Below are 56,680 nucleotides of genomic sequence, written 5' to 3'. Positions count from 1 at the left end.
GCGTACCTCGGCGACGCTGCCGGTTGCCTTGCTGCAGAACGGGCACTCGAAATCGGCGTACTCCACGATCGTCAGCGGAGCGTCGACGGGACCGCGGATGTGATCGCGCTTGGCGCTGACCGGACGCAGAATACGAAGTGACGCTTCGGCTTTCGGTGGGTGGATTCTCGCGTCGATGCGGAACAGGATCCAGCCGAGCAGCGCGGCGATCACCGAGGCCACCAACACGCCGACGCGGGCCTCGTCGGCCAGTAGTGGGTCGTCGAGCGCGAGGTCGATGATGAACAGTGAGATCGTGAATCCGATTCCGGACATCGCCGCACCGCCCGCGATGTGCGAGAGCGTCAGGCCCGGTGCCAGCGCCGAGGGTCGCAATTTGGCGAAAATGGCTGATGCGCCGGTGATTCCGACGAGCTTGCCGAGGACGAGACCGGCGATGATGCCCCAGGTGAGCGTCGACGTCGATGCGGCCTTCAGGGTGTCGGAGCTCAGCACCACTCCGGCGTTGGCGAGCGCGAAGATCGGCACGATGATGAAGGCCGTGTACGGCTGGTAGAGCCGCATCAGCCTCTCGTTGACCGAGACAGCTTGATCCAGACCCAGTCTCGCGGCTCGCGCGTATTCGGGATTCGGTGATTGACGGAAGGCGCGGGTGAGGTCCGATGCTCGCTCCACCTCGGAGCGGCGCGGCGGGTAGACCGGAAGAATCAGCGCGATCATCACGCCGGCCAGCGTGGGGTGAACTCCCGACTCGTACATCGCGACCCACGTGAACAGTGCGACGACGAAGTACCCGACACCGCGCCACACCTCGAGCCGTCGCAGTAGGAAGATCAGTCCGAGCCCGATGAACGCCAACACCAACGGCACCACGTCGAGATCGTCGGTGTAGAAGAACGCGATGATCGCCAGCGCGCCCACGTCGTCGGCCACCGCGAGGGTGAGTAGAAAGATCCGCAACCGCGCGGCCTTCTTCGGGCCGAGGACGGCGAGTGCCCCGAGCAGGAACGCGGTGTCGGTGGAAATCACGACACCCCACGCCTGGGCTGCGGGACCGGAGGGGTTGAAGGCGAGGAACAGCAGCGCGGGTGCGGCCAGTCCGGCGAGGGCAGCCACGATCGGGATGGCGGCGCGTGATCGGTCGGTGAGCTCACCCATCGCGAACTCTCGCTTGACCTCGAGACCGACGACGAAGAAGAACAGCGCCATGAGCCCGTCGTTGACCCAGTGGGCCAGATCGAGAGAGATGCCGTGCTCGCCGACGGTGACCGAGAGCTCTGTGTGCCAGAACGACTGATACGTCTCACCCAGGGGTGAGTTCGCCCAGATCAGGGCGATCAGGGTGGCGGCCAGTAGGAAGCCTGCCGCCAAGGTCTCGCTGTTTCTCTCGCCGCGAGCCCGCGAGATCCGTTCGACGAAGCGTGCCATCGGCCGGTTCGTCGGCGTGATCTGATCTGCCATCTGCAGTCCGAGTCCTTCCGGAGAGTGTTGTGAAGCAGTCTGTACCAACACCGTCGTCGGCGCTTTCCTTCCGTGTACTCGAGTAAGGTTGTCGGGCCGCGGGCCAGCAGAGCCGAGAGAGATATGCACGACATATTCGGGAAGAGGCATTAGTCCGCGGATAAACGGGAATACGAGCCCGACTCACCCCTGCCACGAAGGAACATCCATGCGTGATTTCATCTGCCGCAAATGCGGACAGAAGCTGTCGTTCGAGAACTCACTGTGTCTGAGCTGCTCGAGCGCACTCGGCTTCCATCTGCCGAGCAGGGCGCTGCTGGTGCTCCCGGACAAGGCCGACGACGGCGTCGCCGAAGCCGAGGTGGACGGCACGACGTGGAAGATGTGCGCCAACCTCAACACCGCACGGTGCAACTGGCTGGTCGACACCGCGGACACCGACGAGCTCTGTGTGTCCTGCAGGCTGACCCGAACCCGCCCGGCCGACGACGATCTCGATGCGATGGCCGCCTATGCCGATGCCGAGACCAACAAGCGTCGCGTCGTTCTCGAGCTCACCGAACTGGGCCTGCCGATCGTGGGACGAGACGAGGACCCGTCGACGGGTCTGGTGTTCGATCTGCTATCCAGCGCCGACCAGCAGGTGATGACCGGCCACGACAACGGTCTGATCACTCTCGACCTGGCCGAGGGCGACGACGTGCACCGCGAGCAGTTGCGGGTGGCGATGTCCGAGCCGTACCGCACTCTGGTCGGGCACTTCCGGCACGAGATCGGCCACTACTACCAGATGGTGCTGGTCGGAGACGGTGAGCATCGCGCGGCGTTCGAGGAACTGTTCGGCGATCCGGATTCGAGCTACCAGGACGCTCTCGATCGCCACTACAGCGAGGGTGCGCCCGACGGCTGGGAAGACAATTACGTCTCGTCCTACGCCACCATGCACCCCGCCGAGGACTGGGCCGAGACCTTCGCGCATTACCTGCACATCCGGGACACCCTGGACACGGCGGCAGCGTTCGGGATGGCTCCGGCAGGTTCGACGCTGGAGAGTCCGTTGCCCGGTGACGTCGGCTTCGATCAGATCGTCGACTGGTGGCTGCCGCTGTCGTGGGCACTGAACCAGATCAACCGCTCGATGGGTCATCAGGACCTCTACCCGTTCGTGCTGCCGCCGACCGTCGTGAAGAAGATCGGGTTCGTGCACTCGCTGATCGCGCCCAGCACTCTCTGATGCTCCGCTAACGGTTCTCGAGCTTCGTTGCCAGGGGCGTATCCTGTGGTGTCGGCATTCGGCCGATGTCGGGATGCGCCCCTGTGCAGTAGCAGGACCAGTGCAGCAGTAGGACGAGGTGACCACCATCAGCGAGCAGACACTGAACGCGTCGGGCGCAATCCCGCGGGTTACCGACTTCCAGCTGAGTCGACGGCTGGCCGAGGTGGCCGAGAAGCTCCGGCGTCAACATTCGGATCCAGATCGGGTGCTGGCCGTCATCACCGAGTCTGCGGTGGCCAATGTCCCCTCTGCGGAGTTCGCGTCCATCACCACCGTGCTGCAGGGCAAGTTCGTGCACAGTGCTGCGCTGTCGGGTGAGCCTGCCGGCCACTGCGACAAGATTCAGGAGCAACTGGGCGAGGGCCCGTGCCTCGAATCGGCCATCGAACAGAAGACCATCAGAATCGACGACATGGACAGCGACACCCGCTGGCCACTGTTCGCAGACGCCGCGTCGGCGCTCGGGGTCAAGAGCATGATCTGCTTCCAGCTCTACGTCGAGGGAATCAACTTCGGCGCTCTGAACCTGCATTCCACCCGAAAGAACGCGTTCTCGGACGAGGCCGAATCCATCGGTTCACTGTTCGCTGCTCATGCCGCCATCGCGTTCTCCACTGCACGCGAGGAGCAGCAGATTCGGGCCGCGTTGACGAGCCGGGACATGATCGGTCAGGCCAAGGGCATGTTGATGGAGCGGTACAACTTGAACTCGCAGGCAGCGTTCGCGTTGTTGGCCAAGCTTTCTCAGGACACCAACGTCAAACTCGCCGACCTCGCCGAACAGCTTGTGATCGACGCCGCGAAGTCCACCGACTGAGCCCGTCCTCAGAGGTAGAGCGCAGCTAGCGCACGTCGAGGCCGTCCGTACTCGCGACCGAAACTGCGGGATCGTCCGAGGCGACAAAGACCTCGATGCGGACATCCTCGTCCAGGTAGCGGCTGAGCAATGCCAATCCTGGTGTTGCGGCGATGATCTCGTGTACTCGATCGCCCGAGATCGGGTAGTCGTCCACGTCGTGACGCCAGTGCGCCGCCACGAGCGTCCCGCCGATCTCCAGATGATCGACGACGCGATTCATGGCCGACGCCAGATCGGCGGCATCGAGGTAGTACCCCACCTCGCTGACGACGATCAGATCGAAGGGGACCTTCGCGTCGGGCAGGGCCGACCAGTCGTCCGTCAGAGACCACAGCGCGAATTCCACTGCAGCAGAGTCCTGTACGCGAGCCCGAGCAGAGTCGAGGGCACTCTGCACCACGTCGGTCGACACCACGTGCTCGCACCGGGTGGCCAACTGCTCGGTGAGTACGCCGATCGAGCAACCGGGCTCCAATGCCCGCCGGTACTGCGGCTTGGGCAGCGACGCCATGGTCAGCGCGTACTTGCGGCGCTCGTACCACTTGCTGTCGAGCATGAACGGATCGTCCGCAGCCGCATAGACTTCACGAAAGTACTGGGCGCTCAGGCTCGTTGGAGAATTGGGGCTCGTTGGAGGATTGGGGCTCGTTCGAGAATCCTGGCTCATGCGAACACCACCTCGAACGGTCGCCGGTATCGAGCCAGGATGTGCGGCGGCAACACGGCTCGATCCGCGGGGTGATCCGACAGGGGCCGGATCTGAGAGTCGAACTGCTCGATGGATGTTCGTTTGGCTTCGACGACGTGCGCCGGGAGATCGACACGGCGGCACCGTGCCCACGGCACAGCAGGGTGATTCGGAGTTGCCCAGTGCCACATCCAGATCGGGTACTCCACCACCGGTATCCCCACCGCGTTCGCCGCAGTGAGACACGCTCTCGCGGTGGCTTCGTGATCGGGATGGCCGTCCCCGCGCCACGGCGTCAGGCACCAGGTGCCCGGGGTGGCGTCGAGCAGTGGCATCAATGCGTCGGCCACCGCACCCTCGTGCTGCTCGACGGCACCGTCGGCGATCTGCAGACGCGTCGGAGAGTGGTCGATTCCCAACTCTGCCAACGCACGTTCGGACTCGACGGGCCGTCGCACACGCAGGTCCTCGGCCGTCACCGTCGGGGAACCGGGATGTGAGCCGTCGCCGTCGGTCACCGCGACCACCCGCACGTCGACGCCTGCCGCGGCCGCCAACGACAGCAATCCACCGACGCCGAGAACTTCGTCGTCCGGGTGGGGGGCGACGACGACCATGGTGACGACGTCGTTCCACTCGAGGCCGGGGACCGACCAATCGGCCGTCATCCAGTCCGATTCTGCGGTGCCGAGATCGACTTCGGCGTCGAAGGCGTTCTCTACCATGGGTTGTCTTCCTCGGCGATGTCGCGGCCGAGGGCTTCGAGGTCGCGCTCGGCGTGGCTCTGCCGCAGGTAGACGGTGAGATCGGCGACGCGTCCTGCATGCTCTGCATCACCGCACAGGGGGCCGGCACCGAGAGCGCGACCGACGCGGTCGACGCACTGGGTGGCTGCATCCTCGACGACAGCGCGCACGATCCGGGCCCGCGTTCGAGCGCGACCGGAGCGGTCGAACGGATCTGCGTCCACCTCGGCCGCCGCGGTGGTCAGCGCGCTCGATGCTGCGCCGAGTGCCGCTGCGATGGCACCGAGATGGGCCGCGCGATGTGGGTCCGGGCGTTCCCGCACTGCAGCGTGCAGGGTGTCCGCGACAGCGCACGCGCTGCCGAACCAGGCCGCTGAAACTCCGATCGCCCCGTGCCAGAACCCCGGTCGAGTCAGGTAGTCGGTCGGACCTCCGACGGTGACGGCGGGGACGGCATCGAAAGCAACCGAACCCGAGTCGCTCTCGCTCATGCCCACGGCATGCCATGTGTTCGGTACCGGAGCGACGCCCTCATGTGTCAGATCGACGGCGAACAGCCGGGGACTTCCGTCCACGCGGGCGGTCACCAGAGCATGCGTGCACAGCGATGCGCCGGAGCACCACGGCTTGGTACCGGTGAGAACCCAGCCCGAATCCTGCTGTACCGCTTCGAGAATCGGCGCCGGCGGTTCCGCTGCCCACACTCCCCAGATCTGCCCACGCTCAGGCTTCGGGCCGTCGAGTTCGTGCAGGATCGCGATCGCATCGGTGTGCGCCTCGGACCATCTGCCGAGAACGGTGTTGTGCCGACTGAGGGCGGCGAGCGACTGCCAGCGCAGGTCTGTGTAGCCCGACCCGGGCAGGGCCAGGTCGAGACGTCCGTCGGCCTCGAAAGACAGGAACGCGGCGCGCAGCCCCGTGTTCTGTTTCGGAGGGTCGAGCGACTCGCGGAATTCGGTGTCGATCATGCGGAAGGCTCCAGAGAACGTAGGAATTCGGCCATACCGTCGGGCGCTCTGCCTCGCAGGCGACCCGATGTGGTGACCGAGATATCGCACACCCGACGGCACGCGATGCCGCCGAGTTCGAGGCGTCGGACCAGGTCGTGATCCTCGCCGGTGGCCAGTGGCGCGAATCCGCCGACGGAGAGGTAATCCGTCGCTCGGATGCCGAGATTGGCGCCGTGTACGTGTGGATGGCCGAGTTCGTGTCGGTAATGCGCGTCGTACGTCGATCGCAGCCGTACGTCTTCTTCGACGCGGCCCTCGAACTGGACGGACACCGTTCCCGCTACCGCCCGAGCGCCGTCGGTGGCGTGCCGGAGATGGCCGAGCAGCCAGTCCTCGCCCACCCGGGTGTCGGCGTCGGTGGTGGCGAACCAGGTGGTGTCTGCGAGTTCCGCGGTGTAGTTCGAGAATCCGGCTGCCCGGGCCGCTCCGACGTTGCGGTGCGCGACTGCCACGGTCGACACCGACGGGTGACGAGCGGCGATCGAGGCGGAGTCGTCGGTGCACGCATCGAGCACGACGATCGTCGAGACGGTCACCGGGGCCACCTCGACGACGCGACGCTCTGCCCGTGACAGTGCCGCCAGGCAGGCGTCGAGCAGATCCTGTTCGTTGTGCGCCGGGACGACGACGACGATGTGACCGACGGGGGTACGGCTGGGGATATGGGAAGAAACTTCGACGACCACGGTCCACCCTTTTCAGACACCGGACTGGAGAACAGTCCGCGAACGGGAAACCGCCGGTGTCTGGACGGATGAGGTTCCTTCTCTAGTACCCGTTCCGGGCCTGTCGACACATGCGCTCTGGCCAGCAGAGACAATGTCGGGGTCGGGTTGGCGCAAGGTACTCGTACTCGGGGTTTCTTTCGGCCGTTTCGGAAATATCCGATTAGCAAATGTCCGAGCGGTATGTGTTAATGGGCGTTGCCCCGTGGCAGCACTGCTGGTGGGCATCACGACGCAGTACGAAGGATGGTCGGGTCACATGGCATCACAGGTTCGCACTCGCAGGTTCGCCCGTATCGGGGCAATCGTCGCAGGTACAGCCCTTGCTGCATCTGCAGCATTCGGGTCGGCGCAGGCCGCACCGCTGTGGCCGGGTGGCCCGGATATCTCCGTTCCCGGCTTGCCCGGATCCTCGGATCCCGCAGCCCCCGCACCCCAGCCGCTCGTTCCGCAGCTCGCACCTGCCAACTTCGCCGATCCGAGCATCAGCCCGTCCGGCGGCGAGGTCGTCGGAGTTGCGCAGCCCATCGCAATCCGCTTCGACGAGGCCATCGGCGATCGCGATGCCGCGCTGCGGGCCATTCGCGTCACCACGAACCCGTCCGTCGACGGCCACTTCTACTGGATCAACGACACCCAGGTGCGGTGGCTGCCCAACGAGTTCTACCCGGCGCACACCCAGGTGACCGTCGAAGCGGGCGGCGCGAAGGCAGAGTTCTCCACCGGCGACTCGATCATCACCACGGCCGACGACAACACCAAGCAGATCACCGTCACCCGCAACGGTGAGGTCGTCAGGACCATGCCCACCTCGATGGGCAAGGTCGGCCACGAGACTCCGAACGGCACCTACATCGTCGGCGAGCGATTCCGCGACATGTACATGGACTCGTCCACCTACGGCGTCCCGGTGGACTCCGAGGAGGGCTACCGCACGTACGTCGAGTACGCCACGCGCATCTCCTACAGCGGCATCTTCGTGCACGCGGCCCCGTGGTCGGAGTCGCAGCAGGGCTACTCCAACTCCTCGCACGGCTGCCTCAACGTCAGCACCGAAGACGGCAAGTGGTTCTTCGAGAACGCCCAGAAGGGCGACCCCGTCATCGTCGTCAACACCGACGGCGGCACCCTGAGCGGATCCGACGGACTCGGAGACTGGAACCGCTAGAGCGGCTTCGCCGCACGTGCATGGAACTTCGACCCCTGCTACGAAGTTCCACTCACATAGGTTGGCCTCTCCGACTCGGTTCGACCAGCCGATCCTCGACAGCCGCGGACTCCCGTCCTCACATCAACTGATCAACACTTGCTCCCGAAGAATGTCGGCGTGGCCGCAGTGGTGAGCGAGCTCGCGAAGAACCTGTAAGTAGACCCACCGGACCGTACGCGGACCGGCACGGTGGCCGGTGACGACCGCATCGAGAGAACAGTCTTCTACTGCGGCCCGGGCACTTTCGCACGCAACCCGGTAGCTCTCCATCACAGTGGACACGGTGTCTGCGGAGTCGAGGCGAAAGGACTCCTCCGGGCTCTGTACCAAACCGAGTTCCAGACGCGACGTTCCGCCGATACATTCCTCGAACCACACCCGCTGCATCCACGTGACGTGTTTGACCAACCCGAGCAACGTCGTTGCGGACGGCACCAAACGGCGGCAGGCCTGCTCTTCGGTCAGACCATCGAGAACTACCCCGAGATCGCTGCGGTACTCCTCGACGAACGCATCGAGCTGCGTCCGCTCATCGGCAAGTCCTACGTCGAACGAGCCCACCATCTTCTCCCTTCATGTTCAGAACCAACGACACTCGCTGGGCACGTTACTGCACCACCACGCAGCATTTGGTCTGCGCGACGGTGAGCGTTGGGGCTCAGTTCACCGTTCGTTGGTCGGGACTGAGCACAGTGCTCGCGGTGAGTGCAACAACCGAACGAGTGCTGCCCACGGCACGCAACAAGAGCGCTTTCTCGCGTCCGTGGACCGATTACGCACTGTTCCTGATTCTCGTGGGCCCCAACCTGGCTCTGCTGGCGGTGTTCACCTATCGGCCGCTGGTGGAGAACTTCCAGTTCTCGTTCTTCGACTGGAACCTGTCCTCACCCACGTCCACGTTCGTCGGCTTCGACAACTACCGCGAGTGGGCCTCCCGCGACGACACCTGGCAGATCGTCGGCAACACCGTCGTGTTCACGGTCGCGGCCGTCGTCGGCTCGTTGGTGCTCGGTCTGGTGCTCGCGCTGCTGCTCGATCGAAAGCTGAGGGGCCGCAACTTCGTTCGCTCCGCCGTGTTCGCCCCGTACGTCATCTCCGGCGCAGCGATCGGCATCGCGTTCCAGTTCGTCTTCGACCCCAACTTCGGCTTGGTGCAGGACCTGATGCGACGCTTCGGCCTCGGTGCGGTCCCGGATTTCTATCAGGACCCCAAGTGGGCGATGGTCATGATCACCGTGACGTACCTGTGGAAGAACCTGGGCTACACCTTCGTCATCTACCTCGCGGCTCTGCAGGGTGTGCGCAAGGAACTGATGGAAGCAGCCGAGATCGATCAGGCGAGTCGCTGGACCACGTTCCGCAAAGTGCTTCTACCGCAACTACGTCCGACGACGTTCTTCCTGTCGATCACGGTGCTGCTCAACTCACTTCAGGTTTTCGACATCATCAACGTCATGACGCGCGGTGGTCCACTGGCCACCGGAACCACCACGATGGTCTATCAGGTCTACGAGGAAACGTTCCGCAACTTCCGAGCCGGGTACGGTGCCACCGTCGCGACGATCCTGTTCCTCGTGCTGTTGATCGTCACCCTCGTGCAGGTACGAATCATGGATCGGGACGATCAGCGATGACTTTGGTGAGCAAACCCGATGCAGCAGTGCCGGAGAAGGTTTCACACAGCCGCGACCCGCAGCGCACGCGCCGAAGCGCGAACATCCTCGGTTACGCAGCCATGGTCGCGGTCCTGCTGATGATCGGGCTGCCGCTGTTCTGGATCCTGATCACCTCGTTCAAGGACCGCCCGGATATCTACGTGCAACCGGTCACGTGGTGGCCCAGCGTCTTTCATCCGCAGAACTACGACGAGGCGACGACGGAGGTGCCGTTCTTCACCTACCTGCGCAACTCCATCATCATCACCACGGCCGTGTCGTCCATCAAGTTCGTCCTCGGGGTACTCAGCGCCTACGGTCTGGTGTTCCTGCGTTTCCCGGGCAAGAACATCGTCTTTCTCGTCATCATCGCCGCACTGATGGTGCCCAATCAGATCACCGTCATCTCCAACTACTCGCTCATCTCCGAGTTGGGCTGGCGTAACTCGTTCCAGGGCATCATCATTCCGCTGGCCGGTGTTGCCTTCGGTACCTTCCTGATGCGCAACCACTTCCTGTCGTTGCCGCCGGAGATCATCGAGGCCGCGCGCATGGACGGTGCCGGGCCGGTGCGGCTGATGTTCCGCGTGATCCTGCCGCTGTCGGGTCCGACGATGGTGGCCTTCGCCATCATCACGATCGTCACCGAATGGAACGAATATCTCTGGCCGTTCCTGATGTCGGACGACTCGTCGGTCGCGCCGCTCCCGGTCGGCTTGACACTGCTGCAGAACAGCGAGGGCTACACCAACTGGGGAGCGGTGATGGCTGCGACGGTGCTGACCATTCTGCCGATTCTTCTCGTCTTCCTCGTTCTGCAGCGCCACATGATCAAGGGCCTCACCTCCGGTGCGGTCAAGGGCTGATTCACCTCACTATCAGGAGTCGAACACCATGGCACACATCATCAATCGGCGTGGCTTCCTCACGCTCACCGGTGCGGCTGCGGCCGCCGCAGCCCTCGCGGCGTGTAGCGGCCCCGGGTCGGGCTCGTCCGGCGGCGGCGGTGTCGAAGGCGATGCGAACACCATCAACTTCTGGTCGAACCACCCGGGCAAGTCCCAGGAATTCGAGAAGGAGCTGATCTCGCGGTTCCAGGCTCAGAACCCGGGCCTGACGGTGAATCTCATCGACGGCGGCAAGAACTACGAGGAGGTGTCGCAGAAGTTCAACGCGGCACTCTCGGGCGACGATGTGCCCGACGTCGTCGTGCTTTCGGATGTCTGGTGGTTCAACTACGCACTCACCGGTGCGATCGAGCCCCTCGACAAGCACTTCTCCGCAGCAGGCGTCGATCAGTCCGATTACGTGGATTCGCTTCTTGCCGATTACAACTGGAACGGTAGCCACTGGGCTCTGCCGTATGCGCGCTCGACGCCGCTGTTCTACTACAACAAGGCCGTCTGGCAGCAGGCCGGACTGCCCGATCGCGGACCGGCCACCTGGCAGGAATTCGACGAGTGGGGCCCGCGCATCCAGGCCGTCGTCGGAGACGGCAAGCTCGCCCACGGCTGGGGTAATGCCGTCGACTACCTCGGATGGACGTTCGAGGGACCGATCTGGACGTTCGGCGGGTCGTACTCCGATCAGTTCGAGCTGAAGTTCGACGACCCGAATACCATTGCGGCAGGGAAGTTCCTGCAGGACATGATCCACACCAAGAAGTACGCGGCGGTGTCCAACGACATCGCCAACGACTTCGCCGCGGGCATCCTCGCCTCCACGATCGCCTCCACCGGTGACCTCTCCACGATCAAGGCCGGTGCAGCCTTCGAGTTCGGCACCGCGTTCCTGCCGGCCACCGAGGGCACACCGGGCTGCCCCACCGGTGGTGCCGGCCTGGCCGTCCCCGCGAAGATCTCGGACGAGCGAAAGGTGAACGCACTCAAGTTCATCGACTTCGTCACCAACGGTGCCAACACCGCCTACTTCTCGCAGAACACCGGGTACATGCCGGTCCGCAAGTCGGCGCAGCAGGACCCGTCGGAGATTGCATTCCTCGAGGCCAACCCCAACGCGAAGACGGCCGTCGACCAGTTGGCGCGCACCCGCTCCCAGGACGCTGCCCGGGTGTTCGTACCCGGCGGCGACAAGATCATCGGTAGCGGACTCGAGCAGATCGCACTGCAGAACGCCGATGTGGCAACGACATTCGCGTCCATCTCGGAGCAGCTGCAGCAGATCATCGACCGCCAGATCACTCCGAAGCTGCCGAAGTAATGGCCGCCGTTCACTACGCCGGTGTCTCGCACCGGTACCCGGGAGCCGATTCGCTCGCTGTGGACAGCCTGGAACTCGACATCGCGGACGGTGAATTCATCGTCCTGGTCGGGCCTTCGGGCTGTGGAAAGTCGACGAGTCTGCGCATGCTCGCCGGCCTCGAATCCGTCGAGAGCGGTCACATCGACATCGGCGGAGTGGACGTCACCTCGTTGGCACCGCGGGCCAGGGACGTCGCGATGGTGTTCCAGAACTACGCGCTCTACCCCAACATGACCGTCGGGGACAACATGGGCTTCGCGCTGCGTAACGCCGGAATGAGCAAGGCGGACACCGCAGCACGGGTGCTCGACGCGGCGAAGATGCTCGAGCTCGAGCCGCTGCTCGGTCGCAAACCCGGCAAGCTTTCCGGTGGTCAGCGTCAGCGTGTAGCGATGGGACGCGCCATCGTGCGTCAACCCAAGGTGTTCTGCATGGACGAGCCGCTGTCCAACCTCGACGCCAAGCTGCGAGTGTCGACCAGGGCTCAGATCGCCGGTCTACAGCGACGATTGGGCACCACCACGGTGTACGTCACCCACGATCAGGTCGAGGCCATGACGATGGGTGACCGGGTCGCGGTACTGCTCGATGGCAAATTACAGCAGATCGCTGCTCCGCGGGAGCTGTACGACAACCCCGTCAACACGTTCGTCGCGGGATTCATCGGGTCACCCGGCATGAACCTCGTCGACGCCCCTGTGCACGACGGCGTCGCCGTACTCGGCGAACTGCGCATCCCGGTCCCGTCGTCGGCACGTGAGCGCGTGGTGGTCGGAATTCGTCCGGAATCGTGGGATCTGATGGGCGACGGCACCGGTTTGCAGCTGACCGTCGAGCTGATCGAGGAACTGGGTGCGGAGTCGTTCGTGTACGCATCCGCACCCAGCCTCGACGGTGGGTGGACGACGCCGTCCGGGCGCATCTCGGTTCGGGTCGACCGCAAGCTGTCCATCGCACTGGCCGAAACCGTTCGACTGGTGCCCAAGCTCGACGAGTTGTTCTTCTTCGACTCCGCTACCGGCCTGCGGTTGTCGTAGCCGGCTCACCGAGATCGATCGGCAGGGTGGCCCATCCGTGTAGGACGCGGGTGTTGCGGCGGGTTCCCTCGCCTGCAGAGCGCAGGTGGGGGAACCTGTCGAACAGCGCTTTCAGGCCAACCTCCGACTCGGCCTTGGCCAGTGCTGCGCCCAGGCAGTAGTGGCGTCCGCCCGAGAACGACAGGTGCTTGCCTGCGTTGGCGCGGGTGACGTCGAATCTGTTCGGATCCTCGAACACCAGCGGGTCTCGGTTGGCACCGGCGAGTACGAGGATCACCAGTGATCCTTCGCTGATCGGCACGCCCTCCACCACGACGTCGTGTTTGGCGGCCCGTGCGGTCAGCTGAACAGGAGATTCCATCCGCAGCATCTCGTCGATGGCAGTGGGCCAATGCGACGGATCCTGCTGCAGCACAGCGAGCTGATCGGGGTGATCGAGCAGCAACCGGATTCCGCTGCCGAGCAGGTTGACGGTCGTCTCGAATCCTGCCGCCAGCACCAATCCTGCGGTGGCTCTGAGCTCTTCGTCGTTGAGGCCGACGCCTTCGTCCTTCGCGGCGATCAGCTGGCTCATCAGATCGTCACCGGGAGTGCGGCGCAGCTCGGCGATGTGTTGGGAGAGCCAGGCGTCGAACCCGATCAGCCCACGCTCGACCTGCTTGAACTGGTCCCAGGACAAGCCGATGTCGAGACTCGGTGCGGCCATCTCACCGAACTCGAGAACCCGCTGGTTGTCTTCCACCGGAACGCCGAGGATCCGCCCGATCACCGCGACCGGCAAGCGGGCGCAGTAGCGATCGACGATGTCGACCACCGGAGAACCGTCGGAGAGCTCGTCGAGCAACGCGTCGGCGGTCTCCTGCACCTGATCGCGCATCTGCGCGACGGCCCGAGCGGTGAACACCGAGGACACCAGTTTGCGGTACCGGGTGTGATCGGGCGGTTCGACCGAGAGGAGAGACGGCGGCAGAATCGGGTGCAGGGCACCGGATCTGGTGTGTCGTTCGATCCACTGCAGCGGTGCGGGCAAGGTGCCGCCCAGCCGGGTGACTCGAAAATCGTCGGAGCGCAGCAGGTCGAAGGCCACCCGATGGTGCACGGTGATGTTCGAGATGCGGGTCTTCACCAGCGGAGCCGTGCCACGCAGCTTTTCGTAGACCGGCGTGGGATTCGCCCGCGTCGCGGGATCGGCCACCAGCATGGCTTGCGGGTCACCCGCTGCCGCTGCTCGTCTGGCCGCGAAGCGAATGACCCCGTGTGCTGCAAGCCATCGTACGAATTCCCTCATCCGAACACCCTCCCCTTGTCCTACCCGGTACTACCAGATCTTGACGCGCTCATCCGGCTCCAAGTACAACGCATCTCCGGGCTGTACGTCGAATGCTTGGTGAAAACTGTCCAGATTGCGGACGACGCCGTTGCAGCGGAACTCCGGCGGCGAGTGCGGATCGACGGCGAGACGACGGATCGCCTCGGCGTCTCGTGCCTTGGTGCGCCATACCTGCGACCAGCCGAAGAACACGCGCTGCAACCCGGTCAGGCCGTCGAGCACCGGCGCTTCCTTGCCCTCGAGCGAGATCTCGTAGGCGGCGACCGCGATGGACAGGCCGCCCAGATCGCCGATGTTCTCACCGATGGTGAATTCGCCGTTGACCTTGTGCCCTGGCAGCGCCGCGGGTTCGAACTCGTTGTACTGCTCGATCAGGGCCGTCGTGCGCTTGCCGAACTCGGTGCGGTCGCTGTCGGTCCACCAATCGACCATGTTGCCGTCGCCGTCGTACTTGGCACCCTGGTCGTCGAATCCGTGGCCGATCTCGTGGCCGATCACCGCGCCGATGCCGCCGTAGTTGGCCGCGTCGTCTGCCTCCGGGTCGAAGAACGGTGGTTGCAGAATGGCTGCGGGAAAGACGATTTCGTTCATGCCGGGGTTGTAGTAGGCATTGACGGTCTGCGGCGTCATGAACCACTCGTCTCGGTCGACCGGACCGCCGAGCTTGTCGAGGTCGCGCTGGTGGTCGGCGGTGTAGCCGCGGCGGTAGTTACCGAGTAGGTCGTCGGCGCTGATCTGCACGCCCGAGTAGTCGCGCCAGCGATCGGGGTAGCCGATCTTGGGGGTGAACTTGTCCAGCTTGTCCAGAGCCTTTCGACGCGTCTCCGGACTCATCCATTCGAGTTCGGAGATGTTGCGGCGGTACGCCTCGGTGAGGTTCTCGACCAGCACCTGCATCCGCGCCTTGGAGTCGGCGGGGAAGTGGCGCTCGACGTACAGCTTGCCGACGGCCTCGCCGAGAACGTCCTGCACCAGGGAGACTCCACGCTTCCAGCGCTCCCGGTTCTCCTCGGTGCCGGTCAACGTCGTTCCGTAGAACGCGAAGTTCTCGTCGACGATCGCGCTCGTCAGGAAGGGCGCGCGCGAATGTACGACGCGCCAGGCGAGCCACGCCTTCCAGGCTTCGATGTCCTCGGAGGCCCACAGTGCAACAAAGGTGCTGAGGAACGACGGCTGCCGCACGACGATCTCGGCGAACTGCTCGGTCGTGGCTCCGAGGCCGGAAATCCATGCAGCCCAATTGAATCCGGGCTCGTTCTTGACGAGGGTATCGAATCGAACGAGGTTGTAGCTCTTCTCGGCATCACGCCTGGCGACAACATCCCAGTGGCCTGCCGCGATTTTCTGCTCGAGGTCGAACACCGTCTGTGCGTCGTACTCGATACCGCTGAGCGCGAACATCTTCGAGATGTGCGCGATGTAGCTCGTGCGAATCTCCGCGTATTCGTCCTGGCGGTAGTACGACTCGTCGGGCAGACCGATACCGGACTGGCTGAAATGCACGAGGTAGCGATCGGACTGCTTGGCGTCGGTGTCGACGTACTGGCCGATACCGCCGCCCACGCCGGTGCGTTGCAGTGAGCCGAGAACGCCTGCGAGCGTGACCAGGTCGGCCGCGTCGGCGATGGCGGTGAGCTCGTCGGCGATGGGGGTGACGCCGAGCTGCTCGGCACGATCGGCGTCCATGAAGCTCGAGAACAGGTCGCCGATCTTCTGCGCGTCGCTGCCCACGGGGGGATTCGCGGCGGCGGACTCCTCGATGATGGTCTGCACGTCCACCTCGGCGCGGTCGTACAACGTTCGGAAGGCCCCGTCGACCGCACGGTCGGCCGGGATGTCGTAATCCTCCAGCCATTTGCCGTTGACATGCACGAAGAGGTCGTCCTGCGCCCGTGTGTTCTCGTCCTGGTAGCTGAGATCAATGCCCGAGTTCACTACTGAAGTCATGCGTCCATCTTTACACTCTTGCGCTTGATTGAACGGGTGTTTAATGTGTTGTACATGCGTACAGCAACCGAGGATCTCACGACCAGGGCGAGGATCCGCGATACCGCGATCGACGTCTTCGGCGCACAGGGCTTCACCGCCGGGTTGCGGTCGATCGCCACGGCGGCAGGCGTCTCACCTGGGCTCGTCAACCACCATTTCGGATCCAAGGAGGGTCTGCGAACGGCCTGTGACGAGCACGTTCTGCGGGTGATCCGGGAATCTAAGACTGCGTCGGCCGGCCCCGCCGGGATGATGGAGCAGCTCGCTCGCATCGACGAGTACGTGCCGCTCGTCGCCTACATCGTGCGCAGCTTCTCGGCGGGCGGCGCACTGGCGCGAGAGTTGTTCGAGCACATGGTCGACGACGCCGTCCGCTACATCGACGACGGTGTCCGCGACGGCCGGTTCACGCCCAGCCGAGACCCCGCGGCACGCGCCCGATTCATGACCAGACAGAACGTGGGCGGCCTGCTGCTGTACGTGCAGATGGCCGGCCCCGACGTCGACTTCCGTGAGGCTCTGACCGCGCTCGGTGACGAGGTCATGCTCCCGGCTCTCGAGCTCTACACCGACGGACTGTTCACCGATTCACAAGCTTTGGACGCGTACCTGGAGGCCAAGAAATGACCGAGGCAATCGAAGTCGACGGATTGGTGAAGACGTTCGGTTCGGTCCGGGCGCTCGACGGACTCGACCTGCGCGTCGAAACCGGGGAGGTGCACGGCTTCCTCGGTCCCAACGGAGCAGGAAAATCCACGACGATTCGCGTGCTGCTCGGGCTCGTCCGGGCGACGTCCGGCACCGTGCGACTGCTCGGCGCGGACCCGTGGGCCGACACCGTGGCGTTGCACCGACGTCTGGCCTACGTCCCGGGCGATGTGACGCTGTGGCCGTCACTGACCGGCGGTGAGGTGATCGATCTGCTCGGACGGATGCGCGGCGGCATCGACGCCACGCGCCGCGCCGAACTGCTCGAACGATTCGCTCTCGACCCCGGCAAGCGCAGCCGAACGTACTCCAAGGGCAATCGGCAGAAGGTTGCACTGATCTCGGCCCTGGCATCGAATGTCGAGCTGTTGATTCTCGACGAACCCACATCAGGACTCGATCCGCTGATGGAACAGCACTTTGCCGACTGTGTGAAAGATGCTGCCCGACGCGGAGTCACGGTGCTGCTGTCGTCGCACATCCTGTCCGAGGTCGATGCGCTGTGCAGCTCGGTGACCATCGTCAAGGACGGTCGAACGGTGGATACCGGCACGCTGGCATCGATGCGGCATCTCACCCGAACGACGGTGACCGCCACCGTCGATCGAGTACCGGACGACCTCGCAACACTCGCCGGAGTCACTGCGGTCGATGTGGATTCATCGGGTCGTTCCGCAGGGCCTGGCAGAACTACCGTCACCTGCACAGTGGAGAACGAGGCCCTCGCTGCGGTGATGCACGTCCTGGCCGATGCGGGAGTGCAGAGCTTGGTCAGCTCCGCTCCGACTCTCGAGGAGCTGTTCATGAGGTACTACGCATGAGCGGCCTGAGCGGGACGGGGGCACTGCTGCGGTTGTACCTGCGCCGCGATCGCCTGGTAGCGCCGATATGGGTCGTTCTGCTCGGAGCGCTCCCGCTGCTGTACGCGGTCAGCTTCGAGGGGCTGTATCCGACGGCGGCAGACCGGCAAGCGTTCTATCTCGGCACCGAGGCAGTGCCGGCACAAGCAGCGCTCGTCGGACCGATCTTCGGCAGCGACCTCGGTGCCCTGGTGGCGTGGCGCGCCGGCCTGATGCTCACCCTCGTTCCCTTGGCGGCGATCCTCACCGTCGTGCGGCACACCCGCGGTGAAGAGGACGCGGGGCGCACCGAGCTGATCGGGTCGACTGCAGTGGGCAGGTACGCAGGGCTGACAGCGGCCGTGTTGCTTGCCGGCGGCGGCGTTGTGGCGACGGGAATGTTGGCGTTCATCTCGCTGTGGGCATTCGGTCTGCCGATGACCGGGAGCCTCGCGTTCGGTGCCTCGATCGTCGTCGTCGGTGCGGTGTTCGTCGGCTGTGCGGCGCTGGCGGCACAGGTGGCGTCCGGGGCGCGTGTGGCTCGCGGTTACGCCCTCGGCGTGTTGGCCGCAGCGTTCGTTCTCAGAGCGATCGGCGACATCGGCTCGGGAACCCTGTCGTGGTTCTCACCGATCGGGTGGTCGGCGCAGGTGCGGCCGTTCGCCGACGAGAGGTGGTGGCCGCTGCTGCTGTCGCTGGCGGCTGCAGCAGCGTTCTGCGCCGCGGCATTCGTGGCAGCCAGTCGACGCGATCTCGGCAGTGGTTTGCGGGCGGAGCGCCGCGGCCGGGTGGCTGCCGTTCCTTCACTGTCCGGTCCCGTCGCCCTTGCCTGGCGACTCTCTCGCGGAACCATCGTCGTCTGGACCGTCGGGCTCGCCCTGTTCGGCATCGTCATCGGATCGTCCACGGACGGGATCGGTGACCAGCTCGGCAGCAGCACTGCTATCAGTGACGCGCTCGGAAAATTCGGCGGCACCACACTCGAACAATCGTTCATTGCCGCAGTGCTGAGCATCGTCGGCATCATGGTGGCGGCCCACTCGGTATCGGCCCTGCTGCGGCTCCACAGTGAGGAAGAGGCGGGCCTGGCCGAGATCGTGCTGGCCACCGGTACCTCGCGCCTTCGGTGGCTGGCAGGGCATCTACTCCTCGCCGTTCTCGGCCCGGCGTGGCTGCTGCTGGTCGTCGGCCTCGCCGTCGGGCTGACGTACGGGTCGGCCACCGGCGATATCGCAGGCGAACTGCCGTCCGTTCTCGGTGGCGCACTGGGTCAGCTTCCGGCCGTGTGGGTGGTGACGGCCATCGGCGTGGCGTTGTTCGGTGCGGTCCCCCGGTTCGCGACCGTCCTGTGGGCGGTCCTGGGCGGCTTCGTCGCGCTCGGCCAGATCGCGTCGGTGGTCGGCTTGCCGCAGCCGTGGCTCGATCTGTCGCCCTTCACCCACGTGCCGCGATTGCCGGGAGGGGCCTTCTCTCTCGAGCCCTTCGGATGGCTCCTCGTGGTCGCCATCGTCGTCGGTGCCGTGGGATCGGGAGCATTCCGTCGAAGAGACATCCGAGGGTGACGACGGTCGAATAGCATTGTGGGTGGTCGATATGTCCGGCCCGGCCCGGGGGTGACGCGTCCGGTCCGGTGAATTCTGGGCCGGAACCCGCATGGAGGTAACGTGCAGTCTCCATTCCTGCGCACGTGGTGGAACCAGCCGCACAGCTACGAGTCGGTGGTGAGCTACCTCGATCTGCACGGTGCGCTCACACCGTATCGACTCGCCGCATCACTGAGCACCTTCTCCTACGGGCTCGGTGCGGCCGCACTGCTGCTGCTCACCGACACACCTCCGGCCTCGACGATCGCCAGGGCGATCTTCGTCGTCGCGATCGTCTCGACGCTCGTGGTCGGTATTGCCTGGCTGAGGGCCCCATGGCCCTCCAAGCGCGTGTCCGTGACGTTCGCCGCGTACTCGGACATCGGAACGACATCGGTTCTGTTGGCCTACGGATCACCTCAGGCCGCCATCTTGGCCCTCGCGATGCTCGCCGCCAACAGCGTCTACGTCCAGCTCTTCCACAGTCCGAGAGTCATGGCGCTGCATCTACTGTGGGCCGGAACGGCCGTGACGCTCTTCTTCGTGCTGATCCTGCTGTCACCCGACACCGATCACGGCCTGGCCGTCGCGCAGCTCGTGGTGCTGATACCCATCACGTTCATGGGCCCGACGTTCTTCCAGTACCTGCTGCTCAAGCTTCAGGTACAAGCCCAGGCGGCCAACTTCGATCCACTCACCCAGGTGCGCAATCGTCGAGGCCTGGACGAGGCATTACCGGTCTACTTCCTCGGTGCAGGCAACGTTGCAGTGATGGTCGTGGACGTGGACAGGTTCAAGTCGATCAACGACCGGTTCGGTCATCACCAGGGCGACACGGCGCTGCAGCTCGTCGCGCGTCGGTTGACGAAGGACGGTGTGTTGGTCGCCAGGGTGGGCGGTGAGGAGTTCGCGGTGGTGACCAAGTTGGCCGCACACGAGGCCAGAGCATTGGCCGAAGAGTATCGAAATGCAGCGCACTCGGCGGGGGACTCCGCGCCGCTGACGGTGAGCATAGGTGTCGCGCACTGCACGTACCCCAGTGCCGAAGGCTCCGGGATCGGTGCCGACGTCGTCGCACTCACCACGCGATTGTTACGACGAGCAGACGCGGCGATGTACGAAGCCAAGAAGCAAGGCGGCAACCAGGTGGCGGTGGCGGACCTGTCGGCCCGAGGTGATCTGACTACCTGAGGCCGACCGGACTGGCTGAGGCGACCGGGATGGCTGAGGCACCGAGACGCGAGTGCCTCAGCCCAGAATCAGTTCGGCGTCGAGTCGTCGTACTGGTTGTCGCCCTGCACACATGCCCCACGTGTTCCCGTGATCAAGTTGTCAGCGAACGTATATGTCAGCCACCGAGACGCGAGTGCATCTCCCAGATCAGCACCTCGGCCGGCTCGGTAGCGGTAATGCGTTGTCCGCCAGTCGAACTCATGCGGACGGCATCGCCCTCGTACAGTTCACCGACGCCCTCCATCGAGACGGTGCCGCGGGCGACGAAGACATGGACGAAAGGCGCGTCCGGCACCGTTACCGATTTCCCGGGCAACAACCTGGCGGCGTGCAGCGCCGCCGACTTCTGTGAGATGCCGATCGCGGCCTCCCCGCGGTGCTTCTCCATGCCCGACGCCACGGTGACCAGCCCGCCGCGCAGCAACTCGTCGCCGATTTCGAGTTGTTCGTATCCGGGCGTGGTGCCAGGACTGTCCGGCAACACCCACATCTGCACGAAGCGAACGGGTTCGGTGTGCCGATTGCCGTCGATGTTCCAGGAGTCGTTCTTCTCCGAGTGCATGATGCCCTTGCCCGCGCTCATCCGTTGCGCGAGTCCGGGATAGATGATTCCGGAATGGCCTATGGAGTCCTGGTGCACCAGCGAACCCTGCACCACCCAGGTGACGATTTCCATGTCGCGATGCGGGTGCGTCTCGAAACCCTGACCGGCAGTGACGATGTCGTCGTTGTTGACCAGCAGCAGTCCGTGATGGGTGTTGTCGGGGTCGTAGTGCTGGCCGAAGGAGAACGAATGTTTCGAGTCCAGCCAGGACACACGGGTTTTCAGTCGATCACCTGCGCGGTGCACATCGATGTGGGCGGTCAGTGAAGCGGACATGTGACCACTGTACGAGCATGTCGGTGCACCGGCGTACGACCTGCATAACGTTCGGGTGTCGTTGCCGTCGGTGTGTGAGCGGCGCCGGGAGTGGGTAGGTTTCGCTTCGTACGGTCACAGCTCCGCAAACTCCCAAGAAGGCGGCGAGAGATTCTCATGGTCGGTTCCAGCTCGAGTGCTTCACGCACGGTCGAACCTCAGCTCACGGAGGCGCTGGCGACATGGCTACCGGCGCAACGGTGGTTCGGTGCGAAGGGGTCGACCGTGGATTCCGTGCAGATCCTCGAACGCGAAGTTCTTCGTGACGAACCGCATTTCGCGGCCGAGCACCTGCTGGTGGAGGTGCGAATGACACAGGACGGCGCGGTGGTGACGCAGACGTATCAGGTGCCGCTGGGCTTCCGCACCGAGCTGACCGACGAGCTCCGGCCGTGGGTGCTTCCGGTGGTGGGCGAGGTGGCCGTGTTCGACGGTTTACGAGACCCTGAGATCATCGGCCTGTACGGTGACGCCTTCGCTTCCGGAAATTCCACGGGCAGCATCGAATTCAAGATCGTCGACGGTTCGAGTGTGCCGAGCGGTCTGCCCGGTCGGGTTCTGGGGGCCGAGCAGTCCAACACCTCGGTGATTCTCGGTGATCTGCTGCTGCTCAAACTGTTTCGACAGGTTCCGCCGGGCGTGAGCCCCGATGTGGAACTGCATCGCGCTCTGGCGGAGGCAGGCAGTGCCAACGTCGCGCCGCTGCGGGGCTGGCTGGAAGCCGTCGTCGGCGGTGAGCCGACCACTCTGGGCATGATTCAGGACTTCGCTGCGAACTCCACCGAAGGCTGGACCGCAGCGCTGGCAAGTGTTCGCGAGGTGTTCGATTCCCCCGATACGCCGATCGAAGAACTGCCCGGCGATTTCGCTCGGGGCGCGCACCGAATCGGAGCAGCCGTGGCGCAGGTGCACCACGACCTGGCCTCGGTGCTGGGTACCGTCGAACGCTCGGTCGAATCGACCGCTGTCGAGGAGATTCTGGCTCGTATCTCGGGCGTGGCGCGGGTGGTGCCGGAGATCGCCCAGTACATTCCGGCGGCGACGGCCCTCATCTCGCGGGCCGAGGCCTCGAACAGCACCACCGTGCAGCGTATCCACGGCGATCTGCATCTGGGGCAGGTGTTGGGTACTCCCGAGCGGTGGCTGCTCATCGACTTCGAGGGCGAGCCGGCCAAGACCTTGGCCGAGCGTAGGCAGATGGACAGTTCCCTGCGGGATGTCGCGGGAATGCTTCGCTCGTTCGACTACGCGGCGAACCATCTGCTGGTCGATCAGCCCGAGGACCCGTCTATGCGAGAGCGAGCCGACCAGTGGGCTGCGCGGAGCATCACCGCGTTCTTCGACGGCTACGCCTCGGTGGCCGGGCACGATCCGCGCGACGAGGCCGACCTGCTGCGCGCATACGAACTCGACAAGGCCGTCTACGAGGTTCTGTACGAGGCGCGCAACCGGCCGACCTGGTTGTCGTTGCCGATGCGTGCTGTGGAGCGGTTGGTGAGCTGATCGGTGAGCTGGGGGTGCACGTCGACGGGCCCGTCTACGACAAGTACCGTATTGCCTGACACGGGAGGCAGGACATGAACGGTATTTTGGCAATCTTCGGCATCGCGGTGGTCGTCATCACCATCCTCGTTGTGGTGGTGCTCGTTGCGGTGTTGTTCGTCGCGTCGATCAAGCCCAACAGTCTCAACATCGACCTGGACCGCAAGAAGCGCGCTCGGGAAGAAAGTTCCTCCAAAGCCTGAGACGTCCGTCACGTCCGAGACCGATGTGCCCGTGTTCGGAGTTGTATCGAAGCGAAGCGCCGATCGACGCTTCCGGTTCTACAACTGGAGATCACGTGAGCACCTCGCTGAAAGCCTCGGCTACGCCTGGGCCGTCGGGCTGTGCGCCCCGTATGAAGTCGAGGATGCTCGGAGAGTCGGTTCTCGCTCAGTTCACTCGGTTCGTGATCGTCGGGGTATCGAGCAACGGTGTGTACGCCCTGTTGTTCGTGGCCCTCGCATCCTTGGGATCGTTCACGGCCAATCTCGCGGGTGTTGCTGCCAGCACTGTCCTGGCCAACGAGTTGCACCGCCGTCACACCTTCCACGCGGCCGGCCGGGTCGGCTGGTTCCAGACGCAGTGGGAAGCCGGCGGGCTCGCCCTGATCGGTCTCGGTCTGAGTACCGCCTCACTGGCCGCGATGCACGTCCTCTTTCCTGGTGCAGCGGCCTACACGCAGGTTGTGGTGGTGATCGCTGTCAGCGGTCTCTTCGGGGCCGCCCGTTTCCTCGCCCTTCGCGGGTGGGTCTTCCGCGCACCGAACTTCTCCGGCCTCGAACCTGTCCAGCAATGACCTGTGAGGTCGCACCACTCGGTGTCGGCGTCGGTTGCTACCTCTAACAGAATCTCGGCGAGGCTCCACACCCGTCGCACTCTTGGCTCTAGGCTCGTGAGCTGACGTCGATGCGAGGAGACATGCCAATGGCGAGGGATCTGACACAGCTCGAGCTTCTGCAGGAGCTGGTACCCACTGCCGAAGACAACGTGAACCGTCACATCACGATGGCGCGCGAATGGCATCCCCACGACTACGTGCCGTGGGACGAAGGCCGCAACTTCGCCGCCCTCGGCGGCCAGGACTACGACCCCGAACAGTCCAAGCTCTCCGACGTCGCCCAAGCCGCGATGATCACCAACCTGCTCACCGAGGACAACCTGCCCTCCTACCACCGTGAGATCGCCGAGAACTTCTCCCGCGACGGAGCCTGGGGCACCTGGGTCGGCCGCTGGACCGCCGAAGAGAACCGCCACGGCATCGTCATGCGCGACTACCTCGTCGTCACCCGCGGCGTCGACCCCGTCGCCCTCGAAGAAGCCCGCATGATCCACATGACCAACGGCTACGCCTCCCCCGCCGGATCACAGGTCGGCCTGCTGCACTCGGTCGCGTACGTCACCTTCCAAGAACTCGCCACCCGCGTCTCGCACCGCAACACCGGCAAGGTCTGCGACGACCCGATCGCCGACCGGATGCTCCAGCGCATCGCCGCCGACGAGAACCTGCACATGATCTTCTACCGCAACATCACCGGCGCGGCGATGGACATCTCCCCCGATCAGACGCTGCAGGCCGTCTCGGACATCGTGACCAACTTCGTCATGCCCGGTGCCGGGATGCCGAACTTCCGCCGCAACGGTGTGCTCATGGCCAAGCACGGCATCTACGACCTGCGTCAGCACCTCGAAGACGTCGTCTGGCCGGTACTGCGCAAGTGGAACGTCTTCGAGCGCAACGACTTCACCGCACGCGGAGAGAACAAGCGCGAAGAACTCGCCGCGTTCCTCGAAGACCTCGAACGCCAAGCCACCAAGTTCGAGGAAATGCGAGACCGCTCCCTCGCCCGCGAACGCGCCAAAGCCGAAGCACGCGCGTCGTAGTGCCTGCGGCAGTGCCGTGGTTGAGTCCCCTCAGCGGCACTTAACCATGCCACTGCGGCGAAGCCGCATACTTGGGTGTGAACGAATTCTGGGACCGCATCTCCGCGGTGAGTCCTGATCCACCGGTGTGGATCGTCCAAGTTGCTGCTCTGGTTGCACTCGTCATCGTCGTGTTGCCGCAGACGTGGCGGATCGCACGCAACGTGGTCACCATTGCGCACGAGGGCGCGCACTTGTTCGTCGCGCTGATCACCGGCCGACAGCTGATGGGGCTGCGACTGCATTCCGATACCTCGGGCGTCGCGATTTCGAAGGGTAAGCCCACCGGCCTCGGCGTCATCGCGATGACCTTCGCAGGTTATGTGGGGCCGTCGCTGCTCGGGCTCGGTGCCGCGTTCGTGCTCGGCACCCAGCATGCGGTGGCGGTGCTGTGGATCGGCGTCATCTCGATTGCATTGATGCTGTTGATGATTCGCAACATCTACGGCTTGCTGTCGCTCGTCGTTGTGGGCGCTGCCCTGTTCGTCGTCTCCTGGTGGGGCACCGGCGAACAGCAGGTCGCGGCGGCGTATTTCATCACGTTCTTCCTGTTGATCGCCGGCCCGCGGCCCGTTCTCGAACTGCAGAAATCGCGCAGCGCCGGACGGGCACGGGACTCCGACGCCGATCAACTCGCCCGACTGACCTTCCTGCCCGGCATCGTCTGGGTCGGATTGTTCCTGCTCGTCACCGTCGGCTCATTGGCGTTGGGGGCGTGGCGCATTCTCGTTCCGGTGCAGTGACGCTCGTCTAGGTTAGGACCGTGACCCTCACCGAGGTATGGACCTTGTACATGGCGATGCTTCGTGAACGCGCGCCCGTCACTGCTGCGTCGATACGGCCGCCACGGGCCCCGGGTGAGCGTGAAGCCGCCGAACGTGCGACGACTCCGTGGCCGGATGAGTTGCGCGAGTTCTACGGGCTGCACGACGGGCAGAGCGAAACCTACGGCGAGCAGTACGTACCGGTCGGATCCGTGCTGCCGGATTTCACTCTTTCCTCGCTCGACCAAGTTGTGGATCGGCACAGGTTCAGCCTCGAAAGCCCGCACGAGATCGACGATTTGGGTCCCGACTGGCCGGCCATCGTTGCAGTTCAGGAGGCCGGGGAGACGGCGGAAATGTTCGTCCCGGCGTATGTTCCGTTCGCCGAGGACGGCGCAGGCGGAACGCTGTACGTCGACACGCGCGCAGGTGCCCGTGAAGGTTGTATCCGTATGTTCACCTACGACGGTGCCGACGGGGGCGCACCCTGGTACGACTCGCTGACCGAATACATCACCGCCCTGTATCGCAGCGTGGAGACCGGCTCCGAGATCTACGACGAGCTGACACCCACGTTCGTGGACGACGTGCTCTACTGGCGCGATCCTGCGTTGTCGGGGGGATCGATGGAATATGCGGCGACGCTACCGGTCGTCCGAATACCCTTTGCGCTTATCGACTTTCGACCATCCCAGCTGTCGGACGACGACGACTTGCTCGATCTCGACCAGGTACGCCGCACCGTCATCGCCACCGCTCGGAGGCTGCACCCGCAGGCCGTGGTCGAAGACGCCCGAGCGGTATATCGGCAGGTGCCGCGTCTGCGGGGTGCGAACATGAATTGGTGGGTGTGGATGGACGGTGCAGATGTCATCTTCACCGCGATCGTTACCGGAGAGGGACACGACGTCATCGTCCTGGAACTTCCGCCAGGGGGATGCAGGCTCGAAGTCGACGAGTGAGTTCGTCGAAGCCGGCCTAGAACACCACCCACAGCAGTGATGCGACCGCGAAGATTGCCAGTCCCAGTGTGGTTTCCATGACGGTCCATGTCTTGAGGGTCGTCTTCTCGTCCATGCCGAAGAAGCGGCTGACGAGCCAGAAGCCGGAATCGTTGACGTGGGAGAGCACGGTGGCTCCGGCGGCCAGTGCGAACACCAGCAGAGCGATCTTGAAGTTGCTCAGATCCAGCTCGGCGACCTGCACCGAGATCAACCCAGCGGTGGTGGTGAGAGCGACGGTGGCCGAACCCTGCGCGACGCGTAGCGCGGTGGCGATCAGGAAGGCCTGCAGCAGAATCGGCAGCCCGATGTCGGACAACGAGGCCGTCAGGGACTGCCCGATGCCGCTGGCTCGCAGCACTCCACCGAACATGCCGCCTGCACCGGTGATCAGGATGATCGAGCAGATCGGTCCGAGGGCCTGGTCCATGTACTTGGCACCCTCGGCCACCGGGAAGCGTCCGGGCGCGAGGATGAACAGCGCCAGCAGCAAGGTGATCAGCAGCGCGATGGGCGTCTGGCCGATGAGAGTCAGGGCAGCAGCCCAGGTTTCGTCTCCGGTCAGCACACCGGAGGTGGTCAGAGTGTTGACGACGGTGTTGAGCGAGATGAGCACCAGTGGCGTCAAGAGAATGAACAACACTGCGGCGAACTTCGGGGCCGGGTCGCGGAGCGCGGCCATCGCCTTGTCGTGTTCCTCGGTGTTCTGCGATCCGTCTGCGAAGAGGTCTGCAGGCATGGTGACGAATCGTTTGCCGAGCTGGGTACCGACGAGGTACGAGCCGACGAACCAGGAGACGACGGCGACGGGAACGCCGATGAGCAGTACCGAACCGATGTCTCCGCCGAGCAGTTCGGTGGCAGCGACCGGGCCGGGGTGCGGCGGGACGATGGCGTGCATCGCGGCAAAGGCCCCCGCGGTGGGGAGGGCGTACAGCAGAACCGATCCGCCGAATCGTTTGGCAACGGTGAAGATGATCGGCAGAAAGACGACGAGACCGGCGTCGAAGAAGATGGGGAAGCCGAAGATGAGCGCGGCGACACCGAGTGCGAGTGGTGCCCGTTTGGCTCCGAACCGGTTGATCAGAGTGTCGGCCAATACTTGTGCGCCACCGGTGATTTCGAGCAGACGCCCGACCATCACACCCAGTGCCACCAGTAGCGCAACCGAACCGAGGGTGGAACTGAAACCGGAGAGCAACGCATCGGGGACGTCTGCAAGTGGGATTCCCGCGGCGACGGCGGTGACCGCGCTGACCAGGACCAGGGAGACGAAGGCGTGCAGTTTCACCTTCATGATGAGGAAGAGCAGGATTGCCACGGCTGCAGCGGCGATCAGCAGCAGCGCCGTCGTGCCGTAGGCCGGTTCGATCGGATCCATCGGTGTACCTCGTTCGTTCGGCTCGAATTTCGACCATAACGGACAGGTGGGACGTCGCGTGGGGTAACGAGCGCTGGTTGTCGGTCGGCGGTGGACGGGTGGAGTACCGTGCGGGTATGAGTGATGGGGATCACGTAATGGGTGGGGACGGTGCCGGAGCATCGACGGAGGAGTCGACGAAGGAGCAGTTGCGCGAGCAGGCACAGCGCTACGCGGCGGCGGCCCGGCTGAAGATGAAGGAGCGTCGCGAGAAGGCGTCCGGTGGTCTCGGAGCGGTGGTTGCCGATCGCGCGGGCGGCTGGGACCTCGACGATCAGAACACCGTGGCGATGGACCGTCAGCAAAAGCTCTGGAACGGGGTGATGGACCGCTACTTCCGGATGGAGATCGACGGGTGGGAGACCATTCCCGAGTCGCCGGTTCTCGTCGTCGGGGTGCATTCGGGTGCGCCGTTCGTGTGGGATGCGTGGACCGTCGGCGCACAATGGTGGCGACACTTCGGCGAGAAGCGCATTCTGCACGGAACCGCGCACGATGCACTGATGGCGTTCCCGTTGATCGGCAAGGTCTTTCGATCCATGGGTGTGCTTCCTGCTGCGCCGGACTCGATGTCGACGGCATTGGCCGAGGGCCGCGATGTCATCGTGTGGCCGGGTGGTGAGGTCGATTCTCTGCGGCCATGGGGCAAGCGTGACGAGGCGACGCTCGGTGGCCGAACCGGCTTCATCAAGCTCGCTATTCGGATGGGCGTACCCATCGTTCCGGTGGCAACAGTGGGCGGTGCCGACGCCATGCCGGTACTCATTCGCGGAGACAAGCTGTCGAAAGCGTTGAAGCTGGACAAGATTGCGCGGTTGAAAGTCTTTCCGATCGCGATCTCGCTTCCCTGGATCATTGCGCCCGCGGCGCTCCCGCAGATTCCGTTGCCCGCGAAGATCCGTACCCGATTCATGCCGCCGATCGAACTCGACCACGATCCGGCACTGTGCGACGACGAGGCCTACATCGACGCGAAGTACGAGGAGGTGCGCTCGAGCATCCAGTCCGGGATGGATGCCCTGGCCCGCAAGCGGAAGTTCCCCGTTTTCGGTTGATTTCGCCTGTCCTGGCAACGCGGACCGAAGCTGACCGCGATCGTTCCTAACGTCTTTCTCGTACGGATTCACTCAGTGCGACGAGGGGCGTGGCAGATGATCGAAACTTCGGGACTGACCAAGACTTTTCGGCAGGGCAAGAAGACCGTGGAGGCGGTGCGCGGCATCGATCTGACGATCGGTGAGGGAGAGCTGGTGGCTCTGCTCGGCCCGAACGGGGCAGGCAAGTCGACCACTCTGCGCATGTTGACGACGTTGCTCGAACCGACGTCGGGCTCGGCGCGGATCGCCGGATTCGATGTGGCGAAGGATCGGGACCGTGTTCGACGCAGTCTCGGCTACGTCGGCCAGGGCAACGGTGCGGGGCACAATCAGCGAGTCCGAGACGAACTGGTGGTGCAGGGGTTGTGCTACGGCATGACTCGTGGACGATCACGCACTCGCGCAGACGAATTGATCGAGGCACTCGAACTCGGCGAGCTCGCGGCCCGCACCGTGTCCACGCTGTCCGGTGGGCAGCGGCGTCGACTCGACATCGCGTTGGGGTTGGTGCACCGGCCACCGTTGCTGTTTCTCGACGAACCGACCACCGGGATGGACCCGCAGAGCCGAGCGAATCTCTGGGATCACATTCTGCGGCTCAGACGGGAGATGGGCACCACCATCGTGCTCACCACGCACTACCTCGACGAGGCCGATTCGATGGCCGAGCGGGTGATCGTCGTCGATCGCGGTACCGTCATCGCCGACGACACCGCCACGGCCCTCAAATCGGAACTGGCCGGTGATCTGATAGTCCTCACCGCGTCCGACGCGTCGGCGCTGGGTGCGCTCCTGGGCGGTGTTGCCGGAGTCAGAGACGTGACGGTTGCGGGTTCGCGGTTGAACATTCGGGTCGAGCGAGCCGAGGTGGTTCTTCCGGATCTCCTGCGGCTCAGCGAGTCTCACGGGATCACAGTGCACACGGCGGACATGACGCGACCTACCCTCGACGACGTTTTCCTCGGCCTCACCGGGCGCAGCCTTCGGGAGAGCGCCGCAGCGGGCAGCTCTTCCCTCGAAACCGCAAGCACGGCAGGAGAACTCCGATGAACGTACTCTCAGGAAGCGCCTTGGTGATGGGCCGCGAACTGCGGCCGATGGTGCGCGATCCGTTCACGGTGATCTTCAGTCTCATCCAACCGCTGATCCTGCTGGCGCTGTTCGGCCCGCTTCTCACCGAGGTCCCAGGTCTCGGCAGCGGGAGTGTGTGGGACTGGTTCGTTCCAGGGGTGCTCGCAATGATCACCATCTTCGGGACGTCGATGACGGGCTCGAACCTGCTGGCCGAATTGCAGCAGGGTTCACACGAACGGATGTTGGTGACGCCGCTGCCGAGGTCGTCTCTGCTGGTCGGCCGCGCGTTCAAGGAAATGGTGCCGTTGGCCGCTCAGGCCGTGCTGATCGTCCTGGTGGCACTGCCGCTCGGGTTGTCGGTGAATCCCGTCGGCGCGGTCGTGGGAATCGTGCTGCTCGGTGTGTTCGGTGTCGGGCTCGGCGCGTTGTCCTACACGCTGGCTTTGGCTGTGCGCGGCCAGGATTGGGTGTTCTGGTCCATCCAACAGACATTGATGTTCCCCCTGCTCATCCTGTCGGGCACCATGCTTCCACTGACCGCGGCCCCGGGATGGATGCAGTTCTTGGTCAACATCAACCCACTCGGATATCTGGTCGATGCCGAACGTGCACTGTCCGCCGGTGACTTCGCGAGTTCGACGGTGATGGCAGGTGTGGTCGCAGCCGCCGCCACTGCGGCGGTCGGACTTGCCGTCGGGATCCGGGCCATGGGTTCCTCGCGGGTGTGAGGCCGGCTCGAACCGTTCGCGCTGCTCACAGCGCTGCACAACTGAGCACTCGAGCGCAGACTGGCAGTCGTCCAGGCAGGGTTCACGAGGAGTGCAACGCCGATGAACAGTCGATCGACCATAGGATGCGCGGTAGTTCTCCTTGCTCTCGCGGGGTGTTCGTCCACAGAAGAGAACCCGTCCACCACGGCTGAGCAGCCGGCCGCAACATCGGTGGAATCCGTGCAATCGGTGGAAGCGGATTCGGGTGAGTCGGACTTCTGCACGCTGTACGCCACCCAGGTGGCACAGGGTCTGGCCAACCTGCGGGAAGCAGAGGCGGGTGGTATCGAGGCGGCCGAATCCATTGCCGCAGAACTCGCGACGAAGGCCCCGGTGACACAGTCGGAGCTGCAGGCCGTCGCTCCACCGGAGCCGTTGGCGTGGCTACAGGCCATGGAAGAGGCCGACGCCAAGGGTGCGGCCGGCGACTTCAGCGCGATGGATGGTGTGTTCGAGAACCTCACCCTCCTCACCGATTGGTCGATCGCGAACTGCGGTCCCGAGTACGCGCCGATCTTCACCGAATACAAGGCGATCATCGGGTAGGCGATACGAAGCAGGCTTCGGGCCCGGCGGCACAGTTCGAACCACTAAGCTCGGTTCATGGATCGGCCAGCGGTAATTCTCGAGAACGATGTGACGGTGTACGACTTCTACCTGCGTCACCAGCAGAATCGTCAGGTCGCGAGGCTGGCGTACGCCACCTTGGCCAGGCGCTTCCGTCCGCGGGTGTCGTATCCCGACGGTGCCCGTGAGGAATTGCGTCGTCTGGTGTACGACAACACCCGTCTGCTCATCGCGGTCAATCATCTGACCGAGAACGATCCCTACACCCTCGCAGCGGCGGCCTGGGCGTCGCCGCTGCGTCCGGTGATCGGGCGCACGAGAGTGCTGGCCAAGGACGAATTGTTCCAGGAACCCAAGCAGCGCAGGCGAATCGACATGATGGGCGGCATCCCCGTCTTTCGTGGCAAGAACCACGGGATGCGAGCGGTCAGCGCGGCCGGCAACCGCATGATGGACGTCAGCGCCGAGCGTATGAAGCGGGGCGACGACCTCGCAGTGTTCCCCGAGGGCACCTGCAACCTGGAGGATCCGACGACGGTGCAGCACGTCGGCAGCGGCATCGGACACATCGCGCTGCGCGCACGCAAGCTCGGCGTCGAGCCGGTGCTGATCTGTATCGGGTTGAGCTACGGCCCTACGACGAAGGTCAAGCAGGCGAGCGTGTACATCGATACGCCCATCACCGAACTGCCCGAGAAGCCGATCGACATCACACGCGTGGTGGCGCAGGGAATGCAGAAGGCGCTCGACGGAGCGGTGGCTGCGTACTGACTGCGCCGCCGGGGTTGGTAGAAACAGATGACAGGTAATTCGATTCGGCGTGTTCCTAGGAGATATTCGTGAGCGATCAGATCAAGACGGCCATCGTCACCGGTAGTGCGCGTGGAATCGGCGCTGCGGTGGCGAAGCGGCTGGCCAAGGACGGTTTCGGAGTTGCCGTGGTGGACCTCGACGAGGCCGCGTGCAGCGACACCGTCGGCGCGATCCAGGCCGCAGGTGGGCAGGCAGTGGCCATCGGTGCCAACGTCGCCGACGAGGAATCGGTCCAGACCGCAGTCGATCGCATCGCGACCGAGTTCGGTGCGCCGACCGTACTGATCAACAACGCCGGCATCACTCGCGACAATCTGCTGTTCAAGATGACGGTGCAGGACTGGGATTCCGTACTCGGTGTGCACCTGCGTGGATCGTTCCTGATGACCCGCGCGGTCCAGAAGCACATGATCGACGCCAAGTGGGGCCGCATCGTCAACTTGTCGAGCACGTCCGCCCTCGGTAACCGTGGCCAGGCCAACTACTCGGCAGCCAAGGCCGGCATGCAGGGATTCACCAAGACCCTCGCCATCGAACTCGGCAAGTTCGGCGTCACAGCCAACGCCATCGCCCCGGGATTCATCGAGACCGAAATGACAGCAGCGACCGCAGAACGTGTCGGCATGCCGTTCGAGGACTTCAAAGCTGCTGCGGCGTCGCAGATTCCGGTCAATCGCGTGGGACACCCCGACGACATCGCGCACTTGGCCTCGTTCTTCGTCAGCGAGGGTGCCGGCTTCATCTCGGGTCAGGTCGTCTACGCCGCCGGTGGGCCGAAGGACTGACGTCTCCAGATGCGTGAATGGACCATTCACGAGCCCAGACGGGTGTGAATGGTCCATTCACGCAGAACGGATGTCGACTACGGCGTCGGCATGCCGCCGTTGACGTTCAATGTCTCGCCGGAGACGTAACCCGACTCGGCCGACGACAGGTAGACGTAGGCACCGGCGATCTCGGCGGGTTGCCCCGCACGTCCGAGCGGAGTTTCCTTGCCGAATTCCGGCAACGCCGACGTCGGCTGCCCGCCTGCAGCCTGCAGTGGTGTCCAGAACGGTCCCGGGGCAACAACATTGACGCGAATTCCCTTGGGTGCCAACTGCTGCGCAAGCGCCTTGCTGATGGTGTTGATGGCCATCTTTGTGGTCGCGTAATCCACCAGACCGGGTGAGGGTGTGTATGCCTGTATCGAACTGGTGTTGACGATGGTGGAACCAGCGGGCATGTGCGGCACCGCTTCCTGGATGATCCAGAACAATGCGTAGACGTTGGTTTTGAACGTCTGATCGAACTGCTCGGACGACAGGTCGGCCAGATCCTCGACGAACTGCTGCTTACCGGCAACGTTGATCAGCAGGTCGAGGCCACCGAGTTCGTCGACGGCGGTGCGCACGATTCCACGCGCGGCCTGCTCGTCGGTGATATCTGCCGGAGCCAAGACTGCGGTGCGTCCGGCGTCGCGTACCAGCTGAGCAACGTCCTGTGCGTCTTTTTCCTCTGACGGTAGGTAGTTGAGAACCACGTCGGCACCCTCGCGGGCGATGGCAATCGCTGCTGCTCTACCGATTCCGGAGTCGGCACCTGTGACGAGCGCTTTACGGCCGGTCAGGCGGCCGGAACCGCGATAGCTGTCCTCACCGTGGTCGGCGAGGGGCTGAAGGTCTGCGGCCAGACCGGGCGGATCCTGATGCTGCTCAGGGAATCCGTCCTGACGGTACTGCGTGACGGGGTTGGTGAAGGTGTACTGATCGCTCACTGTCGAATCTTCTCCGAATGCGGTGAAATGCGTGAAGAACCTTTGCTTGATCCTGTGTGCTTCACGCATGCCCCGAACCGGTCGGCCACAAACTGTGACCGATCGGACCGGCCTTACGGTGCCGCTGAGAGGGGCCCGTGAGGCCGGAACTCAGGGCAGTATCGAGTCGACGTAGCCGCCGTCGACGCGTAAAGCGCCGCCGGTGGTCGCGGAGGCTTGCTCCGAACTCAGGTACACGATCATGTTGCCGATTTCCTTCGGCTCGATCAGCCGTCCGATGAGCGATTGCGGACGATGTTCCTTCATGAATGTCGCCTGAGCCTCGTCCCACGGCAGTTCGTCGCCGACGAGTTCTGCGACGAACTTTTCGACGCCCTCGGTGTGAGTGGGCCCGACGATCACGGAGTTGACCGTAACGCCAGTTCCTGCAGCGGCTTTCGCGAATCCGCGGGTCACCGCCAGCAGCGCGGTTTTCGTCATTCCGTAGTGGATCATTTCCTCGGGAATCACCACCGCGGAATCGCTGCAGATGTTCTGGATTCTGCCCCAACCGGCTTCGGTCATCGCCGGCAAATACGTCCTGATGAGTCTGATGGCCGAGAGCACGTTCACCTCGAAGTAGCGACGCCACTCGTCGTCGTCGATTTCGAGGGCCGGCTTGGCCCCGAAGATTCCGAGGTTGTTCACCAGAATGTCGACCACCGGGACCGTGGCGAGCAGCGTTTCGACCCCTTCGGCCGTCGCGAGATCGGCTGCCACGACGATCACTCGTGCGCCGGGTACCTCGGTGAGCAGTTGCTCTTCGGCCGAATCGAGCGCGGATGCGCTACGACCGTTGAGAACGACGCGCGCACCGGCACGGGCCAATTCGGTGGCAATGGCCAGTCCGATGCCCTGGCTGGAGCCGGAGATCAATGCGGTCCGGCCGTCGAGATCGATGTTCATGAAGCCTCCCAATGTTGTGGAACGACTCCAGTGTGCGCCTCCCCGAAGACGTGAATGGTCCATTCACCGGCCCTGACGGGGGTGAATGGACCATTCACGCAGACTCGGGGGACTACTACGAATACGTGTAGAAACCCTTACCGGTTTTGCGTCCCAGCATGCCCGCGTCCACCATGCGCTGCAGCAGCGGCGGCGGAGCGTAGTGCGGTTCACGGAACTCTGCGTAGAGCGACTCGGCCACCGCGAGGGTGACGTCGAGGCCGACGGTGTCGGTCAGACGCAGCGGACCCATGGGGTGAGCGCAGCCGTTGACCATGCCCTCGTCGATGTCCTCGGCACTGGCGAAGCCGGACTCGAGCATGCGGATGGCCGAGACCATGTACGGGATGAGCAACGCGTTGACGATGAATCCGGCGCGATCTCCGGCGCGAATCGTCTTCTTGCCCAACGTGTTGCCCGCGTAGTCCGTCACCGCGGACACTGTCTCTTCGCTGGTGAGCAAGCTGACGACGATCTCCACCAACGGAAGCACCGGCACCGGGTTGAAGAAGTGCACTCCGACCACCTTGTCGGGACGCTTCGTCGCGTTGGCCATCTTGATGACCGGGATGGACGAGGTGTTCGTGGCCAGGATTCCCTCGGGCTTGACGATGGAATCGAGCTTGCCGAACAGGTCGAGCTTGAGCGATTCGATCTCCGGCGCTGCCTCGACCACGAGGTCGCGGTCTGCGAAATCGTTGATGTCGAGCGTCAACGTGATTGCAGCACGGGCCTTCTCGGCTGCATCGGCTTCGATACGGCCGGACTTGACGGCGCGAGCGAAGGACTTGTCCAGGCGGGCTTCTGCGGCGTCGGCCGTCGCCTGGCTCGTCTCGAGGATCAACACGGAACTGCCGGAGCGAGCGCACATTTCGGCGATACCGGCACCCATGGTGCCGCCACCGATGACGCCTACGAGTTCGATATCGCTCATTTGAGCAGCGCCCGCGACATGACGACACGCTGAATCTGGTTCGTGCCCTCGTAGATCTGGGTGATCTTGGCGTCGCGCATCATGCGCTCGACCGGGAAGTCGGTGGTGTATCCGGCACCGCCGAAGAGCTGCACGGCGTCGGTGGTGACCTCCATGGCTACATCGGAGGCGAAGCACTTCGCTGCTGCGGAGATGAACCCGAGGTTCTTCTCGCCGCGCTCGGCGCGGGCTGCAGAGCTGTAGACCATCAGGCGTGCGGCTTCGACCTTCATCGCCATGTCGGCGAGCATGAACTGCACGGCCTGGAAGCTCGAGATCGCGGTGCCGAACTGCTTGCGGTCCTTGGTATACGCGATGGCTGCGTCGAGGGCACCCTGTGCCAGGCCGACGGCCTGCGCGCCGATGGTCGGACGGGTGTGATCGAGGGTTTCGAGAGCGGTCTTGAAGCCGGTGCCGGGCTCGCCGATGATGCGATCGCCGGGGACCTTGCAGTTCTCGAAGTACAGCTCGGCCGTCGGGGAGCCCTTGATGCCGAGCTTCTTCTCCTTGGGACCGACGACGAATCCCTCGTCGTCCTTGTGCACGATGAACGCGGAGATCCCGTTGGCACCCTTGTCGGGGTCGGTCACTGCCATCACGGTGTACCAATCGGACTTGCCGCCGTTGGTGATCCAACACTTGGAGCCGTTGAGGATCCAGTCGTCACCGTCGGCCTTGGCGCGGGTACGCATTCCCGCTGCGTCAGAGCCCGCTTCCCGCTCGGACAGGGCGTACGACGCCATCGCACCGCCGGCGAGGGAGGGCAGGACCTGCTTCTTGAGCTCCTCGGAGCCCTTGAGAATCAGTCCCATCGTGCCGAGCTTGTTGACGGCGGGGATCAGCGAGGACGAGCCGCAGACGCGAGCGACCTCTTCGATGACGATGCAGGCTGCGACCGAGTCGGCACCCTGACCGTCGTATTCCTCGGGAACGTGGATTGCGTTGAAGCCGGAGGCGTTGAGGGCCTTCAATGCCTCTTCCGGGAAGCGTGAGTCCTCGTCCACCTCTTTGGCGTACGGAGCGATCTCCTTCTCCGACAGTGCCCGAATGGCCGCACGCAGTTCGTCGTGCTCCTCGGGCGATTGATACAGATCGAAGTCGGGATTACCGGCCATATCGGCCACGCTCCTTGAATGTAGGGGGATCAGCACTGACCGATCAGGGCACTCAGTGCCAAGGATGCACCCATCGTACGTCCGCAGCTCGCTCGTTTCAAGGGTGGGTCCACGTTATGCGGCACTGAGTGCCACAGTGTCGGTTGAGTCAGTCTGTTGTGTGATCGGCCAAGGCGTCGACGACTTTCGCGACGGACATGCCCCGTGGGAACGACGCGACGACGATCTCGCCGAGGAATTGCGCGCGTACCTGCGCCAGCGCGGACCGCAAGTCGCTGACCGACGTGGGCAGCCCGTCGCGAATCATCCGTCGGAGGATGTAGTTGTGTGTTGCGGTCACCGAAGCCGAGAACTGCAGAATCTCCAGGTGCGAATGATCCGGCCGCACTCGCTGCAGATATTCGACGAACAGTCGGTCGTAGCGAAACACGGTGACGATCTCTCGATCGCGCAGCGCAGGGTTGCGGTGCACCACCTGATAGCGCAGGCGCGACATCTCCAGCCAGTCGGAGAATCGCTCGTACACCTGCTGCGCGGCGTCGCACACCGCCTGCCAGGGATCGCCTTCGTTCGAGTCGAGAAATGCGCCTGCCTGCTCGAGCAGTATTTCGTGATCGGCGAATACGACGTCTTCCTTGGCACGGAACTGACGAAAGAACGTCCGTCGCGAGATTCCGGCGGCTCCGGCTATGTCGTCCACCGTCGTCGACTCGTAGCCCTTGACCGAGAAGAGGTCGAGAGCCGCCGTGGCCACGGTCAGCCTGAAGTCGGTGGATTCGTCGGGTTCTCCGCGCATGTCAGTGAAGGTAGCGGAGTTTCGGTAAGGGCAGGGATAGCACTCGTCGCGTCGGCTGATTGCTAGTGTTCGCAAGTAGCCTGCCGCGCGGCGGTGGGTGGCACGGAGGGACGTCATGGCCACGGATTCGAGTCGACCGCTGTACCGAATGAAGGCCGACTTCTTCAAGACGTTGGCGCATCCCGCACGCATTCGAGTGCTGGAGTTGTTGAGCGAACGCGAACACGCGGTGTCCGAGATGCTGCTCGAGGTGGGCATCGAACCGGCGAATCTGTCGCAGCAGTTGTCGATTCTGCGACGCGCGGGTCTCATCGAGGGAACTCGCGAGGGGCTGTCCGTGACGTACACGCTGACGTCGCCGAAAGTGGCAGACCTACTGGTGGTGGCTCGGGAGATCCTGTCCGGGGTGGTGGCCAACCAGGTCGAACAGCTGGACGGCGGGCCCGGATCGCGCACCTGACTCGACGGTCCGACACGGTGTCGAGCGTCTCCCTGTCGCGCTGATTCATTACTTGCTAAACTTAGCAATCAGCTAGATCAGGGTCGATGAGTTCTCAGGAAGCGTCGCATGTCCGAACCGACGAAACACACCCGCGGATACGACGCACTGACGGCCGTATCCGCGCTCCTGCCCCGGTGGAGCGAGTGGAAGCCCGCGTTCCGCGCTCCAGGCGCGGACCTGTTGGCAGGCCTGATCGTGGCGCTGGTCGCGTTGCCGCTGGCCCTCGGATTCGGCGTCAGCACGGGGCTGGGTGCCGCAGCCGGCCTGACGACAGCGATCGTCGCCGGCGTCGTCGCCGCGGTATTCGGTGGCTCCCGCTTTCAGGTGTCGGGGCCCACCGGCGCCATGACGGTGGTACTCGTACCGATCGTCGCCCAGTACGGGCCAACCGGTGTGCTCGCCGTCGGGCTCATGGCCGGGGTCATTCTGCTGGCCCTCGCCGGTGCAGGCGTCGGCCGAGCCGTCCGATACATGCCCGCGCCCGTCATCGAAGGATTCACCGCAGGCATCGCCGTGGTCATTGCGCTGCAACAGGTTCCGGCCGCTCTCGGCATATCCGACGCCGAAGGCGACAAAGTGTGGCAGTCCGCGTTCGACGCCGCCCGTTCGTTCGTCTCGCACGCGAGCGTCCTGACCCCGGCAGTCGCGATCGCCGTCGCCGTCGTCATGCTCGTCGGTGGCCGCCTGGCTCCGAAAGTCCCGTTCTCCCTGGTCGCGGTCGCCGCGGCGACGGTGGTCACCCAGCTCTTCGATCTCGACATCGCCCGCATCGGCACCATTCCATCGTCGTTGTCCGCACCCAGCCTGAGCTTCTTCCACCTGGGCGACGTGACGGCGTTACTGGCTCCTGCCTGTGCCGTTGCCGCGCTGGCGGCCTTGGAATCGTTGCTGTCCGCCACCGCCGCGGACTCGATGGGCGTCGGCGCACGACACAACCCCGACCGGGAACTGTTCGGGCAGGGGCTCGCGAACATCGCCGCTCCTCTGTTCGGCGGGATTCCTGCCACGGGCGCCATCGCCCGGACTGCAGTCAACGTTCGATCCGGGGCCCGGACCAGGCTCGCCGCACTCACCCATGCGGTGATCCTTGCCGCGATCATGTACTCCGCCGCAGGGTTGGTGGCCGATATTCCACACGCGGCCCTGGCGGGGGTGCTGCTGGCGACCACGGTGCGCATGGTCGAGACCGCATCCATCCGGGCGATCACCCGCGCAGGCCGCGGCGACACCGTGGTGATGTTGTCGACCTTCCTCGTCACGGTCGTCTTCGATCTGGTGACGGCAGTGGCTGTCGGGGTCGGGTTCGCTGCCGTCCTGGCCCTGCGTGCCGTCGCGCGATCCGCCACCGTGGAGCAGGTTCCCTTGGACGCACTCGACGCGGTCTCGGAGGAAGAAGGCGACCTGCTGCGCGAACACATCGTCGCGTATCGAATCGACGGCGCGTTGTTCTTCGGTGCCGCCCACAGCTTCCTGCTCGAACTTGCCGACGTCTCGGACGTGAAGGTGGTGATCCTGCGCATGTCGCGGGTGACCACAATCGATGCCACCGGGGCCATCGTCCTCAAGGACACCATCACCGAACTCGAACACCGCCACATCACAGTCCTGATCTCCGGAGCGAAGACCGAGCATCTGCGTCCTCTGACGGCGCTGGGCGTGTTCACCACCAAGGACGACGATGCTCGACGCGTCTTCGACACCACTCCGCAGGCCATCGCATACGCGCGCACGCTGGTGACCGAGGCAACCACTCCTCGCGGGTAGGGTCGTAGATCACACTTGCGTAGGAAAGGACCAGCTCACCGTGGCTCTTGTTGCCGGAATCGACTCCTCCACCCAATCGTGCAAAGTTTTCGTTCGTGATGCCGAGTCGGGGGAGTTGGTCCGCCAGGGCCGAGCCGGTCATCCCGACGGCACCGAGATCGATCCGCAGCGGTGGAAAGATGCGCTGGACGAGGCGGTCGCCGATGCAGGCGGGCTCGACGACGTGGACGCGGTGTCGGTCGGTGCGCAGCAGCACGGCATGGTGTGCCTCGACGACGCGGGATCAGTGGTCCGTAAAGCGCTGTTGTGGAACGATACTCGGTCGGCGGAGGCCGCGACGGACTTGGTGTCGGAGTTGGGGAAAGAGACCGGCGTCGACGGCGGGCAAGCCTGGGCCGACGCCGTCGGAGTGGTTCCATTGGCCTCGATCACCGTCGCCAAGTTGCGATGGCTTGCCGACCACGAGCCGGAGAACGCCGATCGCACTGCGGCAGTGTGCCTTCCGCACGATTGGCTCAGTTGGCAGCTCGGTGGCGCAGCGGGGCTCGACGCCCTGGCCACCGACCGTGGCGACGCCAGCGGCACCGGCTACTTCTCGGCGGCGTCCGGCGAGTATCGAACAGATTTGCTGCAGTTGGGCTTTCGTGGTCGCAATCCATTGTTGCCCCGCGTGGCCGCGCCGAACGAGGCGATCGGCCGTACACCGGCCGGGGCACTGATCGGACCGGGGACCGGGGACAACGCCGCGGCAGCGCTTGCCCTCGATGCGCAGCCCGGTGATGTGGTCGTATCGGTGGGCACCTCCGGCGTCGTATCGGCCGTGACCTCGGTTGCGGCAGCCGACGGTTCGGGTCTCGTCGCCGGATTCGCCGACGCCACCGGCCGCCAGCTGCCGTTGGTGTGCACCCTCAACGCTGCCCGGGTGCTCGATGCCACGGCGCGGCTTCTGGGCGTAGATCATGACGAACTGTCTCGATTGGCGCTGTCGACGACCAGCGAAGGCCTGGTGTTGGTGCCGTACCTCGAAGGCGAGCGCACCCCCAACCGTCCCGATGCATCCGGTGCGATTCATGGCCTGCGACTGAACAATTCGACGCCGGGTCACCTGGCGCGGGCAGCAATCGAGGGACTGCTGTGCGGTTTGGCCGACGGCATCGATCACCTGCGTGCACAGGGGGTGCAGACGAAGCGGGTGCTGCTGATCGGCGGCGGCGCAAAATCTTCTGCGTTGCGGGAGCTTGCCCCGGCGATTCTCGGCGTTCCGGTGATCGTGCCCGAGCCGGGGGAATATGTCGCCGACGGAGCCGCGCGTCAGGCGGCGTGGACCCTGGCCGGGACCAGCGAGCCGCCGACCTGGGCGCAGGCAGCGTCGAAGACATACGAGGCAGACCCGACCCCGGCGGTGCGCGATCGCTACGCCGAGGTGCGGGATCTGACCGAGGGCACCACCGCCATGTGAGCGGAAACTCGTAGCCCACTACGAAGTTCCACTCACATGCGGCGCAGCCGCTCTAGGGAATCAGGCGCGCGTCTCGGTATCGCTGGATCACCGAGGCGATGGCATCGGGCGTGGATCGGAAGCCGAGGAAGCCGGCCTTCTTGGACTTGTTCATGTCGGTCAGGCATTCCATGTCGCGGCCGAGGTCGCCGTCGGTATGCCACCACGATGCCAGCCGGGAGACGTCGCTCTCCACCAGATCGTGCTTCTCCGCGATGCGCTTCCACGCAGCAGCCGCGTCGGACATGCGGGGTTCGAGGGGACGCGGTTCGGTGTCGAATCCCTCGGGCTCGACGCCGAAGTGCGCTGCGAACTGCGGCCACAGCCAGCGCCAGCGGAAGACGTCACCGTTGGCGATGTTGAACGCCTCGTTGTGCGCATTGTCATCGGTTGCGGCCCAGACCATCTGCTCGGCGAGCAGGTCGGCGTCGGTGAGGTCGGTGAGTCCGTTCCACTGGGTTTCGGAGCCGGGGAAGACGAACTTCTCGCCGAGTTCCTTGCAGATCGACGCGTACACGGACAGCGTCAGCATCATGTTCATCGCGTTGCCGACCGCGAAGCCGGAGATGGTGTGGGCGCGGTGCACGCTCCAACCGAATCCGAACTTCTCGGCACCGGCGAACAGTTCGTCTTCCTGCGCGTAGTAGAAGTTCGGGGTGTCGAGGCGGTCCTCGGTCTCGTGGAACGGCGTCTCGGCCATCACTGCCTCACCGTAGGCATCGAACGGTCCGAGGTAGTGCTTGAGTCCGGTCATCAGCGCGACGTGCTTCACCGACTCGAGGGGCCCGAGAACATTCAGCACATTGCGTAGGGTCGCCGAGTTGACCTCGATGTTCTCCTGCTCGGAGTCCTTCTTCATCCATGCGGTGAAGAACACGACCTCGGGGCGAACGTCCTTCAGCGCCTCCTCGAGCGAGGTCACGTCGAGCAGATCCGCAGCCACCGGCACGACGCCGTCGACGGGGGTACTTCCGCTGCGACTCAGTCCGTAGGTGGTCCAGCCTGCATCGAGTGCTGCGTGGCACAGGGCCTGCCCGGAAATACCGGTGGCACCGACGATCAGCGCGCGCGTGGTGTTCGTAGTCATCGTGAGCGGTTACCCATTGCGACCGATGCAACACGTGACACGGCCCTCACATCAGCGCGAGTACCTGCTGGGCGACGAGAACGAGTGCGCCGGCTGCGGAGACACCGATCGCGGTGATGCGCAGGCGTCGACGATCGAGAACGCGATTGACCACGCGAGAGAGCAGGAAGCCGAGAACTGTCGCCGGGGCCAGGAACACGAACAGCGTCGCGGTATGGGCGTCCACTGCACCGGCCACCGCCAGTACCGCCAGCGAGATGAGTGATCCGACGAGGAAGAAGCAGCTCATGGTGCTGCGCAGTTCGGCTCCGGTGTTGCGTTGCCACACCAGGGCCATCGGCGGTCCGCCGATGGAGGTGGCCGTTCCCAGAATTCCCGACGCGGCCCCGGCCACCACCAGGTTTCGTCTGTGCGGCAACGGGACCCAACCGAAGGAGGTCAGGGCGACGCCACCCAACACCACCAGTGCTAGCAGGATGGCCAATCCACGCTCGGGCAACAGGACGAGCAGCAGTGCTCCCACCGCCGATCCGGGTAGGCGACCGGCCAGCGCCCACCCCGCGCCCGAGAGGTCGAGGGCAGTGCGATCACGAACCAGAACGAGCACACTGACGACCACGGCGAGCATGATCAGCGTCGCTGGGATGAGGCCGGGGTCCACGATTGCCACGATGGGTGCGGCGAGCATGCCCATGCCGAATCCGATGGACGCCTGCATCGCCGATGCGAAGAAGATGGCCAGCGCGACGACGACGAATCCGGTGACGCTCAGGTCTGTCGCCATCACGTCCCGGCAGCGACGAGGCCGAGATTGCCTGCGGCGAGTGGATAGTGGCATTCGGCGATGTGATCGGCCTCGTCGGCGTCGAGCGCCACCGGGGGTGCCTCACTGGCGCACAATTCGGTTGCCTTCCAGCAGCGTGTGCGGAACCGGCATCCCGAGGGTGGGTTCAGCGGTGACGGAACCTCGCCCTTCAACAGGATCTTCGTCCCACGGGTCGACGCGTCGAGGGTGGGTGCGGCCGACATCAACGCCGCTGTGTACGGGTGCGCGGGACGCTCGAATACTGCTTCGGTAGCGCCGGATTCGACGATACGGCCCAGGTACATCACCGCAACACGGTCGGCGACGTGCCGAACGACCGACAGATCGTGCGAGATGAACACGTAGGAGATGCCGAGTTGCTTCTGTAGGTCGTTGAGCAGGTTGAGCACCTGCGCCTGGACCGAGAGGTCGAGTGCGGAGACAGGTTCGTCGCAGATGATCACATCGGGGTTCAATGCCAGGGCCCGAGCGATGCCGAGGCGTTGGCGTTGACCGCCGGAGAATTCCTGCGGGAATCGATTCTCGTCGCTCGGTCGAAGGCCCACCAGATGCAGCAGCTCACGCACTCGGGCGGAGCGGTCGCGTCGAGTCTTGTAGAGGCTCTTGTGGGTTCGCCACGGCTCGCCGATGATGTCCCCGGCCGTCATCCTCGAGTTCAACGAACCGTAGGGGTCCTGGAACACCATCTGTACTCGTCGACGCCACGCGAGGAGTTCCTTGCCGCGCAGAGCGAAGGGATCGATGCCGTCGAAGGCGACGGTGCCCGAGTCGGGCCTTTCGAGCATCATCAGGGTGCGCGCGAGAGTGGACTTGCCGCAACCGGATTCGCCGACGAGGCCGAGGGTCTCACCGCGTCGCAGATCCAAGTCGATGGCGTCGAGGGCGCGGAGCTTGCCGCGGCCGACATCGAAGGTCTTGTTCAGGCCGCGCACGGTCAGCAGTTGCTCAGACATGGCTGGTTACCTCGTTCGGGAAGTGGCAGGCCGACATCCGGCCGTTGCCGACGGATTCGAGCTGAGGGCGAGTGCTGATGCAGATCTCGCGGGCCAGGGGGCAGCGGGCCTGATAGACGCACCCGTCGGGGATGGAATGCAGATCCGGTGGGGTGCCGCCGATCGACTTCAGATCTTCACCGCGGACGGCGTGTACAGGCACCGAGTCCAGCAAGCCCTTGGTGTACGGGTGGCGCGGTTCGCCGAACACCTCGGACACCGGTCCGGTTTCGACGACGTTGCCCGCGTACATGATCGCGACCCGGTCGGCCTCCTCGGCCACCAGGGCGAGGTCGTGGGTGATGAGCACGACGGCCATGTCGTGTTCGGTACGCAATTCCTTCAGCAGAGCCATGATCTGGGCCTGCACCGTGACGTCGAGCGCCGTGGTGGGTTCGTCGGCGAGCAGTACCGACGGGCTCAGTGCCACGGCCATTGCGATCAGCAGGCGTTGACGCATCCCGCCGGAGAACTGGTGCGGGTACGAGTCGGCGCGTGATTCCGGCTCGGGGATGCCCACGCGGGCCATGAGTGCAATAGCTTCCACCCGAGCCTGTTTCGCCGACATGCCGCGATGGATCCGAAACGGCTCGGCCAGTTGAGTTCCCACGGTGTAGACGGGATTGAGTGCCGTCAGTGCATCCTGGAACACGATGGCCAGTTCGGTGGCCGCGATGGTGCGTCGAACCTTGGTCTTGGCGGTCACCAGGTCGACCTCACCCATCTCGACCGAGCCGCCGGTGATGTCGGCGATCGGCTCGAGCAACCCCACGATGGCCTGTGCCGTCATCGACTTGCCGCAGCCCGATTCACCCAGCAGAGCGAGGGTTTCACCGCGGCGGGCGCTGAAGGTGACGTTGTCGACGGCGCGAATGACACCCGACGGCGTCCGCAGATCGACGGTCAGTCCGCGTACGTCCAGGGCGACGCTGCCGGTGTCCGGTCGCTGTGGTGCAGTTGCCGGTGCGCTCATGAAACGACCTTTCGTACGGGGAGCAGGCGGGACCGCTTGGAGCGGGGGACATTGAGTCGCCAGCGCTGCGCCGGGTCGGTGGCGATGCGCGCCCAGGCGGCGAGCACGGTGGCCGAGACGGTCGTCAACACGATGGCCAGGCCGGGGAAGAACGAGAGCCACCACGCGGTCTGCAAGTAGGTGCGGCCCTGCGAGACCATCAGGCCCCACGAGACGTCCGGCGGCTGAATGCCGATGCCCAGGAAGCTCAGTGACGACTCGGCGAGGATGACGAAGCAGAAGTCCAGGGTCGCGACGGTGAGCAGGGTCGGTAGCAGGATAGGGGCCACGTGGCGTCTGATCACCGATCCGCTCTTCGCGCCGAACGTGCGGGCGGCGTCGACGAACAGCCGGCTCTGCAGTTCTGCTGACTCTGCGCGGGCGGTACGCAGGTAGATCGGGATACGCGTGACCGTCAGGACCAGAACGATGTTCGCGGCACTGGGCGAGAAGACGTAGAGCACGACGACGGCCATCAGCAGGGACGGGAAGCTGAGGATGACGTCGGCGACGCGCATCGCCGCGGTCTCGCGCCAGCCGCGGTGGAAACCGGCCCACATACCGATGAACGAGCCGATGATCGCCGAGAGGATCACGGCCGGAATGGCCACCGACAGTGTGGTTCTGCTGGCCACGATCAACCGGGCCAGCATGCTGCGACCCAGGGGATCGGTGCCGAGGATGTTCATCCAGCCGGTGTCGAGGGTGAACGGCGGTAGGTTCGAGCGGTCGAGATCCTGATCGGTGGCGGCGTCACCGACCAGCATCGGGCCGAAGATCGCGGTGAGGAAGACCAGCACCAGGATCGCGGCGGCGACGGTGGCCACCCTGTCGCGTAGGAGCAACTTCCACAGCGGAGCCGACGCCTTGCGGGCTTCCACCGGAGCCGACGGCGGAACATCCTCGGGCTCGGATGTTTTCGGTGCTTCGAAGTCGAGTGACATGTTCTTACCTAGACCTTCACCTTGTCGCGAACCCGGGCGTCGAGCAGTGCATAGCAGGCATCGATGACGATGTTGAGCACGAAGATGCTCACCGCCGTCAACAGCACGGCCGCCTGCAGAACGGCGAAGTCGCGCTGCAGGATGGCGTCGATCATCAGTTTTCCGATGCCGGGCCAGCCGAAGATGGCCTCGACGACCACTGCGCCGTTGACGAGCCCGACCATCAGGTCGCCTGCGACGGTCAGCGCCGGTGCGGCAGCGTTGCGCAGAGCGTGGTGGGTGACGACCCGAAGATCGCCTGCCCCTTTGCTTCTCGCGAGCCGAACGTACGGTGCCGACAATGCCGAGACCATCGCACCCCGCACCACCTGGGTCAGTACTCCGAGCGGGCGAATGAGCAGCGTGGCGATCGGCAACACCCACGAGAGCATTCCGCTGTCCACGCCGGAGGTGGGCAGCCAGCCGAACACGATGGCGAAGACGTAGACGCCCATGATGGCGAACCAGAAGTCGGGGATGGACGCGGCCGTCATCGACAGCAGGCTCGAGATGCGATCGGCCAGCGAGTTCGGTCGGTACGCAGCCCAGCAGCCGATGATCACGGCACCGAGGATGGCGAGGAACATCGTCGCGAAGGCGAGCTGCAGCGTTGCGGGGAAGGCGCGCAATGCCATTGCCGACGCGTCCTCACCGGTACGGAGCGACTGCCCGAAATCGAGTTGCAGGACGCCCTTGAAGTAGTCCAGTAGCTGCGTCAGCACCGGCTGATCGAAGCCGTTGGTGGCGCGAAACGCCTCGCGCTGTGCCTGGGTTGCCGACTCGGGCAGGTACAGGCTGGTGGGGTCGCCGGTGAGACGAGCGAGGAAGAATACGCCCAGCAGGACGACGAACAGTGGGATCAGGCTGGTGTAGATCCGTCGGCGCAGAAATCTGAACATGTCAGGGCCTCTCGGTATCGGCGCGCGTCATCGCGGCCAGGTGCATTTCGTCGACAGTGGCCGAGTCCGGCGTGTAGTCGACCGAGGCGGCCTTGGCGAGCACCCCGTTCATGTGTGCGATGTAGGCCATCTGCATGATGTCTTTCGGTTCGTCCGCGAACACCTGCGCGTACGCGGCCTGCCTGTCTTCTCCGGTGAGTGCGCCGGCAGCAGCGATCTCCTTGTCGAAGTCCGCTGTGCCGTAGGCACTCTGGAATCCGTCACTGGTGAAGTACTGGTCGACGGTGAAGGCCGAGTCGCCGGCCTGATTGCCGTGCTGAATCACCAGTAGATACGGCCCGACGTCCGGGAACGGGCGTTCCTGGTATTCGGCGGTACCGGCGGCGTCCATCATCTCGATCTTGACGTTCATGCCGATCTTGGACAGCGAGTTCTGGATGACCTCCACTGTCTCGTTGATCTTGGGGAACTGTCCGGTACGTCCGATCAGGCGGATCTCGGTGTCCACCGGTACCCCGTCTGCCCGCGCCTCGTCGATCAGCGTGCGGGCCTGGTCCATGTCGTAGGGCCACGGAGTCAGGTCCTCGTTGAAGCCCACGACACCCTCGGAAATCAGTTGTGCTGCAGGTGAACCGAGTCCGCGGAACAGGGCCTTGACGATGCCGTCGCGATTGATCGCGTAGTTGATCGCCTGCCGCACCCGGATATCGTCGAGTGGCGGTTGAGCGGCCTGGATGCGCAGCGCCGTTGTCTCGTTGTTGGGGTAGGCCACGCCGAGGTCGCCCGCACCGTCCTCCGGTCCGACCGACGTTGCGATCTCGGCCTCGCCGTTGGTCACCATCGATGCGCGGACGCTGCCCTCACTGCGCCACTGGTACTCGGCCCTGGCGTACTCGGGTTTCGGGCCCCAGTAGGTCTCGTTCCGTACCAGGGAGAGCTTCTGGCCGTAGTCCCACCGCTCGATCGCGAACGGTCCCGTTCCGATCGGTTCACGCACGCGCTCGGTGTAGCTGGCTGTGCGCGGGACCATCTCCACGAACGAGAGGCGCAGCGGCAGGATGGGGTCGGGTTCGGGGGACTGCACGGTCAGCGTCATCGGGTCGACAGCCGTGACCACCAGGTTCGCGTCGCCGAACACGTACCCCTCGACGTTGCAGCCCAGTTCCGAATTGACCGTGCGGTCGATGGAGAACGCGGCGTCCTCGGCTTCGAAGGGGCTCCCGTCGCTGAACGTCACGCCGGGGTGGATGGCGAACGTCCATTCGGTATCGGAGGTTTGTTCCCACGAGTCGGCGAGCTTGGGTTCGAGATCGCCGGTGCTGGGATTGCGCTCCATGAGCGGCTCGGTGATGTTCGAGCGAGTGACGACTCCGACCGACGTGAGCGAGACGTCGCAGGCCTCGAGGGTCGGAGGTTCCTGGGGCAGGACGATGCGCAGAGTATCTGCGCGGGCGGCTCCACCGTTGTTGGAGTTGGCGACGGTGCAGCCGCTGGCGATCAGTGAAAGTGACAGTGCGCCAACAGCAATTGCCGCGACGCGGTGGGTCCGTCCCTGCTGCACGAAGAGTGCAGGGCTCATGGTGGCCTCCAGTGGGAAAAGGATCCGCGTCTGCGAGTTGCAGCCGAATCTGTGACGGTAGACACACGGTATGAGCGGGCTGTCTTCATCGTCAACCGGACGAAATGCCCTTTCCGGCCAGTTTTGTGGGTCACAAAGACAGTTTTGATGAGGCCTGAATCACATCCGTAGGGGGCTGACCAGGCCGGATGTGGGGAAGACTGGACAAGCCTGCATCGGCAATGCGTCGTTCATGCCGTTTGGGTATCGGTCCATGTTATTTCCGTGTTGGACAGGTATTCGAGAAGCGGCATACCGTACAGGAAACGCGCACGTTCCACCATCTCGCGAGGAGAACAATGGTCACCGTCAGCTCGCAGAGTTCCTCTGTGTCTCAACCGGATTCGCAACAGGGCGGTCGAGTGCTCCGAGTCGGACCGCTCAAGCCGTCGCTGATGGACACGTTGGTCACCGAGTACGACGCGCTGGAACTGCCCGAAGGGGATGGTCGCGACGAATTCCTCGATGCGCACGGCGAATCGATCACCGCAGTGGTGACCTCCGGCCGCACCGGCGTCGATGCCGCGTTGATGGAGCGATTGCCGCAGCTCGGAGCTGTGGTGAACTTCGGCGTCGGATACGACACCACCGATGTCGGCGCCGCAGCAGACCGCGGCATCGCCGTCAGCAACACTCCCGACGTGTTGACCGACTGTGTGGCGGACCTCGCCGTCGGTCTGGTGATCGACACCATGCGTGGGCTGTCCTCCGCCGAGAGGTTCGTGCGTGCCGGCCGATGGCCCGCCGAGGGCAACACGCCGCTGACGCGCCAGGTCACCGGCACGCGCGTCGGCATCATCGGCCTCGGGCGCATCGGCTCGGCAATTGCCGATCGGCTCAACGGGTTTCGCTGCGAGATCTCGTACCACAATCGCAACGAGATCGACGGTTCGCCCTACGTCTACGCGGCCAGCCCAGCAGCGCTCGCCGAGAACGTCGACGTCCTGATCATCGCCGCATCGGGCGGCTCGGGAACTGCGCACCTGGTCGACCGCGCCGTGCTCGAAGCGCTGGGACCGCAGGGCTATTTGATCAACGTGGCGCGCGGCAGCGTCGTCGACGAGGAGGCGTTGATCGAGTTGCTTGCCGCCGGGCAGTTGGCCGGTGCCGGCCTGGACGTGTTCGCACAAGAACCGAACGTGCCCGACGCCCTGCTGACGATGGACAACGTGGTGCTGTTGCCGCACGTGGGCAGCGCGACGGTGGAGACGCGGGCCGCGATGGAAGCCCTCACGCTCGAGAACCTCGATCGCTTCCTTGCCGACGGCACCCTCGTCACGCCGGTGACCAAGTGACGGTCGTCGTCGGCTACTCGCCGACCATCGAAGGAAAAGGCGCGCTGCCCTTCGCTTTTCGCGAGGCGCACATGCGTGGAACGGATCTGATCATCGTCGCCGAGGACAGCAGCGCAGCCGACGCCGAGTTCGGTGCCACCGTCGAATCGGCTCGCGAAGAGAGCTCGGCGCTCGGTGTCACGACGAAAATCCACGACAACGAGGCCGGTCGCTCGCACGCCGACAATCTGATCGACCTGTCGTTCGACGAGCAGACACAACTGGTCGTCATCGGTATCCGACGCCGATCGCCCGTCGGAAAGTTGTTCATGGGCAGCATCTCTCAGCGCGTTCTCCTCGAGGCGCACTGCCCGGTGACGGCCGTCAAGCCGCCGGTGGGGTTGCCGCGATAGTTCGGTCGGGCGGCCTGCGTTCGTGCATTCGGTAGTGAGGTCGGCGGCGGCAGGAAACGTCCGGTGGGTAACCGCTGATCCATCTCGCCAAGAATCTTGGCGTAGCGGTTTCGAGCCGTGGTGACACCGGACGACCTGGCGGAAACCGACCCAAACCGGCGACAATGGAGATTGACGGAGAGACGGAGGGCCCTCGATGACCACCACCGAGAATCGCGCCACAGGCCGCGGACGCTCGTTGAAAGTCCGATCCGCAGCCGCCGAAGCCTCCATCAAACTCCGCGAATATGACAACAAGCCGGTCCCTCAATGGCTCCGTGACGTCGCCGCTGGCAAAGACACCAAGCCGCCCAGAGACTGATCAACCGACGAACCCACGCAGTACGGCACTCGCGCGGCCACCATCCCGCACGCAACTCGATCAGCGTCGCATCATGACCACTCCCGCGTCGGCAGCACATCGGTCATGAAGCGGTGCAGTGCCGGGTTGTCGTTGTCCACGCGCCAGGCCGCGTCGAGCTCGACGGGGCGCTCCTTCACGGTCCGAACCGGCCGAAACACAACACCCTCCGGCCGCATGGTCGACGCCGACTCCGGTACCAATGCCAATCCGATGCCGGAGCGAACGAGCACCAGCATCGTGTGCACCTGGGTCACGTACTGCACGTAGCGCGGGGACACCCCGACGATGGTGAAGGTGCTGATCAGCAGTTCGTGGAAGTACCGCGCATCGACGGGTGAGTACATGATGATCGGCTGCTCGTCGAAGTCCTCCACCGACAGTTCGTCTTTCTCGGCCAGCGGGTGATGCTCGGGCATCGCTGCGATCAACGATTCGTGCAGCACCGGCCGGGACGCGATGCCCGGTCGCTTGAGTGGTGGCCTGGCCAACCCGAGATCCAGATCGCCGACGGCCAGCGATTCCATCTGCACCGCCGAGACCATCTCGCGCAGAACGAGTTTCACGTCCGGTAGTTTCTCGCGCGCGGCGTCGAGCAACTGCGGGAGAACTGCATGCGCCGATGCGCCGGTGAATCCGACGACTACCGTCCCCAGGTCGCCGGTTGGGACCCGTCGAACAGTGAGCAGTGCGCCCTCGGCGAGGTCGAGGATGCGTCGGGCCTCGGGTAGGAAGGCCAACCCCGCGGCCGTCAGGGTCACCGACCGGCTCGTGCGGTCGATCAGCTGCACACCGACCTCGCTCTCGAGCTGTTGGATCTGCCGGCTCAGGGGAGGCTGCGTCATGTGCAGCCGCTCGGCTGCGCGGCCGAAGTGCAGCTCCTCGGCGACGGCGATGAAGCAGGAGAGCCTGTTGAGCGAGAACATCGATTCATTCCTTGCATCGAGGAGTGAGTTTGTTGTGCCTCCGTATATGAATCTAGCTCACCAGTCGTGCCCTGACGATTGACAACCTTCTCTCCGGTAAGAGTAGAGTTGCCCGCGGAGTGGACGCCGTACCTGTCGCAGTCCCTCGCACCCATCGAACGGAGTTGTCGTGTCTCGAGCTGCCCAGGTGCCTGCCACCGCCGTCGAAGACGTCTCGGTGCTGGGTGCGCTGCGCTCACCGAGGCGGCTCAAGACCGAGGTCCTCGCGGGCCTGGTGGTGGCATTGGCGTTGATTCCGGAAGCCATTTCGTTCTCGATCATCGCTGGTGTCGACCCGCGCGTCGGGCTGTTCGCGTCGTTCACCATGGCCGTCACCATCTCCATCGTCGGTGGACGACCGGCGATGATCTCCGCTGCGACCGGTGCCATTGCGCTCGTCGTAGCCCCGTTGGCGCGGGAGTACGGCCTCGACTACCTCATCGCAGCGGTCATCCTCGGCGGAATCCTGCAGGTCCTGCTCAGCGTTCTCGGCGTCGCCAAACTGATGCGGTTCATCCCGCGCAGCGTCATGGTCGGATTCGTCAACGCGCTGGCGATCCTGATCTTCACCTCGCAGGTTCCGTACCTGATCGGGGTGCCGTGGTTGGTCTATCCGATGGTTGCCGTGGGGCTGCTCATCATGTTCTTCCTGCCCAAGCTCACCACCGTCGTGCCGGCACCGCTGATCGCCATCGTGATATTGACCGGCGTCACACTCGTCTTCGCGCTGGCCGTGCCCGACGTCGGCGACGAAGGTGAACTGCCGTCCTCGCTGCCGTCGTTCCTGATCCCGAATGTGCCGTTCACCGTCGACACGCTGAGCATCATCGCACCGTTCGCGCTGGCCATCGCCCTCGTCGGGCTGCTCGAATCGCTGATGACGGCCAAGCTCGTCGACGACATCACCGATTCGCATTCCAACAAGACCCGCGAGGGCTGGGGCCAGGGTGTGGCCAATCTTGTCACCGGGTTCACCGGCGGCATGGGTGGTTGCGCGATGATCGGTCAGACCATGATCAACGTCAAGGTCTCCGGTGCGCGCACTCGGATCTCGACGTTCCTCGCCGGTGTCTTCCTACTGATTCTGGTGGTCGGTCTCGGCGACATCGTCGCGCTCATTCCGATGGCCGCGCTCGTCGCGGTGATGATCATGGTGTCCATCGGAACCTTCGACTGGCACAGCATCAACCCGAAGACGTTGCGCCGCATGCCCAAGAGCGAGACCCTCGTCATGCTGGCCACCGTCGCGGTCACCGTCGTCACTCACAACCTCGCGTACGGGGTCGTCGTCGGAGTGATCACCGCGATGGTGCTGTTCGCCAGACGGGTCGCCCATCTGACCGAGGTGGTCGACGTGGCTCATCCCGACGAGGACACCCGCGTCTACGCGGTGAGGGGCGAGTTGTTCTTCGCGTCGAGCAACGATCTGATCTATCAATTCGACTACGTCGGAGATCCGAAGAACATCGTCATCGACATGTCGGAGTCGCACATCTGGGACGCATCGACCGTGGCGACCCTCGACGCCATCACGACCAAGTACGCGGCGAAGGGCAAGACGGTGGAGATCGTCGGGTTGAACGCGCCGTCGACCGAGCGGCACGATCGTCTCAGTGGAAACCTGGGCGGCGAGCACTGACTAGGGTGGACGCTCGGGCGAGGAGAGGCGGCACATGGCAGACGACGGCGTACACATGCAGATCGGGCAGGTAGCTCAGAAGACCGAGCTGTCCATCCGCACCGTTCGTCATTACGACGACGTAGGCCTGGTCACGCCCTCTGCCCGCTCCGCAGGTGGATTTCGGTTGTACACCGAGACCGACGTCGAACGCCTGCTCGTCATTCGCCGGATGAAGCCCCTCGACTTCACGTTGGCCGAGATGAAGCAGCTACTGGAATCCCTAGACATTCTGGGCGACGAGAACGCGACCGACGACGCGAGGTCGTCGGCCGCGGCTTTCGTTCGTGACTGTCATACCAAGGCCGAGGACAGCTGCCGCACGTTGCGGCGGCAGCTCGCCTACGCAGAAGAGCTGACCGAGGTGTTGTCGACTCGCGGAGCCGCAGCCCGGAGCGAGTAGGTTCGGCTCTAGCGGCCGAAGCTACTGCATCCGGGTCGAACCGGAATTCCCGCGAGGCGGTCGTCCAACCACGCGAACGCAGCGGGAGCTCCGCTGCCGGCAACGATGCTGTGCTCACCCAGATATTCCTCGAGGCGGACGTCGGCTCCGCGTGAACACCACTTGTCGAACACGGCCTCGGGACCTTCCTTCGGAATCCAGAACTCCTGCTGTCCGTGATACAGGAACACCGGTGCCGTCGGGGTTCCGCCGTCTCCCAATCGATTCTGATCAGCAACCGCGAGCGCCAGTGGAGAATTGAACGCATCGGGAGTGATGGACAGTGACTCGATACGGATCGGAGCAACGAGTCCGAACGGTGCAATCCCGACGATGCACAGGTCCTTCGACGTCTGTGCGAGCCGCCACCCGTCGTCGTTGTAGAGCGACAGCATCTCCGGGTACTCGCGCGCCACGCCCATCGCTGCCGCGAGGAACACCGCCGACGCCAAGTTGCCGTTCATGGACTGACGTAGCAGCGCGAAGTCGGTGGGCGTTCCGCCGAACGCTGCGCCGACAATGTTCAGTTCGGGGGCGTAGGCCGGGGCCTCCTGCACGGCCCAGCCCGATGCGATCGCCCCACCCGAGTAGCCCGTAAGACCCAGGGGCGCAGTCGGATCGAGGCCGACAGCGGCGGTCGTGACCGCGCCGCGCAGGCCGTCCAGTACGGCGTGCGCCGCCATCGGTCCGACGGCGTACGCATGGCGTGGCCCCTGATGGTCGGTGACGACGACGGCGTAGCCCCTCGCCAGAAGCAGCTGCACGGGTGCCAATTCCGGAGCGATGCCGCGTTGCATGGTCCACGATGGCTCACACGTGGCGCCGAGCGAATCGATGGCCATGTTGTAGGCAACAACAGGGCGCGGACCGGGCGAGGTCCACGGCGCAGTGGGGACGATGACGCTGGTGACGATGGCAGCGGGGCGGTCCTTCGCGTCGGTCGAGGCGACCAGCAGTTGGGTGGTGGTGACCGGGGTGAGAAGTGGTCCGACGGTGACGCTGCGGGTTCGCAGAACTGTTCCGGGGGCGGCCATTTCGTATCCGGGCGGCGGAACGACCCACGGATCGTCGAGCGGTGTTGCGGCGATCGATTCGGCGGTGCGCGGCGGGTTCTGGAAATCGCCGAGTGGATCGGCACCCGCCGACCATTGCCCGCCCGACACCACCAGTGAAACCGCAGCGACCACCGTCGCATACCGACGGCCGAATTTCGTGTACTTCCCCATCGAGACCCCCCGGTCTAAGTTCCGGATCGTTACCGGAGCTTTCCAAACGACTCTAGGGGCCGGAACCATCTACAGGGGCCGAACGCAAAATTTGCTCGGATCGGGCGGGGACTGGCGTACCGGGCAGGAGCCGTTCTACACGCGGCTTTCTTGTGGTCACGTCACCTCGCCACTGAGAAGACGTGCTCTAGCCGTCGACGACCACCGGGACGATGAGGGGCTGACGGCCCAGGGTCTGCTTGGCCCACCGGGCCGATTCCTGGACGATGCGCTTCTCGATGTGCTCTCGCGAGGCAACGTTGACGTCGCTCTCGCGGGTCAGAGTCTTACCGATCGCCTTGGCCAACGAGTCGAAAGCGTTGGCCTCGTGCGCGAACCCGCGTCCGATGAAGTCGACGTCGTCGACCAGCAGGCCGGTGTCGGGATCCACGATCGCGATGACGGTCAGGACGCCCTCGTTCGCAAGCAGGCGACGTTCGGCCAGCGAATCCTCGGTAACCCCGCCGACGGCACTGCCATCGACGTAGATCAATTCGATGGGGACGCTTCCGGTGATCTGCGCGACGCCGTCGAACAGGTCGATGACGCTGCCGTTCTCGGCGATCAGCACGCGATCGCGAGGAACGCCGGTCCTGATCGCGAGATCGGCGTTGGCGCGCAGGTGCCGCGACTCACCGTGTACGGGAAGCACATTGGCGGGTTCGAGGATGTTGTAGCAGTAGACCAACTCGCCTGCACTGGCGTGGCCGGAGACGTGCACCTTCGCATTTCCCTTGTGCACCACGCGTGCACCCTTGTCGACGAGACCGTTGATGACGCGGTAGATCGCGTTCTCGTTTCCGGGGATCAGGCTGCTGGCCATCAGCACGGTGTCGCCGTCGCCCACCTTGATCTGATGCTCACCCGAGGCCATCCGCGACAGCGCCGCGAGGGGCTCGCCCTGCGAACCGGTGCAGATCAAGGTGATCTTGTTCGCCGG

At 64.5% G+C, this 56,680-nt stretch carries 56 protein-coding genes (2 of these 56 cut by a window edge); 31 read left to right on the top strand and 25 right to left on the bottom strand.

Features of this window, described 5'->3' with window-relative positions:
- A protein-coding gene (gene nhaA, locus BH93_RS25860) for a Na+/H+ antiporter NhaA (protein WP_037171504.1) crosses the window boundary here: on the bottom strand, positions 1–1,461 show its 5' portion. The gene continues 411 nt to the left of window position 1, outside the view; only the first 1,461 of its 1,872 coding nucleotides appear in the window; it begins with the start codon at positions 1,459–1,461; its stop codon lies beyond the left edge, outside the window.
- A 208-nt stretch (positions 1,462–1,669) separates the two neighbouring features.
- Here nhaA and BH93_RS25855 point away from each other — a divergent pair, with 208 nt between their 5' ends.
- Both BH93_RS25855 and BH93_RS25850 read left to right on the top strand, forming a co-directional pair.
- The gene (locus BH93_RS25855; protein WP_037171462.1) at positions 1,670–2,695 is read left to right on the top strand and encodes a zinc-binding metallopeptidase family protein; all 1,026 of its coding nucleotides are present in this window, start codon (positions 1,670–1,672) and stop codon (positions 2,693–2,695) included.
- A gap of 118 nt (positions 2,696–2,813) precedes the next feature.
- The gene (locus BH93_RS25850; RefSeq protein ID WP_094608756.1) at positions 2,814–3,554 is read left to right on the top strand and encodes a GAF and ANTAR domain-containing protein; all 741 of its coding nucleotides are present in this window, start codon (positions 2,814–2,816) and stop codon (positions 3,552–3,554) included.
- A gap of 25 nt (positions 3,555–3,579) precedes the next feature.
- Here the strand turns inward: BH93_RS25850 and BH93_RS25845 are convergent, their stop codons facing one another.
- From BH93_RS25845 to BH93_RS25830, 4 genes are read right to left on the bottom strand one after another with little or no spacing between them, the layout of a single operon-like run.
- Complete coding sequence (locus BH93_RS25845; RefSeq protein ID WP_052064822.1) at positions 3,580–4,263, bottom strand: SAM-dependent methyltransferase; 684 nt, start codon at positions 4,261–4,263, stop codon at positions 3,580–3,582.
- The gene (locus tag BH93_RS25840; protein ID WP_037171461.1) at positions 4,260–5,009 is read right to left on the bottom strand and encodes a PIG-L deacetylase family protein; all 750 of its coding nucleotides are present in this window, start codon (positions 5,007–5,009) and stop codon (positions 4,260–4,262) included. Before BH93_RS25840 ends, BH93_RS25845 begins: the two co-directional genes overlap by 4 nt.
- Positions 5,003–5,998, bottom strand: coding sequence for an acyl-CoA dehydrogenase family protein (locus BH93_RS25835; RefSeq protein ID WP_242459071.1), 996 nt, complete (start codon positions 5,996–5,998; stop codon positions 5,003–5,005). The genes BH93_RS25840 and BH93_RS25835 overlap by 7 nt, the downstream gene beginning before the upstream one ends.
- Positions 5,995–6,726: a glycosyltransferase gene (locus tag BH93_RS25830; RefSeq protein ID WP_242459070.1), complete on the bottom strand. Its 732-nt coding sequence runs from the start codon at positions 6,724–6,726 to the stop codon at positions 5,995–5,997. Before BH93_RS25830 ends, BH93_RS25835 begins: the two co-directional genes overlap by 4 nt.
- A 298-nt stretch (positions 6,727–7,024) precedes the next feature.
- Here BH93_RS25830 and BH93_RS25825 point away from each other — a divergent pair, with 298 nt between their 5' ends.
- Positions 7,025–7,933: a L,D-transpeptidase gene (locus BH93_RS25825; protein WP_037171494.1), complete on the top strand. Its 909-nt coding sequence runs from the start codon at positions 7,025–7,027 to the stop codon at positions 7,931–7,933.
- 123 nt (positions 7,934–8,056) lie between these two features.
- Here the strand turns inward: BH93_RS25825 and BH93_RS25820 are convergent, their stop codons facing one another.
- The gene (locus tag BH93_RS25820; protein WP_197914501.1) at positions 8,057–8,539 is read right to left on the bottom strand and encodes a DinB family protein; all 483 of its coding nucleotides are present in this window, start codon (positions 8,537–8,539) and stop codon (positions 8,057–8,059) included.
- Positions 8,540–8,676: 137 nt separating this feature from the next.
- On the opposite strand from BH93_RS25820, the gene BH93_RS25815 reads away from it, so the two are divergent.
- The 4 genes from BH93_RS25815 to BH93_RS25800 are packed head-to-tail and all read left to right on the top strand — an operon-like array spanning position 8,677 to position 12,929.
- Complete coding sequence (locus BH93_RS25815; RefSeq protein WP_197914499.1) at positions 8,677–9,609, top strand: carbohydrate ABC transporter permease; 933 nt, start codon at positions 8,677–8,679, stop codon at positions 9,607–9,609.
- Complete coding sequence (locus BH93_RS25810) at positions 9,606–10,496, top strand: carbohydrate ABC transporter permease (RefSeq protein ID WP_032377473.1); 891 nt, start codon at positions 9,606–9,608, stop codon at positions 10,494–10,496. Before BH93_RS25815 ends, BH93_RS25810 begins: the two co-directional genes overlap by 4 nt.
- Positions 10,497–10,524: 28 nt before the next feature.
- Entirely contained in the window at positions 10,525–11,850 is a 1,326-nt protein-coding gene (locus BH93_RS25805) for an ABC transporter substrate-binding protein (RefSeq protein WP_037171460.1), read from the top strand.
- Entirely contained in the window at positions 11,850–12,929 is a 1,080-nt protein-coding gene (locus tag BH93_RS25800) for an ABC transporter ATP-binding protein (protein WP_037171459.1), read from the top strand. Before BH93_RS25805 ends, BH93_RS25800 begins: the two co-directional genes overlap by 1 nt.
- Here BH93_RS25800 and BH93_RS25795 read toward each other — a convergent pair.
- Both BH93_RS25795 and BH93_RS25790 read right to left on the bottom strand, forming a co-directional pair.
- Positions 12,907–14,217: a cytochrome P450 gene (locus BH93_RS25795; RefSeq protein WP_037171458.1), complete on the bottom strand. Its 1,311-nt coding sequence runs from the start codon at positions 14,215–14,217 to the stop codon at positions 12,907–12,909. The two genes, BH93_RS25800 and BH93_RS25795, sit on opposite strands and share 23 nt — an antisense overlap.
- Before the next feature lie 30 nt (positions 14,218–14,247).
- Complete coding sequence (locus BH93_RS25790) at positions 14,248–16,206, bottom strand: M13 family metallopeptidase (protein ID WP_037171457.1); 1,959 nt, start codon at positions 16,204–16,206, stop codon at positions 14,248–14,250.
- A 54-nt stretch (positions 16,207–16,260) separates the two neighbouring features.
- Between BH93_RS25790 and BH93_RS25785 the strand changes: the two genes are divergently transcribed.
- The 4 genes from BH93_RS25785 (at position 16,261) to BH93_RS25770 (ending at position 20,569) form a co-directional block, all read left to right on the top strand.
- A complete protein-coding gene (locus BH93_RS25785) occupies positions 16,261–16,875 on the top strand; it encodes a TetR/AcrR family transcriptional regulator (protein WP_037171482.1) in 615 nt (204 codons plus the stop codon).
- The gene (locus tag BH93_RS25780; protein WP_037171456.1) at positions 16,872–17,777 is read left to right on the top strand and encodes an ABC transporter ATP-binding protein; all 906 of its coding nucleotides are present in this window, start codon (positions 16,872–16,874) and stop codon (positions 17,775–17,777) included. Before BH93_RS25785 ends, BH93_RS25780 begins: the two co-directional genes overlap by 4 nt.
- Positions 17,774–19,357, top strand: coding sequence for an ABC transporter permease (locus BH93_RS25775; protein WP_165712867.1), 1,584 nt, complete (start codon positions 17,774–17,776; stop codon positions 19,355–19,357). Before BH93_RS25780 ends, BH93_RS25775 begins: the two co-directional genes overlap by 4 nt.
- Positions 19,358–19,459: 102 nt before the next feature.
- Positions 19,460–20,569, top strand: coding sequence for a GGDEF domain-containing protein (locus tag BH93_RS25770; RefSeq protein ID WP_037171455.1), 1,110 nt, complete (start codon positions 19,460–19,462; stop codon positions 20,567–20,569).
- Between the two features lie 157 nt (positions 20,570–20,726).
- Here the strand turns inward: BH93_RS25770 and BH93_RS25765 are convergent, their stop codons facing one another.
- Positions 20,727–21,491, bottom strand: a complete 765-nt coding sequence (locus tag BH93_RS25765; RefSeq protein WP_037171453.1) for a pirin family protein — start codon at positions 21,489–21,491, stop codon at positions 20,727–20,729.
- Positions 21,492–21,647: 156 nt separating this feature from the next.
- On the opposite strand from BH93_RS25765, the gene BH93_RS25760 reads away from it, so the two are divergent.
- The 6 genes from BH93_RS25760 (at position 21,648) to BH93_RS25735 (ending at position 26,718) form a co-directional block, all read left to right on the top strand.
- Complete coding sequence (locus tag BH93_RS25760; RefSeq protein WP_037171452.1) at positions 21,648–23,033, top strand: maltokinase N-terminal cap-like domain-containing protein; 1,386 nt, start codon at positions 21,648–21,650, stop codon at positions 23,031–23,033.
- Between the two features lie 74 nt (positions 23,034–23,107).
- Entirely contained in the window at positions 23,108–23,275 is a 168-nt protein-coding gene (locus BH93_RS25755) for a hypothetical protein (protein WP_155289282.1), read from the top strand.
- A 152-nt stretch (positions 23,276–23,427) separates the two neighbouring features.
- Positions 23,428–23,868: a glycosyl transferase gene (locus tag BH93_RS25750; protein WP_052064821.1), complete on the top strand. Its 441-nt coding sequence runs from the start codon at positions 23,428–23,430 to the stop codon at positions 23,866–23,868.
- A 128-nt stretch (positions 23,869–23,996) separates the two neighbouring features.
- Positions 23,997–24,953: an acyl-ACP desaturase gene (locus BH93_RS25745; protein ID WP_032377482.1), complete on the top strand. Its 957-nt coding sequence runs from the start codon at positions 23,997–23,999 to the stop codon at positions 24,951–24,953.
- Positions 24,954–25,030: 77 nt separating this feature from the next.
- Positions 25,031–25,735, top strand: a complete 705-nt coding sequence (locus BH93_RS25740) for a M50 family metallopeptidase (RefSeq protein ID WP_032405193.1) — start codon at positions 25,031–25,033, stop codon at positions 25,733–25,735.
- Positions 25,736–25,755: 20 nt separating this feature from the next.
- Positions 25,756–26,718, top strand: coding sequence for an SMI1/KNR4 family protein (locus BH93_RS25735; protein WP_037171026.1), 963 nt, complete (start codon positions 25,756–25,758; stop codon positions 26,716–26,718).
- A 16-nt stretch (positions 26,719–26,734) separates the two neighbouring features.
- Here the strand turns inward: BH93_RS25735 and BH93_RS25730 are convergent, their stop codons facing one another.
- Entirely contained in the window at positions 26,735–28,138 is a 1,404-nt protein-coding gene (locus tag BH93_RS25730) for a GntP family permease (protein ID WP_037171029.1), read from the bottom strand.
- 137 nt (positions 28,139–28,275) lie between these two features.
- Between BH93_RS25730 and BH93_RS25725 the strand changes: the two genes are divergently transcribed.
- The 6 genes from BH93_RS25725 to BH93_RS25700 all read left to right on the top strand — a co-directional run bounded on the left by BH93_RS25725 (position 28,276) and on the right by BH93_RS25700 (position 33,283).
- A complete protein-coding gene (locus tag BH93_RS25725; RefSeq protein ID WP_052064774.1) occupies positions 28,276–29,232 on the top strand; it encodes a lysophospholipid acyltransferase family protein in 957 nt (318 codons plus the stop codon).
- 96 nt (positions 29,233–29,328) lie between these two features.
- On the top strand, positions 29,329–30,324 hold the full coding sequence (locus BH93_RS25720) for an ABC transporter ATP-binding protein (RefSeq protein WP_037171030.1): 996 nt from the start codon (positions 29,329–29,331) through the stop codon (positions 30,322–30,324).
- On the top strand, positions 30,321–31,076 hold the full coding sequence (locus tag BH93_RS25715) for an ABC transporter permease (protein ID WP_037171031.1): 756 nt from the start codon (positions 30,321–30,323) through the stop codon (positions 31,074–31,076). Before BH93_RS25720 ends, BH93_RS25715 begins: the two co-directional genes overlap by 4 nt.
- A 102-nt stretch (positions 31,077–31,178) precedes the next feature.
- Positions 31,179–31,664: a hypothetical protein gene (locus BH93_RS25710; RefSeq protein ID WP_037171032.1), complete on the top strand. Its 486-nt coding sequence runs from the start codon at positions 31,179–31,181 to the stop codon at positions 31,662–31,664.
- A 57-nt stretch (positions 31,665–31,721) separates the two neighbouring features.
- Positions 31,722–32,456: a 1-acyl-sn-glycerol-3-phosphate acyltransferase gene (locus tag BH93_RS25705; RefSeq protein ID WP_037171033.1), complete on the top strand. Its 735-nt coding sequence runs from the start codon at positions 31,722–31,724 to the stop codon at positions 32,454–32,456.
- A 68-nt stretch (positions 32,457–32,524) separates the two neighbouring features.
- Positions 32,525–33,283, top strand: coding sequence for an SDR family oxidoreductase (locus BH93_RS25700; RefSeq protein ID WP_037171034.1), 759 nt, complete (start codon positions 32,525–32,527; stop codon positions 33,281–33,283).
- 77 nt (positions 33,284–33,360) lie between these two features.
- Here BH93_RS25700 and BH93_RS25695 read toward each other — a convergent pair whose 3' ends face one another.
- The 5 genes from BH93_RS25695 to BH93_RS25675 all read right to left on the bottom strand — a co-directional run bounded on the left by BH93_RS25695 (position 33,361) and on the right by BH93_RS25675 (position 38,122).
- Positions 33,361–34,323 carry a glucose 1-dehydrogenase gene (locus tag BH93_RS25695; RefSeq protein ID WP_080738878.1) on the bottom strand — a complete coding sequence of 321 codons (963 nt, stop codon included), beginning with the start codon at positions 34,321–34,323 and terminating at the stop codon, positions 33,361–33,363.
- A gap of 81 nt (positions 34,324–34,404) precedes the next feature.
- Positions 34,405–35,199 carry an SDR family NAD(P)-dependent oxidoreductase gene (locus BH93_RS25690; RefSeq protein WP_037171035.1) on the bottom strand — a complete coding sequence of 265 codons (795 nt, stop codon included), beginning with the start codon at positions 35,197–35,199 and terminating at the stop codon, positions 34,405–34,407.
- Positions 35,200–35,314: 115 nt separating this feature from the next.
- Positions 35,315–36,163, bottom strand: coding sequence for a 3-hydroxybutyryl-CoA dehydrogenase (locus tag BH93_RS25685; RefSeq protein ID WP_277950847.1), 849 nt, complete (start codon positions 36,161–36,163; stop codon positions 35,315–35,317).
- A 5-nt stretch (positions 36,164–36,168) separates the two neighbouring features.
- The gene (locus BH93_RS25680) at positions 36,169–37,326 is read right to left on the bottom strand and encodes an acyl-CoA dehydrogenase (protein ID WP_032378347.1); all 1,158 of its coding nucleotides are present in this window, start codon (positions 37,324–37,326) and stop codon (positions 36,169–36,171) included.
- 148 nt (positions 37,327–37,474) lie between these two features.
- Positions 37,475–38,122: a TetR family transcriptional regulator gene (locus tag BH93_RS25675; RefSeq protein WP_032377491.1), complete on the bottom strand. Its 648-nt coding sequence runs from the start codon at positions 38,120–38,122 to the stop codon at positions 37,475–37,477.
- Positions 38,123–38,237: 115 nt separating this feature from the next.
- On the opposite strand from BH93_RS25675, the gene BH93_RS25670 reads away from it, so the two are divergent.
- The 3 genes from BH93_RS25670 (at position 38,238) to BH93_RS25660 (ending at position 41,847) form a co-directional block, all read left to right on the top strand.
- A complete protein-coding gene (locus BH93_RS25670) occupies positions 38,238–38,582 on the top strand; it encodes an ArsR/SmtB family transcription factor (protein ID WP_037171037.1) in 345 nt (114 codons plus the stop codon).
- Between the two features lie 108 nt (positions 38,583–38,690).
- Positions 38,691–40,388, top strand: coding sequence for a SulP family inorganic anion transporter (locus tag BH93_RS25665; protein WP_037171038.1), 1,698 nt, complete (start codon positions 38,691–38,693; stop codon positions 40,386–40,388).
- A gap of 40 nt (positions 40,389–40,428) precedes the next feature.
- Positions 40,429–41,847 (top strand): xylulokinase, encoded by a 1,419-nt coding sequence (locus tag BH93_RS25660; RefSeq protein WP_037171039.1) that lies wholly within the window; start codon positions 40,429–40,431, stop codon positions 41,845–41,847.
- 52 nt (positions 41,848–41,899) lie between these two features.
- On the opposite strand, the gene BH93_RS25655 is transcribed toward BH93_RS25660, so the two are convergent.
- The 7 genes from BH93_RS25655 to BH93_RS25625 are packed head-to-tail and all read right to left on the bottom strand — an operon-like array spanning position 41,900 to position 49,264.
- On the bottom strand, positions 41,900–42,973 hold the full coding sequence (locus BH93_RS25655; RefSeq protein WP_037171041.1) for an SDR family oxidoreductase: 1,074 nt from the start codon (positions 42,971–42,973) through the stop codon (positions 41,900–41,902).
- A 46-nt stretch (positions 42,974–43,019) separates the two neighbouring features.
- Positions 43,020–43,757, bottom strand: a complete 738-nt coding sequence (locus tag BH93_RS25650; protein ID WP_080738879.1) for a sulfite exporter TauE/SafE family protein — start codon at positions 43,755–43,757, stop codon at positions 43,020–43,022.
- Positions 43,757–44,752 (bottom strand): ABC transporter ATP-binding protein, encoded by a 996-nt coding sequence (locus BH93_RS25645; RefSeq protein WP_032405205.1) that lies wholly within the window; start codon positions 44,750–44,752, stop codon positions 43,757–43,759. Before BH93_RS25645 ends, BH93_RS25650 begins: the two co-directional genes overlap by 1 nt.
- Complete coding sequence (locus BH93_RS25640; RefSeq protein WP_032405206.1) at positions 44,745–45,764, bottom strand: ABC transporter ATP-binding protein; 1,020 nt, start codon at positions 45,762–45,764, stop codon at positions 44,745–44,747. The genes BH93_RS25645 and BH93_RS25640 overlap by 8 nt, the downstream gene beginning before the upstream one ends.
- A complete protein-coding gene (locus tag BH93_RS25635; RefSeq protein ID WP_037171043.1) occupies positions 45,761–46,747 on the bottom strand; it encodes an ABC transporter permease in 987 nt (328 codons plus the stop codon). The genes BH93_RS25640 and BH93_RS25635 overlap by 4 nt, the downstream gene beginning before the upstream one ends.
- Before the next feature lie 8 nt (positions 46,748–46,755).
- Positions 46,756–47,685 carry an ABC transporter permease gene (locus tag BH93_RS25630; protein WP_037171045.1) on the bottom strand — a complete coding sequence of 310 codons (930 nt, stop codon included), beginning with the start codon at positions 47,683–47,685 and terminating at the stop codon, positions 46,756–46,758.
- A 1-nt stretch (position 47,686) separates the two neighbouring features.
- Positions 47,687–49,264, bottom strand: coding sequence for an ABC transporter substrate-binding protein (locus BH93_RS25625; protein WP_032405208.1), 1,578 nt, complete (start codon positions 49,262–49,264; stop codon positions 47,687–47,689).
- A gap of 338 nt (positions 49,265–49,602) precedes the next feature.
- Between BH93_RS25625 and BH93_RS25620 the strand changes: the two genes are divergently transcribed.
- From BH93_RS25620 to BH93_RS25610, 3 genes are all read left to right on the top strand, one after another.
- Positions 49,603–50,598 carry a 2-hydroxyacid dehydrogenase gene (locus tag BH93_RS25620; RefSeq protein WP_080738880.1) on the top strand — a complete coding sequence of 332 codons (996 nt, stop codon included), beginning with the start codon at positions 49,603–49,605 and terminating at the stop codon, positions 50,596–50,598.
- Positions 50,595–50,990: a universal stress protein gene (locus BH93_RS25615; RefSeq protein WP_037171047.1), complete on the top strand. Its 396-nt coding sequence runs from the start codon at positions 50,595–50,597 to the stop codon at positions 50,988–50,990. Before BH93_RS25620 ends, BH93_RS25615 begins: the two co-directional genes overlap by 4 nt.
- 196 nt (positions 50,991–51,186) lie before the next feature.
- Positions 51,187–51,351, top strand: coding sequence for a hypothetical protein (locus BH93_RS25610; RefSeq protein WP_155290821.1), 165 nt, complete (start codon positions 51,187–51,189; stop codon positions 51,349–51,351).
- Between the two features lie 71 nt (positions 51,352–51,422).
- On the opposite strand, the gene BH93_RS25605 is transcribed toward BH93_RS25610, so the two are convergent.
- Positions 51,423–52,316, bottom strand: coding sequence for a LysR substrate-binding domain-containing protein (locus BH93_RS25605; protein ID WP_037171050.1), 894 nt, complete (start codon positions 52,314–52,316; stop codon positions 51,423–51,425).
- A 169-nt stretch (positions 52,317–52,485) separates the two neighbouring features.
- On the opposite strand from BH93_RS25605, the gene BH93_RS25600 reads away from it, so the two are divergent.
- Both BH93_RS25600 and BH93_RS25595 read left to right on the top strand, forming a co-directional pair.
- Positions 52,486–53,994: a SulP family inorganic anion transporter gene (locus BH93_RS25600; protein WP_037171051.1), complete on the top strand. Its 1,509-nt coding sequence runs from the start codon at positions 52,486–52,488 to the stop codon at positions 53,992–53,994.
- A gap of 34 nt (positions 53,995–54,028) precedes the next feature.
- On the top strand, positions 54,029–54,436 hold the full coding sequence (locus tag BH93_RS25595; protein WP_032377504.1) for a MerR family transcriptional regulator: 408 nt from the start codon (positions 54,029–54,031) through the stop codon (positions 54,434–54,436).
- 8 nt (positions 54,437–54,444) lie between these two features.
- Here the strand turns inward: BH93_RS25595 and BH93_RS25590 are convergent, their stop codons facing one another.
- The gene (locus BH93_RS25590; RefSeq protein WP_037171052.1) at positions 54,445–55,701 is read right to left on the bottom strand and encodes a lipase family protein; all 1,257 of its coding nucleotides are present in this window, start codon (positions 55,699–55,701) and stop codon (positions 54,445–54,447) included.
- Between the two features lie 187 nt (positions 55,702–55,888).
- Positions 55,889–56,680, bottom strand: the 3' end of a protein-coding gene (locus tag BH93_RS25585) for a ribonuclease J (protein ID WP_052064765.1). Its footprint extends 918 nt past the window's final position; 792 of the gene's 1,710 nt are visible here — the last part of the coding sequence; the start codon falls outside the window, past its right edge; its stop codon occupies positions 55,889–55,891.

Origin of the sequence: Rhodococcoides fascians A25f (genome assembly GCF_000760935.2) — a bacterium.
In the GTDB taxonomy this organism is placed as follows: Bacteria; Actinomycetota; Actinomycetes; order Mycobacteriales; family Mycobacteriaceae; genus Rhodococcoides.
Note: the sequence above shows the minus strand (reverse complement) of the source record. Positions and strands in the feature narration are given on the sequence as shown.

Bases quoted from the DNA above. Each gene is read 5' to 3' on its own strand.
- BH93_RS25620 (WP_080738880.1), top strand. From the start codon at position 49,603: ATGGTCACCGTCAGCTCGCAGAGTTCCTCTGTGTCTCAACCGGATTCG.
- BH93_RS25625 (WP_032405208.1), bottom strand. From the start codon at position 49,264: ATGAGCCCTGCACTCTTCGTGCAGCAGGGACGGACCCACCGCGTCGCG.
- BH93_RS25645 (WP_032405205.1), bottom strand. From the start codon at position 44,752: ATGTCTGAGCAACTGCTGACCGTGCGCGGCCTGAACAAGACCTTCGAT.
- BH93_RS25635 (WP_037171043.1), bottom strand. From the start codon at position 46,747: ATGTCACTCGACTTCGAAGCACCGAAAACATCCGAGCCCGAGGATGTT.
- BH93_RS25855 (WP_037171462.1), top strand. From the start codon at position 1,670: ATGCGTGATTTCATCTGCCGCAAATGCGGACAGAAGCTGTCGTTCGAG.
- BH93_RS25595 (WP_032377504.1), top strand. From the start codon at position 54,029: ATGGCAGACGACGGCGTACACATGCAGATCGGGCAGGTAGCTCAGAAG.
- BH93_RS25775 (WP_165712867.1), top strand. From the start codon at position 17,774: ATGAGCGGCCTGAGCGGGACGGGGGCACTGCTGCGGTTGTACCTGCGC.
- BH93_RS25590 (WP_037171052.1), bottom strand. From the start codon at position 55,701: ATGGGGAAGTACACGAAATTCGGCCGTCGGTATGCGACGGTGGTCGCT.
- BH93_RS25745 (WP_032377482.1), top strand. From the start codon at position 23,997: ATGGCGAGGGATCTGACACAGCTCGAGCTTCTGCAGGAGCTGGTACCC.
- BH93_RS25725 (WP_052064774.1), top strand. From the start codon at position 28,276: ATGGGTGGGGACGGTGCCGGAGCATCGACGGAGGAGTCGACGAAGGAG.
- BH93_RS25720 (WP_037171030.1), top strand. From the start codon at position 29,329: ATGATCGAAACTTCGGGACTGACCAAGACTTTTCGGCAGGGCAAGAAG.
- BH93_RS25675 (WP_032377491.1), bottom strand. From the start codon at position 38,122: ATGCGCGGAGAACCCGACGAATCCACCGACTTCAGGCTGACCGTGGCC.
- BH93_RS25695 (WP_080738878.1), bottom strand. From the start codon at position 34,323: ATGCGTGAAGCACACAGGATCAAGCAAAGGTTCTTCACGCATTTCACC.
- BH93_RS25650 (WP_080738879.1), bottom strand. From the start codon at position 43,757: ATGGCGACAGACCTGAGCGTCACCGGATTCGTCGTCGTCGCGCTGGCC.
- BH93_RS25840 (WP_037171461.1), bottom strand. From the start codon at position 5,009: ATGGTAGAGAACGCCTTCGACGCCGAAGTCGATCTCGGCACCGCAGAA.
- BH93_RS25765 (WP_037171453.1), bottom strand. From the start codon at position 21,491: ATGTCCGCTTCACTGACCGCCCACATCGATGTGCACCGCGCAGGTGAT.
- BH93_RS25640 (WP_032405206.1), bottom strand. From the start codon at position 45,764: ATGAGCGCACCGGCAACTGCACCACAGCGACCGGACACCGGCAGCGTC.
- BH93_RS25705 (WP_037171033.1), top strand. From the start codon at position 31,722: ATGGATCGGCCAGCGGTAATTCTCGAGAACGATGTGACGGTGTACGAC.
- BH93_RS25670 (WP_037171037.1), top strand. From the start codon at position 38,238: ATGGCCACGGATTCGAGTCGACCGCTGTACCGAATGAAGGCCGACTTC.
- BH93_RS25655 (WP_037171041.1), bottom strand. From the start codon at position 42,973: ATGACTACGAACACCACGCGCGCGCTGATCGTCGGTGCCACCGGTATT.
- BH93_RS25820 (WP_197914501.1), bottom strand. From the start codon at position 8,539: ATGGTGGGCTCGTTCGACGTAGGACTTGCCGATGAGCGGACGCAGCTC.
- BH93_RS25795 (WP_037171458.1), bottom strand. From the start codon at position 14,217: ATGAGGGAATTCGTACGATGGCTTGCAGCACACGGGGTCATTCGCTTC.
- BH93_RS25690 (WP_037171035.1), bottom strand. From the start codon at position 35,199: ATGAACATCGATCTCGACGGCCGGACCGCATTGATCTCCGGCTCCAGC.
- BH93_RS25715 (WP_037171031.1), top strand. From the start codon at position 30,321: ATGAACGTACTCTCAGGAAGCGCCTTGGTGATGGGCCGCGAACTGCGG.
- BH93_RS25810 (WP_032377473.1), top strand. From the start codon at position 9,606: ATGACTTTGGTGAGCAAACCCGATGCAGCAGTGCCGGAGAAGGTTTCA.
- BH93_RS25630 (WP_037171045.1), bottom strand. From the start codon at position 47,685: ATGTTCAGATTTCTGCGCCGACGGATCTACACCAGCCTGATCCCACTG.
- BH93_RS25785 (WP_037171482.1), top strand. From the start codon at position 16,261: ATGCGTACAGCAACCGAGGATCTCACGACCAGGGCGAGGATCCGCGAT.
- BH93_RS25760 (WP_037171452.1), top strand. From the start codon at position 21,648: ATGGTCGGTTCCAGCTCGAGTGCTTCACGCACGGTCGAACCTCAGCTC.
- BH93_RS25610 (WP_155290821.1), top strand. From the start codon at position 51,187: ATGACCACCACCGAGAATCGCGCCACAGGCCGCGGACGCTCGTTGAAA.
- BH93_RS25805 (WP_037171460.1), top strand. From the start codon at position 10,525: ATGGCACACATCATCAATCGGCGTGGCTTCCTCACGCTCACCGGTGCG.
- BH93_RS25755 (WP_155289282.1), top strand. From the start codon at position 23,108: ATGAACGGTATTTTGGCAATCTTCGGCATCGCGGTGGTCGTCATCACC.
- BH93_RS25780 (WP_037171456.1), top strand. From the start codon at position 16,872: ATGACCGAGGCAATCGAAGTCGACGGATTGGTGAAGACGTTCGGTTCG.
- BH93_RS25790 (WP_037171457.1), bottom strand. From the start codon at position 16,206: ATGACTTCAGTAGTGAACTCGGGCATTGATCTCAGCTACCAGGACGAG.
- BH93_RS25825 (WP_037171494.1), top strand. From the start codon at position 7,025: ATGGCATCACAGGTTCGCACTCGCAGGTTCGCCCGTATCGGGGCAATC.
- BH93_RS25665 (WP_037171038.1), top strand. From the start codon at position 38,691: ATGTCCGAACCGACGAAACACACCCGCGGATACGACGCACTGACGGCC.
- BH93_RS25750 (WP_052064821.1), top strand. From the start codon at position 23,428: ATGAAGTCGAGGATGCTCGGAGAGTCGGTTCTCGCTCAGTTCACTCGG.
- BH93_RS25835 (WP_242459071.1), bottom strand. From the start codon at position 5,998: ATGATCGACACCGAATTCCGCGAGTCGCTCGACCCTCCGAAACAGAAC.
- BH93_RS25845 (WP_052064822.1), bottom strand. From the start codon at position 4,263: ATGAGCCAGGATTCTCGAACGAGCCCCAATCCTCCAACGAGCCCCAAT.
- BH93_RS25605 (WP_037171050.1), bottom strand. From the start codon at position 52,316: ATGTTCTCGCTCAACAGGCTCTCCTGCTTCATCGCCGTCGCCGAGGAG.
- BH93_RS25680 (WP_032378347.1), bottom strand. From the start codon at position 37,326: ATGGCCGGTAATCCCGACTTCGATCTGTATCAATCGCCCGAGGAGCAC.
- BH93_RS25710 (WP_037171032.1), top strand. From the start codon at position 31,179: ATGAACAGTCGATCGACCATAGGATGCGCGGTAGTTCTCCTTGCTCTC.
- BH93_RS25800 (WP_037171459.1), top strand. From the start codon at position 11,850: ATGGCCGCCGTTCACTACGCCGGTGTCTCGCACCGGTACCCGGGAGCC.
- BH93_RS25730 (WP_037171029.1), bottom strand. From the start codon at position 28,138: ATGGATCCGATCGAACCGGCCTACGGCACGACGGCGCTGCTGCTGATC.